This is a genomic window from Gordonia sp. UBA7860 (genome assembly GCF_002500165.1).
Lineage (GTDB): Bacteria > Actinomycetota > Actinomycetes > Mycobacteriales > Mycobacteriaceae > Gordonia > Gordonia sputi.
Genome location: NZ_DLSO01000043.1, coordinates 1 through 56779 on the forward strand (window position 1 = coordinate 1; position 56779 = coordinate 56779).

Annotated in this window: 59 protein-coding genes, 4 tRNA genes, 1 pseudogene and 1 riboswitch (1 of these 65 cut by a window edge); of the genes and pseudogenes, 28 read left to right on the forward strand and 36 right to left on the reverse strand. The window is 65.9% G+C overall.

Going from position 1 to position 56779, the window contains the following annotated elements:
* The 8 genes from B3T59_RS05955 to ruvC all read right to left on the reverse strand — a co-directional run.
* A partial coding sequence (locus B3T59_RS05955; protein ID WP_287001727.1) for an adenine phosphoribosyltransferase occupies nt 1–434 on the reverse strand: 434 nt, incomplete at its 3' end.
* Entirely contained in the window at nt 427–2106 is a 1680-nt protein-coding gene (locus tag B3T59_RS05960; RefSeq protein WP_287001728.1) for an ABC transporter substrate-binding protein, read from the reverse strand. The genes B3T59_RS05955 and B3T59_RS05960, both read right to left, overlap by 8 nt.
* 7 nt (nt 2107–2113) lie before the next feature.
* On the reverse strand, nt 2114–3316 hold the full coding sequence (gene secF / locus B3T59_RS05965) for a protein translocase subunit SecF (RefSeq protein ID WP_287001729.1): 1203 nt from the start codon (nt 3314–3316) through the stop codon (nt 2114–2116).
* Complete coding sequence (gene secD / locus B3T59_RS05970) at nt 3313–5034, reverse strand: protein translocase subunit SecD (protein WP_287001730.1); 1722 nt, start codon at nt 5032–5034, stop codon at nt 3313–3315. Before secD ends, secF begins: the two co-directional genes overlap by 4 nt.
* 157 nt (nt 5035–5191) lie before the next feature.
* Entirely contained in the window at nt 5192–5647 is a 456-nt protein-coding gene (gene yajC / locus B3T59_RS05975) for a preprotein translocase subunit YajC (RefSeq protein WP_064866324.1), read from the reverse strand.
* A gap of 109 nt (nt 5648–5756) precedes the next feature.
* Nucleotides 5757–6839, reverse strand: a complete 1083-nt coding sequence (gene ruvB, locus B3T59_RS05980) for a Holliday junction branch migration DNA helicase RuvB (RefSeq protein WP_287001731.1) — start codon at nt 6837–6839, stop codon at nt 5757–5759.
* Nucleotides 6839–7432 (reverse strand): Holliday junction branch migration protein RuvA, encoded by a 594-nt coding sequence (ruvA, locus tag B3T59_RS05985; RefSeq protein WP_287001732.1) that lies wholly within the window; start codon nt 7430–7432, stop codon nt 6839–6841. The genes ruvB and ruvA overlap by 1 nt, the downstream gene beginning before the upstream one ends.
* Nucleotides 7429–8046 (reverse strand): crossover junction endodeoxyribonuclease RuvC, encoded by a 618-nt coding sequence (gene ruvC, locus B3T59_RS05990; RefSeq protein ID WP_287001733.1) that lies wholly within the window; start codon nt 8044–8046, stop codon nt 7429–7431. The genes ruvA and ruvC overlap by 4 nt, the downstream gene beginning before the upstream one ends.
* 93 nt (nt 8047–8139) lie before the next feature.
* Here ruvC and B3T59_RS05995 point away from each other — a divergent pair, with 93 nt between their 5' ends.
* On the forward strand, nt 8140–8751 hold the full coding sequence (locus B3T59_RS05995; RefSeq protein ID WP_064864614.1) for a hypothetical protein: 612 nt from the start codon (nt 8140–8142) through the stop codon (nt 8749–8751).
* Between the two features lie 3 nt (nt 8752–8754).
* Here the strand turns inward: B3T59_RS05995 and B3T59_RS06000 are convergent, their stop codons facing one another.
* From B3T59_RS06000 to B3T59_RS06075, 16 genes are all read right to left on the reverse strand, one after another.
* Complete coding sequence (locus tag B3T59_RS06000) at nt 8755–9507, reverse strand: YebC/PmpR family DNA-binding transcriptional regulator (protein WP_005206023.1); 753 nt, start codon at nt 9505–9507, stop codon at nt 8755–8757.
* A 58-nt stretch (nt 9508–9565) separates the two neighbouring features.
* Nucleotides 9566–10189 (reverse strand): pyridoxal 5'-phosphate synthase glutaminase subunit PdxT, encoded by a 624-nt coding sequence (gene pdxT / locus B3T59_RS06005; protein ID WP_287001734.1) that lies wholly within the window; start codon nt 10187–10189, stop codon nt 9566–9568.
* Nucleotides 10186–11040, reverse strand: coding sequence for an acyl-CoA thioesterase (locus tag B3T59_RS06010; RefSeq protein ID WP_039855647.1), 855 nt, complete (start codon nt 11038–11040; stop codon nt 10186–10188). The genes pdxT and B3T59_RS06010 overlap by 4 nt, the downstream gene beginning before the upstream one ends.
* Before the next feature lie 47 nt (nt 11041–11087).
* Complete coding sequence (locus B3T59_RS06015; protein ID WP_287001735.1) at nt 11088–11606, reverse strand: helix-turn-helix transcriptional regulator; 519 nt, start codon at nt 11604–11606, stop codon at nt 11088–11090.
* A 192-nt stretch (nt 11607–11798) separates the two neighbouring features.
* On the reverse strand, nt 11799–12536 hold the full coding sequence (locus B3T59_RS06020) for a hypothetical protein (RefSeq protein WP_251721225.1): 738 nt from the start codon (nt 12534–12536) through the stop codon (nt 11799–11801).
* Between the two features lie 22 nt (nt 12537–12558).
* On the reverse strand, nt 12559–13422 hold the full coding sequence (locus tag B3T59_RS06025) for a PP2C family protein-serine/threonine phosphatase (protein ID WP_287001736.1): 864 nt from the start codon (nt 13420–13422) through the stop codon (nt 12559–12561).
* A gap of 84 nt (nt 13423–13506) precedes the next feature.
* On the reverse strand, nt 13507–14469 hold the full coding sequence (pdxS, locus tag B3T59_RS06030) for a pyridoxal 5'-phosphate synthase lyase subunit PdxS (RefSeq protein ID WP_287001737.1): 963 nt from the start codon (nt 14467–14469) through the stop codon (nt 13507–13509).
* A gap of 108 nt (nt 14470–14577) precedes the next feature.
* Nucleotides 14578–15096, reverse strand: coding sequence for an NUDIX hydrolase (locus tag B3T59_RS06035; RefSeq protein WP_287001766.1), 519 nt, complete (start codon nt 15094–15096; stop codon nt 14578–14580).
* Nucleotides 15097–15186: 90 nt separating this feature from the next.
* Entirely contained in the window at nt 15187–16311 is a 1125-nt protein-coding gene (locus tag B3T59_RS06040; protein WP_287001738.1) for a glycosyltransferase family 4 protein, read from the reverse strand.
* Nucleotides 16308–17225: a phosphatidylinositol mannoside acyltransferase gene (locus tag B3T59_RS06045; RefSeq protein ID WP_287001739.1), complete on the reverse strand. Its 918-nt coding sequence runs from the start codon at nt 17223–17225 to the stop codon at nt 16308–16310. The genes B3T59_RS06040 and B3T59_RS06045 overlap by 4 nt, the downstream gene beginning before the upstream one ends.
* Nucleotides 17222–17950 (reverse strand): phosphatidylinositol phosphate synthase, encoded by a 729-nt coding sequence (gene pgsA / locus B3T59_RS06050; RefSeq protein WP_287001740.1) that lies wholly within the window; start codon nt 17948–17950, stop codon nt 17222–17224. Before pgsA ends, B3T59_RS06045 begins: the two co-directional genes overlap by 4 nt.
* A gap of 64 nt (nt 17951–18014) precedes the next feature.
* Entirely contained in the window at nt 18015–18632 is a 618-nt protein-coding gene (locus tag B3T59_RS06055; RefSeq protein ID WP_287001741.1) for an HIT family protein, read from the reverse strand.
* On the reverse strand, nt 18625–20682 hold the full coding sequence (thrS, locus tag B3T59_RS06060; protein ID WP_287001742.1) for a threonine--tRNA ligase: 2058 nt from the start codon (nt 20680–20682) through the stop codon (nt 18625–18627). The genes B3T59_RS06055 and thrS overlap by 8 nt, the downstream gene beginning before the upstream one ends.
* Before the next feature lie 113 nt (nt 20683–20795).
* A complete protein-coding gene (locus B3T59_RS06065) occupies nt 20796–21209 on the reverse strand; it encodes a TIGR02611 family protein (protein ID WP_287001743.1) in 414 nt (137 codons plus the stop codon).
* Nucleotides 21148–22668, reverse strand: coding sequence for a glycosyltransferase 87 family protein (locus tag B3T59_RS06070; protein WP_287001744.1), 1521 nt, complete (start codon nt 22666–22668; stop codon nt 21148–21150). Before B3T59_RS06070 ends, B3T59_RS06065 begins: the two co-directional genes overlap by 62 nt.
* A 30-nt stretch (nt 22669–22698) precedes the next feature.
* Nucleotides 22699–24135, reverse strand: a complete 1437-nt coding sequence (locus B3T59_RS06075; protein ID WP_251721213.1) for a carboxylesterase/lipase family protein — start codon at nt 24133–24135, stop codon at nt 22699–22701.
* A 237-nt stretch (nt 24136–24372) separates the two neighbouring features.
* Here B3T59_RS06075 and B3T59_RS06080 point away from each other — a divergent pair, with 237 nt between their 5' ends.
* From B3T59_RS06080 to B3T59_RS06105, 6 genes and pseudogenes are all read left to right on the forward strand, one after another.
* Complete coding sequence (locus tag B3T59_RS06080; protein WP_251721211.1) at nt 24373–24975, forward strand: recombinase family protein; 603 nt, start codon at nt 24373–24375, stop codon at nt 24973–24975.
* On the forward strand, nt 24972–25238 hold the full coding sequence (locus B3T59_RS06085; RefSeq protein ID WP_251721209.1) for a hypothetical protein: 267 nt from the start codon (nt 24972–24974) through the stop codon (nt 25236–25238). The genes B3T59_RS06080 and B3T59_RS06085 overlap by 4 nt, the downstream gene beginning before the upstream one ends.
* Before the next feature lie 74 nt (nt 25239–25312).
* Nucleotides 25313–25876: an NADPH-dependent FMN reductase gene (locus B3T59_RS06090; protein WP_251721207.1), complete on the forward strand. Its 564-nt coding sequence runs from the start codon at nt 25313–25315 to the stop codon at nt 25874–25876.
* Nucleotides 25877–25993: 117 nt separating this feature from the next.
* Nucleotides 25994–26587 (forward strand): DinB family protein, encoded by a 594-nt coding sequence (locus B3T59_RS06095; RefSeq protein ID WP_251721205.1) that lies wholly within the window; start codon nt 25994–25996, stop codon nt 26585–26587.
* Between the two features lie 279 nt (nt 26588–26866).
* A pseudogene (locus B3T59_RS06100) lies at nt 26867–27520 on the forward strand (2OG-Fe(II) oxygenase); the annotation flags it as partial.
* A gap of 5 nt (nt 27521–27525) precedes the next feature.
* On the forward strand, nt 27526–27795 hold the full coding sequence (locus B3T59_RS06105; protein ID WP_251721203.1) for an Ada metal-binding domain-containing protein: 270 nt from the start codon (nt 27526–27528) through the stop codon (nt 27793–27795).
* 87 nt (nt 27796–27882) lie between these two features.
* On the opposite strand, the gene B3T59_RS06110 is transcribed toward B3T59_RS06105, so the two are convergent.
* A tRNA-Val gene (locus B3T59_RS06110) sits at nt 27883–27954 on the reverse strand.
* Between the two features lie 234 nt (nt 27955–28188).
* On the opposite strand from B3T59_RS06110, the gene B3T59_RS06115 reads away from it, so the two are divergent.
* The 3 genes from B3T59_RS06115 (at nt 28189) to B3T59_RS06125 (ending at nt 28451) form a co-directional block, all read left to right on the forward strand.
* A tRNA-Gly gene (locus B3T59_RS06115) sits at nt 28189–28261 on the forward strand.
* Between the two features lie 22 nt (nt 28262–28283).
* Nucleotides 28284–28357, forward strand: a tRNA-Cys gene (locus B3T59_RS06120).
* Between the two features lie 19 nt (nt 28358–28376).
* Nucleotides 28377–28451: transfer RNA gene (locus B3T59_RS06125), tRNA-Val, on the forward strand.
* 141 nt (nt 28452–28592) lie between these two features.
* On the opposite strand, the gene B3T59_RS06130 is transcribed toward B3T59_RS06125, so the two are convergent.
* Nucleotides 28593–29939 (reverse strand): tyrosine-type recombinase/integrase, encoded by a 1347-nt coding sequence (locus tag B3T59_RS06130; protein WP_287001745.1) that lies wholly within the window; start codon nt 29937–29939, stop codon nt 28593–28595.
* A 291-nt stretch (nt 29940–30230) separates the two neighbouring features.
* Here B3T59_RS06130 and B3T59_RS06135 point away from each other — a divergent pair, with 291 nt between their 5' ends.
* The 9 genes from B3T59_RS06135 (at nt 30231) to B3T59_RS06175 (ending at nt 35885) form a co-directional block, all read left to right on the forward strand.
* Entirely contained in the window at nt 30231–30476 is a 246-nt protein-coding gene (locus B3T59_RS06135) for a helix-turn-helix transcriptional regulator (RefSeq protein ID WP_287001746.1), read from the forward strand.
* Between the two features lie 71 nt (nt 30477–30547).
* Nucleotides 30548–31630: a bifunctional DNA primase/polymerase gene (locus B3T59_RS06140; protein ID WP_287001747.1), complete on the forward strand. Its 1083-nt coding sequence runs from the start codon at nt 30548–30550 to the stop codon at nt 31628–31630.
* On the forward strand, nt 31627–32844 hold the full coding sequence (locus tag B3T59_RS06145; RefSeq protein WP_287001748.1) for an AAA family ATPase: 1218 nt from the start codon (nt 31627–31629) through the stop codon (nt 32842–32844). The genes B3T59_RS06140 and B3T59_RS06145 overlap by 4 nt, the downstream gene beginning before the upstream one ends.
* Nucleotides 32845–33046: 202 nt before the next feature.
* A complete protein-coding gene (locus B3T59_RS06150; protein ID WP_287001749.1) occupies nt 33047–33292 on the forward strand; it encodes a hypothetical protein in 246 nt (81 codons plus the stop codon).
* On the forward strand, nt 33289–34362 hold the full coding sequence (locus B3T59_RS06155; RefSeq protein WP_287001750.1) for a hypothetical protein: 1074 nt from the start codon (nt 33289–33291) through the stop codon (nt 34360–34362). Before B3T59_RS06150 ends, B3T59_RS06155 begins: the two co-directional genes overlap by 4 nt.
* The gene (locus B3T59_RS06160; RefSeq protein ID WP_287001751.1) at nt 34359–34553 is read left to right on the forward strand and encodes a hypothetical protein; all 195 of its coding nucleotides are present in this window, start codon (nt 34359–34361) and stop codon (nt 34551–34553) included. Before B3T59_RS06155 ends, B3T59_RS06160 begins: the two co-directional genes overlap by 4 nt.
* A gap of 431 nt (nt 34554–34984) precedes the next feature.
* Nucleotides 34985–35155, forward strand: a complete 171-nt coding sequence (locus tag B3T59_RS06165) for a hypothetical protein (RefSeq protein ID WP_287001752.1) — start codon at nt 34985–34987, stop codon at nt 35153–35155.
* Nucleotides 35155–35586 carry a hypothetical protein gene (locus B3T59_RS06170; RefSeq protein WP_287001753.1) on the forward strand — a complete coding sequence of 144 codons (432 nt, stop codon included), beginning with the start codon at nt 35155–35157 and terminating at the stop codon, nt 35584–35586. The genes B3T59_RS06165 and B3T59_RS06170 overlap by 1 nt, the downstream gene beginning before the upstream one ends.
* A gap of 2 nt (nt 35587–35588) precedes the next feature.
* Nucleotides 35589–35885: a hypothetical protein gene (locus tag B3T59_RS06175; RefSeq protein ID WP_287001754.1), complete on the forward strand. Its 297-nt coding sequence runs from the start codon at nt 35589–35591 to the stop codon at nt 35883–35885.
* Between the two features lie 305 nt (nt 35886–36190).
* Here B3T59_RS06175 and B3T59_RS06180 read toward each other — a convergent pair whose 3' ends face one another.
* A complete protein-coding gene (locus B3T59_RS06180) occupies nt 36191–37057 on the reverse strand; it encodes an oxidoreductase (protein WP_251721202.1) in 867 nt (288 codons plus the stop codon).
* 73 nt (nt 37058–37130) lie between these two features.
* Nucleotides 37131–37227, forward strand: a riboswitch (TPP riboswitch).
* On the opposite strand from B3T59_RS06180, the gene B3T59_RS06185 reads away from it, so the two are divergent.
* The 3 genes from B3T59_RS06185 to B3T59_RS06195 all read left to right on the forward strand — a co-directional run bounded on the left by B3T59_RS06185 (nt 37221) and on the right by B3T59_RS06195 (nt 39030).
* Nucleotides 37221–37994: a 3-oxoacyl-ACP reductase gene (locus B3T59_RS06185; RefSeq protein ID WP_251721200.1), complete on the forward strand. Its 774-nt coding sequence runs from the start codon at nt 37221–37223 to the stop codon at nt 37992–37994. It overlaps the preceding riboswitch by 7 nt.
* 23 nt (nt 37995–38017) lie before the next feature.
* Nucleotides 38018–38227 carry a hypothetical protein gene (locus B3T59_RS06190; RefSeq protein WP_064861396.1) on the forward strand — a complete coding sequence of 70 codons (210 nt, stop codon included), beginning with the start codon at nt 38018–38020 and terminating at the stop codon, nt 38225–38227.
* 218 nt (nt 38228–38445) lie between these two features.
* The gene (locus B3T59_RS06195) at nt 38446–39030 is read left to right on the forward strand and encodes a GNAT family N-acetyltransferase (protein WP_372495414.1); all 585 of its coding nucleotides are present in this window, start codon (nt 38446–38448) and stop codon (nt 39028–39030) included.
* A 46-nt stretch (nt 39031–39076) separates the two neighbouring features.
* On the opposite strand, the gene B3T59_RS06200 is transcribed toward B3T59_RS06195, so the two are convergent.
* Both B3T59_RS06200 and zapE read right to left on the reverse strand, forming a co-directional pair.
* Nucleotides 39077–40054 (reverse strand): alpha/beta hydrolase, encoded by a 978-nt coding sequence (locus B3T59_RS06200; protein ID WP_251721198.1) that lies wholly within the window; start codon nt 40052–40054, stop codon nt 39077–39079.
* 171 nt (nt 40055–40225) lie between these two features.
* Entirely contained in the window at nt 40226–41242 is a 1017-nt protein-coding gene (zapE, locus tag B3T59_RS06205) for a cell division protein ZapE (RefSeq protein ID WP_064862991.1), read from the reverse strand.
* Nucleotides 41243–41277: 35 nt separating this feature from the next.
* Between zapE and B3T59_RS06210 the strand changes: the two genes are divergently transcribed.
* The 4 genes from B3T59_RS06210 (at nt 41278) to msrB (ending at nt 45509) form a co-directional block, all read left to right on the forward strand.
* Complete coding sequence (locus B3T59_RS06210; RefSeq protein WP_064862990.1) at nt 41278–42030, forward strand: pyrimidine reductase family protein; 753 nt, start codon at nt 41278–41280, stop codon at nt 42028–42030.
* 14 nt (nt 42031–42044) lie between these two features.
* Nucleotides 42045–43658 (forward strand): alpha/beta hydrolase, encoded by a 1614-nt coding sequence (locus tag B3T59_RS06215; RefSeq protein ID WP_231895056.1) that lies wholly within the window; start codon nt 42045–42047, stop codon nt 43656–43658.
* A gap of 89 nt (nt 43659–43747) precedes the next feature.
* Entirely contained in the window at nt 43748–45019 is a 1272-nt protein-coding gene (locus tag B3T59_RS06220; protein WP_064862989.1) for a glycosyltransferase family 87 protein, read from the forward strand.
* A gap of 43 nt (nt 45020–45062) precedes the next feature.
* Nucleotides 45063–45509 carry a peptide-methionine (R)-S-oxide reductase MsrB gene (gene msrB / locus B3T59_RS06225; protein ID WP_251721196.1) on the forward strand — a complete coding sequence of 149 codons (447 nt, stop codon included), beginning with the start codon at nt 45063–45065 and terminating at the stop codon, nt 45507–45509.
* A gap of 13 nt (nt 45510–45522) precedes the next feature.
* Here the strand turns inward: msrB and B3T59_RS06230 are convergent, their stop codons facing one another.
* The 4 genes from B3T59_RS06230 to hemE form a co-directional block, all read right to left on the reverse strand.
* Nucleotides 45523–46209: a haloacid dehalogenase type II gene (locus tag B3T59_RS06230; protein ID WP_251721194.1), complete on the reverse strand. Its 687-nt coding sequence runs from the start codon at nt 46207–46209 to the stop codon at nt 45523–45525.
* Between the two features lie 20 nt (nt 46210–46229).
* Complete coding sequence (gene hemQ, locus B3T59_RS06235) at nt 46230–46925, reverse strand: hydrogen peroxide-dependent heme synthase (RefSeq protein ID WP_064863009.1); 696 nt, start codon at nt 46923–46925, stop codon at nt 46230–46232.
* A 124-nt stretch (nt 46926–47049) separates the two neighbouring features.
* Entirely contained in the window at nt 47050–48465 is a 1416-nt protein-coding gene (hemG, locus tag B3T59_RS06240; RefSeq protein WP_287001755.1) for a protoporphyrinogen oxidase, read from the reverse strand.
* Nucleotides 48466–48484: 19 nt separating this feature from the next.
* Nucleotides 48485–49510, reverse strand: coding sequence for a uroporphyrinogen decarboxylase (hemE, locus tag B3T59_RS06245; protein ID WP_251721190.1), 1026 nt, complete (start codon nt 49508–49510; stop codon nt 48485–48487).
* A 195-nt stretch (nt 49511–49705) separates the two neighbouring features.
* On the opposite strand from hemE, the gene B3T59_RS06250 reads away from it, so the two are divergent.
* The gene (locus B3T59_RS06250; RefSeq protein WP_287001756.1) at nt 49706–50344 is read left to right on the forward strand and encodes a DUF3000 domain-containing protein; all 639 of its coding nucleotides are present in this window, start codon (nt 49706–49708) and stop codon (nt 50342–50344) included.
* A 10-nt stretch (nt 50345–50354) separates the two neighbouring features.
* Nucleotides 50355–51647 carry a ribonuclease D gene (locus tag B3T59_RS06255; protein WP_287001757.1) on the forward strand — a complete coding sequence of 431 codons (1293 nt, stop codon included), beginning with the start codon at nt 50355–50357 and terminating at the stop codon, nt 51645–51647.
* A gap of 9 nt (nt 51648–51656) precedes the next feature.
* Here B3T59_RS06255 and dxs read toward each other — a convergent pair whose 3' ends face one another.
* The 3 genes from dxs to B3T59_RS06270 form a co-directional block, all read right to left on the reverse strand.
* Entirely contained in the window at nt 51657–53633 is a 1977-nt protein-coding gene (dxs, locus tag B3T59_RS06260) for a 1-deoxy-D-xylulose-5-phosphate synthase (RefSeq protein ID WP_287001758.1), read from the reverse strand.
* A 105-nt stretch (nt 53634–53738) separates the two neighbouring features.
* The gene (locus tag B3T59_RS06265) at nt 53739–55067 is read right to left on the reverse strand and encodes a class I SAM-dependent RNA methyltransferase (RefSeq protein WP_287001759.1); all 1329 of its coding nucleotides are present in this window, start codon (nt 55065–55067) and stop codon (nt 53739–53741) included.
* Nucleotides 55068–55087: 20 nt separating this feature from the next.
* Nucleotides 55088–56779, reverse strand: the 3' portion of a protein-coding gene (locus B3T59_RS06270; protein WP_287001760.1) for an APC family permease. Its footprint extends 312 nt past the window's final position; only the last 1692 of its 2004 coding nucleotides appear in the window; the start codon falls outside the window, past its right edge; it ends in the stop codon at nt 55088–55090.

The window sequence follows — 56779 nt, forward strand, 5'->3', positions numbered from 1 at the left end:
ACGTCGTCGACGATCAGCACGCGCCGGCCGGTGATGTCGATGCCGCTCGCCGGGATCTCCAGCCGAGCTGTGCCGTACTCGAGGTCGTAGTCGACGCCGTAGACCGGCGGGGGCAGTTTTCCGCCCTTACGGACCGCCAGGATGCCGACCTCCAGCTCTTGTGCGACGGCACCGCCGACCAGGAAGCCACGGGCGTCGATTCCCGCAACGAGGTCGACGCCGGAACACCCGTGCGTCAGCGCCGTCACGATCGACGAGAATCCCTCCGTGTCGGCGAGGACCGGGGTCAGATCACGAAAGAGGATGCCCGGCTTCGGAAAGTCGGGAACCGTGCGTTGATGCTCGGCGATCGCCGCCCGTGCCCGGAGGACCGCCTCGCGCGTGATCTCGTCGGAACCGCCGGTCGCGCGCCCACTGCTCACGCGCTCACTCACCGCTCACCCACCGATCCATGTTCCATCCCGTTCCATTGCGGCCGAGTCCGGCAACCACGTTGTCGACTCGATCATTCCATCGTCGAACCCGCGGAGCAGCGAACAACGGAATCGACGGGACATCCGACCACGCCGCGCCCTCGATCGCCCGGACGAGACTCAAGTGTTCGCTACCGAGCGCGCCGACGCTGCGCGCGGCGATAGCGTCGGAGACTGCTTGGTCGTCAAAGTCGTTGATGTCCAACGGATCTCCGTCGAACAGCTGATACGCGTCTCGGCTCGGATCGGCGGCGCCTGCCGCGGCGAACGACGTTCCGTTCACTACCAACACCGCGTCGGCGGTCTTTCCGAGGTCGCTGATACCGAACTGTGGCGACGACACGTCGGTGACCGAGATGCCGGCCGCGCGACAGGAGTCGGCGATCGCTGCGACCATCTGCCGTTGTCGGTCACCTGGCGCGAGGTAGCCGATGCGGACCCGGATGCCCGACTCCTCACCCGCTCCAGCAAGGAGTTCTCGCGACTTGGCGATGTTCGCACGCAGGTATCCCTGACCGAACTCGCCGTTGATCGCTGCCGCGAGGCGGTCCGCGGGCGCAAGCGTCCGGAGATTCCACAACTGCGCACCCTGGCCGAACGTGCGCGTCAGCGCATCCCGGGGTACACAACTGGCGAACGCCCGTCGAACGGCGACGTCGGCGAAGACCCCACGACGCGAGAGCACCACTTCTTCGACGCCCAGCGCCCGGCCGGGCGCGTCGGGGGCTTGCACCTGCCCCGCGGAGTTCTGGTCGCTGCGTTTGGCATCGCCGTCTGTCAGTCCTGCAGTCACGTCGGCGACGCTGTACGAGTTGCCAGTGATGAGGCGTGCCGAGTCGGACCTGCCATGCACGAGGATCCTCGACACCTTCGGTGCGTCTCCCCACCACTTCGGGTTGGGGACGAGCAGCACGCCTGCGTCGGTCACCTCGGAGATCTCGTAGGGACCCGACGACGGTACGTTGTCGGCACCGCCGCCCGCTCGCAGCTCGAACGCCGATGTCCAGGCCTTCGCGATCTTGCGGATCGCGGCCCGGTCGGACGACCTGATCGACGTCAGTACGTCGGCGACGCCCGCGACGCGGCCGACCACCTGCGCGGGCATGAGGGAGCCCGCCCCGAACAGCGAGAGCCAGTCACGGTAGTCACGACCGCGCTTGAAGGTCACTGTCGCCGACTTGGAGCCCGCTGTGCAGTCGACGGCGTCGATGTCTCGGTACCCCGCGGTGGTCGCGGCCCCGAACTCCGGAAACCGTCCGCTCATCGCCGTCCACGCGAGGACCAGATCGTCGCAGTCGAGCGGCGTGCCGTCGGAGAACGCGGCGTCGGGCGTGAACTGGTAGGTCAGCGTCTGTACCGGACCCGCCTGCACGCTCACCGTGCCGATGTCACGGTCGGGCGTCACCTGACCCGACGCCCCGAGATAACTGAACCCGGGGAACACTCGGCCGGTCAGCATCAACGCGCCGTCGGCGTTGCCTGCGGCGGTGTTCGCGTTGGCCGTGCTCAGGCGCGCGTCGGTGAGGTAGTCGAGCGTCGGTGGTGGGTCGTCGCCGCACGCGGCGACCACCCCGACCATGACGAGGCCCGCCAACACCATCGCGAGCACTTTCGTGCTGCGCACTGACGTCACGGCGCGCCTATCGGGAACGCCGACGCTTGCCGGTGGGAGCCTGCGGCTCCTCCCCCGCATCCTTTGCAGCGCGAGCACTCCGTGCGCTCGACGCCGCACTCGAGCGACCACGAACCGGCCGGTCTGCCGCGCTGACGTCTTCACCGGCCTCGATCGCGCTGCGACGCGCCAGCACACGCGCGGTGTGCTTCTTGATGTCGGAACGACGTTCCTTGAGCGTGACGAGCAGCGGGGCCGCGAGGAAGATCGACGAGTAGGTACCGACGACAACGCCGACCAACTGGATCAGTGCGAGGTCCTTGAGCGTGCCGACACCGAGCAACCACACGGCGATCACCATCAGCGCGATGATCGGCAGCACGGAGATGACCGTCGTGTTGATCGACCGCATCAGGGTCTGGTTGATCGCGAGGTTGGCCTGCTCGGCGTACGTCCGACGCGTCGTCTGCAAGACCGACCGGGTGTTCTCACCGACCTTGTCGAACACGACGACGGTGTCGTAGATCGAGAAGCCCAGGATGGTGAGCAGACCGATCACCGTTGCCGGAGTGACCTCGAAACCGACGAGCGAATAGATTCCCGCTGTCACGACGATGTCGAACAACAGCGAGGCGAGTGCCGCCACCGACATCTCCCTGTCGAAGCGGATGGCGATGTAGACGAAGACGATCACGAGGAACACCGCAAGGGCGATGAGCATCTTCTCGGTGATCTCTTTGCCCCAGGTCGAACTCACCTCGGAGATGCTCACGTCGCGGTTGGTGAGTTCTGGCCCGAAGCGGTCGGTCAGCGCCTGGGTGAGTGTCGACGCCTGCTGCACCGTCAGCGTCTCGGTACGCACCTGCACGGTCTGCGCAGCACCGGAACCCGCGGTCTGGACCGCTTCCGGCGCGCTGCCCAGCGCCTTGGTCGTGACGTCTTCGACGGATTGACTCGTCACACCCTGTGTGACGGGGATGGAGATCTGTGTTCCGCCTTCGAACTCGATACCGAAGGAGAACCCTCGGATGGCGATGGAAGCGATGCAGATGACGACGATCGCCAGGCTCACCAGGTACCACATGCGCCTGCGTCCGACGATCTCGAATGCACCGGTGCCGGTGTAGAGCCGAGACAGGAACGACCTGTTGGTGTCGGCGACGAAGTCGGCGTCGCTTCCGGCAGACGGAGTCGGCGCCGAGCCGTCGCGTGTGTCGTTGGTGGTTGTCATTTCGACGTTCCTTCTGCGACGGTCTGCTCGTTGTCGGTGCGCTCTGCGGCCGCCCGGTCTGTCCTGCTGGTGCGCTGGCGACGCTGTCGCGCCACCTCACTCACCGCGCCGAGGCCGTTGATCTTCGGCCGCGAGAGGAAGTCGCTTCTACTGGCCAGCACAACAAGCGGATGGGTGACGAGGAAGACCACGACGACGTCGAGGATGGTTGTGAGACCCAACGTGAACGCGAACCCACGGACCTCACCGATCGCGAGGATGTAGATCACGGCTGCGGCGATGAAGCTGACAGCGTTGCCCGACCAGATGGTCCGGCGGGCGCTGGCCCAGCCACGCGGCACCGCCGACCGGAAACTTCGTCCCTCGCGCATCTCGTCCTTGATGCGTTCGAAGTAGACGACGAACGAGTCGGCCGTCATACCGATACCGATGATCAGACCCGCGATACCCGCGAGGTCGAGCGTGAATCCGATCCATCGGCCGAGCAACACGATGATGCCGTAGACCGCGGCACCGGCGAGGATCAGCGAGAGGATCGTCAGGAAGCCGAGTGCACGGTAGTAGGCGAGGGCGTAGATGAAGACCGCGATCAGACCGATCAGGCCGGCGATCAGACCCGCACGCAACGACTGCAGACCCAGCGTTGCCGAGACCGTCTCGGCATCGGACGTCTTGAACGAGAGCGGCAGCGAGCCGTACTTCAGCACATTGGCGAGGTCGCTGGCCTCTGTCTCGTTGAACGATCCGGTGATCTGTGTCTTGCCGCCGGAGATCTGCGAATTGATCGTTGCGGCCGACACGACACGGCTGTCGAGGACGAACGCGGTGGTGTTGCCGATGTTCTTGGCGGTGAACTCGCTCCAGGTCTGCGCCGCGTTCGGCTTGAAGTCGAGGTAGACCGTCCACGCACCGGTCTGTTGATCGGATCCCGAGCTCGCAGAACTGATGTCGCGACCGTCGATGATCTGGGGCGCGAGCAGGTAGACCTGCTTGCCGTCCTCCGAACACGCCACGAGGTACTGATTGGAGATGTCGTTACCGAGAAGTGGATCGTTCGCGCCGGTCGAGCAGTCCATCTTGGACATGTAGGCCTTGAGCCCGTCGGTGTTGGCGCCCGCGGGAACCTGTCGCAGCTTGCGCTGCTCCTCGATTGCCTTGGCCGCCTGGTCGGCGGGCTGCTCGTCGGTCGGCTTCGCCGCGTCGTCCTTCTTCGGCTGCGGCGTGGCGGCCTGCACCTCGACGACGGGACGTACGAACAGGCGGGCGGTCTGGCCGAGCGTTTTGGCCTGGGCGCCGTCTTGACCGGGGACCGTGATGATCAGGTTGCTGCCGTTGACGACGACCTCGGACCCGGAGACGCCGAGGCCATTGACGCGCTGCTCGATGATCTGCTTGGCCTGATCGAGTTGTTCACGCGTCGGCGGATTGCCCGACTCCGTACGCGCCGTCAACGTAACTCGGGTGCCACCCTGCAGGTCGATGCCGAGCTTCGGCTCCGGTGATCCGCCACCGGTAAAGAAGATGAGCGCGTAGATCGCCGCAAGCAGCACGAAGAACAGTGTCAGCGGGCGCCATGGCGGGATCTCGCGCGCTGGCGACCGCCGCTTCTTCGCTGGCTTTGTGGTCGACGACCCTCGTGTCTTGGTCGACGATCCTCGTGTGTTCGTCGACGCCCGTTTGTTGGTCGACGTCTCTGTCGCCCGGCGAGGGGTGGTCACGTTGTACTCGATCTCCTTCAGCGCGCGTCAGATGGCCGCAGGCCACTGTACTGATAGGCCACACGGCCGCACGCCACTCTACTGATCAGCGCTGACGCGTTCACACGACCCCACCGGGCAGTGTGACGCGCCAGCAGTGCTGCACAGACCAGACGCGTTACTTGTCCGAATCGGAGCTGTTTCCGCCCTGATCCTTACGCAGGTTGATCTCTGTGTCGTCGGCGTCGCGGTCGTCGTCGCCACCCGAGATGGAGTCGTAGCTCACGGTGCCGTCGATGGTCGAGAACTCGTCACCATCTGCGGTCAGGGGTGCGCTCGGCGGGACGTAACCGGCGTAGGTCGCCGCGGCATCCTCGGTGGGTACGACCTTCATGATTGCCAGGCGATTCCAGCGCGTGACCACTCCGGTCGCGATCTCGACGTCGATGTAGTCCGCCGACGAGGCGTCGATGATGGTGCCGAACAGGCCCGAGGTGAGCTGGATGCGCGTGCCGGTCTGAATCGAATTCTGCATGTCCTGCTGCTCGGCAGCGCGCTTCTTTTGCTTGCGCATGGAGAAGAACATGAAGCCGGCGAGGAGCACGAGCAGAAGCGGAAAGAGCAGAGATTCCATGAGAGAGCGATCAGTCCTTCGTTGAATGTTGAGGTTGCACGCCGTAGCTGTGCACTCCCTCTAGTGTGCCATGCCGCGAATTCGGACATTTGGCTCACTACCTGGGTGCTCAGAGGTCGTCGAACAGCGATTCACCGTCGACGTCGCGCGGACGAACACCGAATGTCGCGTTCAGCGCACCCGCAGGCGGTGTCAATCCGAGGTGATGCCACGCCGCGGCCGTCGCCACTCGACCGCGTGGAGTCCGCGCGATCATCCCCGCACGCACGAGAAAGGGTTCGCAGACCTCTTCGACGGTTGCGGGCTCTTCGCCGACGGCAACGGCCAGAGTCGACACACCCACCGGTCCACCGCCGAAAGCCCTGATCAGCGCATTGAGCACGGCACGGTCGAGCCGGTCGAAGCCGAGTTCGTCGACGTCGTAGACGGACAGCGCAGCCCGTGCGGTGTCGACAGTGACGGTTCCGTCACCGCGCACCTCCGCATAGTCGCGTACACGCCGCAGCAGCCGATTCGCGATACGCGGTGTCCCGCGTGACCGACTCGCGATCTCCGACGCCGCGTCGCCGCCGAGATCGATGCCGAGAATGCCCGCAGAACGGCGGAGGACTCGCACCAACTCGTCGGTCTCGTAGAACTCCATGTGGGCGGTGAACCCGAACCTGTCGCGCAGCGGGCCGGTCAGCGACCCCGACCGCGTGGTCGCGCCGACGAGCGTGAACGGTGCGACGTCGAGTGGAATCGACGTCGCGCCCGGCCCCTTGCCCACCACGACGTCGACTCGGAAGTCCTCCATAGCGAGATACAGCATCTCCTCGGCGGGGCGGGCGATTCGGTGAATCTCGTCGATGAAGAGCACATCTCCCTCGACCAGATTCGACAGCATCGCCGCGAGATCGCCTGCCCTCTCGAGCGCCGGACCAGACGTGACCCTGATCGCGGCACCCATCTCGGCCGCGATGATCATCGCCAACGACGTCTTACCCAGCCCGGGAGGTCCCGACAACAGGATGTGGTCGGGTGTTCCTCCCCGACCACGCGCTCCGTGCAGAACGAGTTCGAGCTGTTCACACACCCGCGGTTGCCCGATGAAGTCGGCCAGTGAACGCGGACGCAGGCCCGCGTCGAGGTCGCCGTCGGACCGCACGGGCGTCGCGTTGACCTCGCGCTCGATCGGCTCGTCGGAACTCATCACGACTTACCCAGCACCGCAAGGGATTTCCGCAAAGCGGCGGACGCATCGGCATCGGGTGTCTCCGCGAGAATCGCGACGACGGCCTTCTCCGCGGGCGCCGCGGTGAAGCCGAGTCCGACGAGCGCCTCGATGACCTGATCCCGCACTCCACCCCCCGTGACGCTCACGCCTGCCGGTCCGTCTGCCGGCGGACGATCGACCTTGTCACGAAGCTCGACGACGAGCCGCTCGGCGACTCGCTTGCCGATCCCGGGGACGGAGGTGAGCGCTTTGACGTCGGAGTCGGCCAGCGCCCTGCGCAGCGCCTCGGGTTCGAGGACGGCCAGCGTGGCCATCGCGAGCCGCGGCCCCACACCGGTCACGGTCTGCAGCAGCGCGAACAACGCTCTGGCGTCGGGCTCGGTGAACCCGTACAGGGTCATCGAGTCCTCGCGCACGATCATCGAGGTGAGCAGCGTCGACTCCTCACCCCGATGCATCCGCGACAACGTCGACGGCGTGGCGAGAACGCGGTATCCGACACCGGCGCAATCAATCACCACATGGTCGAGCGCGACGTCGACAACCGGCCCACGAACAGATGCGATCATGATCCGCTCCTCCCCTGTGCTGCGCTGGCGGCGCGCTCGCGCGCGGTGTCGGCGGCGCGCTCGCGCGCGGCGGCGATCTTCTCACGATGTCGGACGGCCGCGGCCTCGGCCTGCCGCTGCGCAGCCAGCATCCGCTCGGCCATCGGGCCTCGCCAACAGTGGCAGATCGCGAGAGCCAACGCGTCGGCGGCGTCGGCGGGGCGCGGCTTGGTCTGCATGCCGAGAATGCGGGTGACCATTGCGGTGACCTGCGCTTTGTCGGCACGTCCGCTGCCGGTCACCGCGGCTTTGACCTCAGATGGGGTGTGGAAGCGTACGGGTATCTCGCGCTGACCTGCGGCGAGCGCGATGACGCCACCTGCCTGCGCGGTGCCCATCGCCGTGGAGACCTGGTTCTGGGCGAACACCCGCTCGATCGCGACGACGTCGGGGTGGTGCGTGTCGAGCCAATGAGAGGCCGCGGTGTACACCGCGAGCAGTCGTCGTTCGAGGTCCATGTCGGTCGGTGTGCGGACAACGTCGACGTCGAGCGCAGTCACCTGGCGACCAGCACCCGACTCGACGAGGGCGATACCGCATCGCGTCAGCCCCGGGTCGACGCCCATCACTCGCACACGTACTCCTCGGATTGCAGCGAACAGTTGTTCGAGATATTACCGAGGGGGCCCGACAATGCGGGTGATCGACACGGCGTAAGAGTGGACTCGATGACGCGATTCGAACCGTTTACTCCGCAGGGCCTGGCGCAGCTGTGCATCGACCGCTGCGCCGACCTTCCCGGCATCGCCGTCGTCGGAGTCGACGGCGCGCCCGCCGCCACGCCAGAGATACTCGCCTCCGAGATCGTCGACGGTCTGCGAGCGCGCGGCCGAGCGGCGGCCGTTGTCCACACGTCGGACTATCTGCGCCCGGCATCGCTGCGGCTGGAGTACGGCAGATCCGATCCCGAGTCATACCGGGAGAACTGGTTCGACTTCGCCGCGATCGGCCGGGAGGTGATCGACGCCGTCCAGACGCATCGACGATGGCTGCCACGGTTATGGGACCCGGTGCGCGACAGATCATTTCGCGACGAACACCAGTACGCCACCGACTCCCAGATCATCGTCGTCGCAGGCCCGATGCTGCGCACACACGGACTCGACCTCGACCTAGTGATCCACCTGGCCATGTCGGAGGGCGCTCTGCGACGCCGGACGCCCGACGCCGAGCAGTGGACCATCCGACCCCTGCTCGACGACGATGCGCACGCTCCGACCGCCGACCTCGAGGTGCGCTACGACCACCCGGACCGACCGGCGCTCGCCCGAACGAACTGAAACTCAGGCGTCGAGTTCCGCGAGGACCTCGTCGCTGACGTCGACGTTGCTGTACACGTCCTGGACGTCGTCACAGTCTTCGAGCGCGTCGATCAGCTTGAAGACCTTTCGGGCGCCCTCGGCGTCGACCGGCACCTCGACGGAGGCACGAAAGTCGGCCTCGGCGGAGTCGTAGTCGATACCGGCGTCGACCAGTGCGGTGCGCACAGCGACGAGGTCGGTCGGCTCGCTGACCACCTCGAACGAGTCGCCGAGATCGTTGACTTCCTCAGCGCCGGCATCGAGGACCGCCATCAGGATGTCGTCCTCGGACTGTCCGTTCTTCTCCAGCGTCACCACACCTCGGCGGGTGAAGAGGTAGGCCACCGAACCCGGGTCGGCCATGTTGCCGCCGTTACGCGTCATCGCGGTGCGGACCTCGCCGGCAGCGCGATTGCGGTTGTCGGTCAGGCACTCGATGAGGATCGCGACGCCGTTCGGTCCGTAACCCTCATACGTGATGGTCTGCCAGTCGGCGCCACCGGCTTCTTCGCCACCGCCGCGCTTGCGTGCGCGCTCGATGTTGTCGTTGGGTACCGAGCTCTTCTTCGCCTTCTGGATCGCGTCGTACAGCGTCGGATTACCGGCGGGGTCACTACCCCCGGTACGTGCCGCGACCTCGATGTTCTTGATCAACTTGGCGAACATCTTGCCGCGCTTGGCGTCGATGACCGCCTTCTTGTGCTTGGTGGTCGCCCATTTGGAATGGCCGCTCATACGCTGTTCCGATCCTTTCGCGTGCCCGCGGCGTCGTTGCCACGCACGGTGTCGTTCGTCATTCGATCTTAGCGGCGACCATCCCGACGAAGTATTCGTGCACTCGTCGATCGCCTGTCACCTCCGGATGAAACGACGTCGCGAGGACGTCACCCTGACGTACCGCGACGATCCGACCCTCCGCGGGACCCTCGGTCACTCGGGCCAGAACCTCCACGCGCTCGCCTGCCCGCTCGACCCAGGGCGCGCGGATGAAGACCGCACGCATCGGGTGACCGTCGGTGATGCCGTTGACCTCCAGATCGGTCTCGAACGATTCCACCTGCCGTCCGAACGCGTTGCGTCGCACCGTGATGTCGAGCGCGTCGAGATGCCGGGCATCGGGCCGTGTGTCGAGGATCTCCGAGGCGAGCATGATCATTCCCGCACACGAACCGTAGGCAGGCATGCCGTCGCGGAGGCGCGCGCGCAGCGGTTCGTAGAGGTCGAACACGCCCAGGAGTCTGCTCATCGTCGTCGACTCCCCGCCCGGGATGATCAATCCGTCGACGGCGTCGAGTTCTTCGCGACGACGCACACTGATCGGCGTCGCTCCCGCAGCGGCGACGGCGGCGAGATGTTCGCGCACATCACCCTGCAGTGCGAGGACTCCGACACGTGGCGATCCGGTGTCCGCGGTCACCTGTCGTGCCGTGCGTGCTGGTCGGCGGGCATCTGGCGGCCGGTGCGGCTCAGACCCTCTTGTGTGACCGCAGCGACGAGCCGACCGTCGCGATCGAAGATGCGGCCCTGGGTCAGCGCGCGGCCACCCCCGGCCGACGGCGAGCTCTGGTCGTAGAGCAGCCATTCGTCGGCACGGAACGGTCGCATGAACCACATGGCGTGGTCGAGCGAGGCCGCCTGCGGTTCGATACCGGGGTGCGGCACCTTCGACGATCCGAGCAACGTCATGTCACTCATGTAGGCCAGCGTGCACACGTGGATGGTCTGATCGTCGGGCAGTCGGTGTCGGTACCGGAACCAGACTCGTTGCTGCGCAGCGAAATACGGATTCGTCACCATGTCCTCGCGCGGCACCACACGAAGGTCGAAGTTCTGCCATTCCTTGAGCACCGACGAATCGTCGTCGGACAGGGTTTCGGCCCTGTCGGGCAACGACTCGGGGTCGGGCGCAGGCGGCATACGGTCCTGGTGCTCGATTCCCTCGTCGCCGTGCACATGGAACGACGCCGACATCGTGAAGATCGCCTCGCCGTTCTGGATTCCGGTGACTCTGCGGGTGCAGAACGACCGTCCGTCGCGGATGCGGTCGACGAGGAAGACTGCCGGAATATCGGGATTGCCGGGCCGGAGGAAGTATCCGTGCAGTGAATGCACCGTGTAGCTGTCGTCAACCGTGCGGGTGGCCGAGACGAGCGCCTGACCCGCGACCTGGCCGCCGAACGTGCGCTGCAGAAAGCTCTCGAACGCACCGCCGCGGTAGATGTCCTTCTCGATCCGCTCGACCTGGAGGATCTCTTCGATGTCTGCCACCTGGACAGTATCCCGCATGATGACACCGCGGCAGACACACAGCCCGGTCAGAGCTCGTCGAGCTCGACGATCCCGTCCTGGACCGCGCGCGCGACGAGGCCCGCCTTGGTCGGGGCAGGACGGCCGATCTCGGCGTACTTGGCCCGAATACGTGTGAGGTGTGTGTTCACAGTGCCGAGCGAAATGTACAGCGCCGCAGCGGTTGCGGGCTTCGTGTCGACCATCAGCCACGTCCGCAGCACCTCGATCTCCCGCGGCGTCAGCTGCGGCTTCGGCAGTGCTTGTCGGCTGCGCGGGTGCTCGGCGGTCGTCGCCGCCTCCCCCACGTTCGCATCGAGCTGCGGCAACAGGTGCATGTGTCGTTCGCCCCGGCCACCGGCCACAGTCGCGCCCTGCCGAGGTCCTTCGCCGACAGCGACGGCCGCTGGAGGCCCGGGCAACGGCATCCGACGCGCGGCGAGGCGGGCCAACGCCTCCTGACGACGTGCCACCGACTCGGCACGACGTCGTGCAGCGTAGGCGTCGAGTTGCACAGCGGGAATGCGGGGTGCGGTAGGTGCGGTCATGTCAGCATCTCCTCGGTCATCGCTTGTGCCGTATCGGTCTACGCCGTCTCGGCTCGGTCATTCGCGGTACTTCGCACCGCGTGCAGATGACGTTATGAGTGCTCAGGTCGCCCGTCGATGGGGAGAACTCCCCTGGGCATGGGGAGAACTCCCCATGGTGCATCGTCGCAGTTCAGAGCTAATGAATTGAACTCAATCGGCGGCGTTGCGCGCGGCCTCTTCGTCGATGAGGGGTAAATCGCCGCGCGTGACGATGCGCGAGGCCACCGCGTACTCGACGAGCTTCGCCCGGCGATTGCTCGCGAGCTTTCCGCCGCCTGCTCGCATTCCGCTGACTCCGAGCTGGTCGAGCTTGTCGCACACGTTGTCGAGCTTGCGGTTGAATTTCGTCAGCGACCAGCCCAGTCTCCCCGCGGCCTGCGCCGACGAGGGGATCGCACTGGCCCCCGTGCCGTCACGACGCAGGATCTCCTCCGCCAAGACGACGATCAGCAGCTTCTGACTCTCGGTCAGCATCGGGACGCCCTGCGTGATCATCCCGCCGACCACCTCGGGCGCGGTCACCGCGTCGACGTGCGGGCTCACCGTGTGGACGTCCACCTCGTAGGTGGTCGGCCCTGCCGTGAACACGATCGTGGTGTGGCCGAAGACCAGCGGCATCCGGGCGCCCGGTCCGAGCACCGCCGAGAATCCGACGTCGCCCGCAGACACGCTGGCCGAGAGATGCGCGCCCTGATTACTCAACCACCACAAGCCATTGACGTTGTGCAGCAACAAGAATCGACGGTGCAGATAGGGATTGTCGTCGACGGACAGATCCGCCTCACGCCCGATCCAGAACCGACGACCCGCGAGAATCCCGAACCGCTCGCCGCAATAGTCGACGAACGCACGCTCGGACTGCGTCTGCGGAACCTGCCCGGACGTCATCGGCGAGCGCACCTCGACGCTGTCATGTGGGCGTGTCCTCCGACGTCTCGACGCTCTCCCCGTCGAGCTCGCCCGACTCCCCGTCGACCTCGCCCGACTCCTCGTCGCTGCGCACCGACACCACCACGACGGTCACGTTGTCGTGCGCGCCGACGAACAGCGCGGCGTCGACAAGGCTTGCCGCGGCATCCTCTGCGGAATCGGAACCCGCGAGAATCTCGGCGATCTCGGCGTCGGGCAGCTCGCCGGTCAATCCGTCGGAGCAGATGAGCAGGACATCGCCGGGTAGTGCCGGGGTGGAAAAGTAGTCGGCGTCCGGCTCGGACATACCCGCACCGAGCGCCCTGGTGATGACGTTGCGGCGCGGATCGATTCGGGCCTGCTCGGCGGTGATCACACCGGCGTCGACGAACTCCTGAACCTGCGAATGGTCACGAGTGAGCAACTGCAGCGTGCCGTTCTGGAACCGGTACGTCCGCGAATCGCCGATGTTGAGGATCAGCCAGTGGAGGACGTCTTCGTCGGTGACGAGCACCGCGCCGGTCACAGTGGTCCCCGCTCGTCGATCGGAGAAACCATCGATACCACCGATGCGCTGCTGCGCGTCGACGAGCAGTCGGTCGAGTACGTCTCGGGTATCGGCGAGTTCGGCACCAGGCTCGACCTCGGCCAGCGTCAGGAGCGCCGCCTCACTGGCCAGCTCGCCACTCTCGTGACCGCCCATGCCATCTGCGAGCAGATAGCGTCCGGGCAACACGAGAGCGGCGTCTTCGTTGGCGTCGCGGACACGTCCGACGTCGCTGTACACCGACCAGTCGAGTCGCAGATCTCCGACGATGTCGCTACCGGTCAGCGACGAATCACGGACGATGCTCACCGAGTCCATGGTCAGCAGATCCTACCGGCGGGTTCGCCACCCGCGGGTGACGTACCCACCGTCGGCGCGAACGTGTCCATGTCGTCGATGCGCCTACCAGCCGCGCTCGGCAAGACGATGCGGTGCCGGGATGTCGTCGACGTTGATGCCGACCATCGCCTCACCGAGTCCGCGCGAGACCTTCGCGAGCACATCCGGGTCGTCGTAGAACGTCGTCGCCTGCACGATCGCCGCCGCCCGCTGCGCGGGGTTACCCGACTTGAAGATGCCGGAACCGACGAACACGCCCTCGGCGCCGAGCTGCATCATCATCGCGGCGTCGGCAGGAGTGGCGATGCCGCCGGCGGTGAACAGGGTCACCGGCAGTTTGCCCGCGTTGGCGACCTCGACGACGAGATCGTACGGAGCCTGCAATTCCTTTGCCGCGACGTACAATTCGTCCTTCGGCAGCGAGGTGAGGCGTCGGATCTCATCGCGGATCTTGCGCATGTGGGTCGTCGCGTTCGAGACGTCGCCGGTGCCGGCCTCACCCTTGGAGCGGATCATCGCAGCACCTTCGGTGATGCGTCGAAGCGCCTCGCCGAGGTTGGTGGCACCACACACGAACGGCACGGTGAACGCGAACTTGTCGATGTGATTGGCGTAGTCGGCGGGCGTCAGCACCTCCGACTCGTCGATGTAGTCGACGCCGAGACTCTGCAGGATCTGCGCCTCGACGAAGTGTCCGATACGTGCCTTGGCCATCACCGGGATGCTGACCGTGTTGATGATCCCGTCGATCATGTCGGGGTCGCTCATGCGCGACACGCCACCCTGCGCACGGATGTCGGCGGGTACCCGCTCGAGCGCCATCACCGCGACAGCGCCCGCGCCCTCGGCGATCTTCGCCTGCTCGGGTGTGACGACGTCCATGATCACGCCGCCCTTGAGCATCTCGGCCATTCCGCGCTTGACGCGGGCGGTGCCGTGTCCTGCCTGCGAGTCCGCAGCGGCGTGTCCGTTGACCGACGAGGTTGCGTCGGTCGCGGGCTGCTCCACTGATTCTAATCGACTCACTGATGTTCTCCTGATTTCGCGTTCACGGCCCATCGGCGATCCACTGGGCTCCTGGCCTTACAGGATAGGCGACCCCGAATTGTGTCCCGGCCGCAGGTTCGCCGCCGCTCAGGACGATTCGTCCGGTGCCACCCGCTCGGAGATCTCGAAGTACGCAGGCGGTGCAGCGGTGCCTCCGAGCTTGAGCCAGCGGACCGGCCTCCTGGTTGCCAGCGCCCGCGTGTCGCGAACGGCGTCGTTGTAGAAGCGTCGTGCCATCATCACGCGAGTCTCGGCATCGGCGAGTTCGATCGACAGCGAGGCAGGACGAGCGCCGTTATCGGTACGGGCAAGTGCTGCGGAGACGTCGTTCTCAGCGTCCTCGCGTTGATCGGACGCCGCGCTCTCGGCGCGGTCGGCGACCGCGGTGAGTGTGGCCGCGGCCGCTCTGTCACGGTCGTCGGTCGATGTCTCCATCCACGCCGCGATTGCCCGCGCGACGACGCTTCGCCGCTCGAGCGCCGATTCCAGAGACCGACGTGCCAGATCGACGCGGACGTTCAGCCGGTCGAGGCGGTTGGCGGTCTTGTAGGCCCACGCCGCCGCCACGACAACCAGCACCACCACGAGGAACACGATCGTCGCCACGGTGCCCGAGACCGTGATCCCGGAAAACCGCACGGCGTCGGCAAGGTTCGATGCCACGTGTGGCCCTGCACCATTCATGTCCGAGCCCACTCAGTCCGACACCACGACGGGTCCGGCGTCGACGGTGACCGTCTCGTACACGCGCAGGATCTGGTCGGCCACACGCGACCAGTCGTACTTGGCGGCTCTCGCCCGACCGGCCTCGACGAGGTCGGCGCGGGCGTCGTCGTCGGAGAGGAGTGCTGTCACGGCGTCGGCGAGCTCATCGGCAGAACCGACGGCAACGAGCTTTCCCGCACGGCCGTCGTCGAGAACGCGTCGGAAGGCGTCGAGTTTGCTCGCGACCACCGCTGCGCCCGCCGCCATGGCCTCCACCAGAACGATGCCAAAACTCTCGCCACCGAGATTGGGTGCCACGTACACGTCGGCCGACGCCAACGCCCGGGCCTTGGTCTCGTCGTCGGCCTGGCCGAGCAGTACGAGGTGGTCGGCGAGATCTCCTGCTCGACGCCTCAACGCACGCTCGTTGCCTCCGCCGACCACCAGGATTCGGACGTCGGGAAAACTCTCGACGATCGTCGGCAATGCACGCATCAGGATGTCGATGCCCTTGCGTGGCTCGTCGAAGCGACCGAGGAACAGCACTGATCGGCCAGGGTGCGGGTAGCCGGGCAGTGGCGGTGAGTCGGCGAAACCCGCACAGTTGATTCCGTTCGGGATCTCGACCGCGTCGGAACCCAGCGACTCCATCTGCCAGCGACGCGCGAGCTCCGACACGGCGATCTTCCCGGCGATCCGCTCGTGGTACGGGCGCAAGATGCCCTGAAATGTCTTCAACCACAACGACTTCGACGTCGAGGTGTGAAACGTCGTGACTATCGGCCCCAACGCGACCATCAACGCCAGCATCGACAGACTCGGCGAATTGGGTTCGTGGACGTGCAAGACGTCGAACTCGTTGTCGGCGATCCAGCGGCGAAGCGTGAGGTAGCCGTGTGGGCTGAAGCAGACGCGAGACACCGACCCGTTGTAGGGCAGGGCCACCGCGGGACCCGCCGACACCACGTAGTCCGGCAGCACCGTCTCGTCGGCGGCCGGCGCGAGGACGCTCACGGTGTGGCCACGATCGATGAACACCTCGGCGAGCTCGACCACATGTGCCTGCACGCCGCCCGGAACGTCGAACGAGTACGGACAGACCATTCCGATCCTCATCCGGTGCTCTCGATTCGCGCACGACGTTCCGCCGACCAGTCGGACTCCCAGAGCGGCTGCAACATGTGCCAATCCGCGGGATGTGCCGCGATGTTCGTGGCGAAGGCGTCGGCCACCGCCTGGGTGGCCTGCTCGACGCCGCCCGACACGTCGACCGACTCTCCGACCAGGATTTGCGACCTCCCGTCCGGAAGGAAGAAGTGGTGTACGGGCATGAGCGCTGCGCCCGTCTCGATCGCGAGGCGCGCAGGGCCGGCGGGCATGCGGGTCGGCTCACCGAAGAACTGCACCGGAACGCCGTGGCGGGTCAGGTCGCGTTCTGCGAGCAGACATACCACCGACCCTTCGCGAAGTCTGTCGGCGAGACGCGCGAACGGAGGCTGTTCCCCACCGGTGAGCGGAAAGATCTCGAACCCGAGACTCTCGCGATACGCGACGAATTGATCGAACAGCGACTCCGGTTCGAGTCGTTCGGCCACTGTCGAGAATCGATGACCGCGATTGATCAGCCACACCCCGGCCATGTCCCAGTTGCCACTGTGCGGCAACGCGAAGATGAGCCCCTTGCCCTTCGCGATCTCGGCCTCGAATCGGGCGACATCGTCGTCGGCGATGTGCACCGACGCCGCGGCGTTCGCCAGTCCCATGGCGGGCAGTCGAAAGGCTTCGTACCAGTACCTGGCATACGAGCGCATCGCGTCGGCGACGAGTTCGTCCGGCACGTCCTGCGGCCGTGTGGCTCCGATCACGCGGGCAAGATTGCGTCGCAACTGCTGCGGGCCGCCGTTGCGGCGACCGACCATCGCGCCCGCGCCCTCGAAAACGGTTCTGCCCCAACTGTCCGGAAGCAGACGCACACCGGCCCATCCGGCCCGGTAGCCCAGGTCGGAGACGTACCCGCCGAGGCGGCTCACCGGCTTCCGGTGCCTGCGTCGGGCCCGGCCTGGGTCTCGTTGTCGGCATCGGTGCCGGTGACAGCGTCGGTCCCGGTGTCGGTATCGGCGTCAGTGGTGCTCGGTGCAAGCGGGATCAGGTCTCGGGCACCCGGTGAGCGGGAAATCGACCACATGCGCTGTCCGACGGTGATCACGCTCCCGATCGCGAGAAGCCACATGGCGACGTGAATCGCCCACCATAGTCCGAGACCGGTGAAGCCCGCTCCCACCAGAACGATGATCAGCCGGTCCGGGCGCTCGATGAGACCGCCGTCGCCATACAGACCCGACGCCTCGGCGCGTGCCTTGGCATAGGAGATGACCTGGGAGGTCACCAGGCAGATCATCGTGGCCACGAACAACCACTGGTGCGGCACCGTCCACGCGCACCACCACGCGAGACCCGCGAAGATCGCGCCGTCGGCGATGCGGTCGCAGGTGGCGTCGAGCACCGCACCGAATCGGGTTCCGCCACCGCGTGCTCGCGCCATCGCGCCGTCGAGCATGTCGAACATCACGAACAGCCAGATGACCATCGTGCCCCAGAAGAGGTGGCCCATCGGGAACAGCGTCACCGCCGCCGCGACAGTCGCCACGGTGCCGATCACGGTCATGGCGTCAGGAGTCAGCCCGGTGCGCAGCAACGCACGTCCGAGCGGCAACGTCACCTTCGACACCGACGCCCGGCCTCGAATGCTCAGCACCGCACCGCTCCTTCCCGACCGTTCAGTTCTGTACCTGCGCTGCTCATGCGGTGCGGTCGCGCGCTCATGGGGCGTCGAGCTGCTTCCACGCGTCCGACAGCAGCGCACGGGTATCGCGCAGCAACTGTGGCATGACTTTTGTCTCGCCGACAACCGTGATGAAGTTCGCGTCGCCCACCCACCGCGGAACGATGTGCTGGTGGATGTGCTCCGACAACGAGCCGCCTGCCGCGTAACCGAGATTCAGACCCACGTTGAACGCGTTCGGATTCGACACCGCCTTGATCGTGCGGATCATGCGCTGCGTGAACCCCATCAACTCGTCGGCCTCGCCGGCGGTGAGCGCCTCGAGGTCTGCGACCTGCCGATACGGCACGATCATCGTGTGGCCGGGGTTGTACGGGTACAGGTTGAGCACCGCGTAGACGTGCTCTCCACGCGCCACGATCAACCCGTCTTCGTCGGTCATCGTCGGGATATCGAGGAAGGGGTGCCCGGTGAGGTCCGAACCGTCGGCTGCCTTCTTCACGACCGGCGGGTCGGCCGTGATGTAGGTCATCCGGTGCGGACTCCACAGCCGCTGTAGCCGATCGGGATCGCCGGTACCGCAATCGCGGATCTCACCGGCGTGAGCACCACCGGTCGGGGCCCCACCGCTCGACTCGTCGTCGGCGTCAGGCATCTCCTGCACCTTCGATCAGCTCCTTGGTCGGAGACTCGTTGCGACGGGCGGAAATCCACTCGTCGATGATTCTGACCGCGTCGGCGACGGGAACGCCGTTGACCTGAGTGCCGTCTCGGAATCGGAAGCTCACCGCACCCGCCTCGACGTCACGCTCGCCTGCGAGAAGCATGAACGGCACCTTGCCGGTGGTATGCGTGCGGATCTTCTTCTGCATGCGGTCGTCGGAGTAGTCGACCTCGGCGCGAATTGCCTTGGCCCTCAACTGATCCACGACGCCCTGAAGGTGGTCGACGAACGCCTCGGCAACAGGGATGCCGACGACCTGCACCGGCGACAGCCATGCCGGGAAGGCGCCCGCGTAGTGCTCGGTGAGCACGCCGAAGAACCGCTCGATCGAACCGAACAGAGCGCGGTGGATCATGACGGGGCGATGCTTGGCGCCGTCGGAGCCGGTGTACTCGAGGTTGAAGCGTTCCGGCAGGTTGAAGTCGAGCTGAATGGTCGACATCTGCCAGGTGCGGCCCAGCGCGTCCTTGACCTGGACGGAGATCTTGGGTCCGTAGAACGCGGCGCCACCGGGATCGGGTACTAGGTCGAGTCCGGACTCGCCCGCAACCTCGGCGAGCGTGTTGGTCGCGATCTCCCAGGTCTCGTCGTCGCCGACGGACTTCTTGGGATCCCGCGTCGACAACTCCAGATAGAAATCATCGAGACCGTAATCGCGGAGCAGATCGAGGACGAAGGTCAGCAGCGAGCGCAGTTCGTCACGCATCTGCTCGCGGGTGCAGTAGATGTGTGCGTCGTCCTGAGTGAACCCCCGTGCGCGGGTCAGCCCGTGGATCACGCCCGACTTCTCGTAGCGGTAGACGGTGCCGAACTCGAAGAGGCGCAACGGAAGTTCTCGATACGAGCGTCCACGCGCGTCGAAGATCAGGTTGTGCATCGGACAGTTCATCGGCTTCAGGTAGTAGTCCTGAGCCGGCTTGCGCACCGAGCCGTCGTCGTTGAACTCGGCGTCGAGCTGCATAGGCGGGTACATGCCGTCGGCGTACCAATCGAGGTGTCCCGACACCTCGAACAGGTTGCTCTTGGTGATGTGCGGCGTGTTGACGAACTGATATCCGGCAGCGATGTGACGCTTGCGCGAGTAGTCCTCCATCTCGGTGCGGATGATGCCGCCCTTCGGATGGAACACCGGTAGGCCCGAACCGATCTCGTCGGGGAAGCTGAACAGGTCGAGCTCTGCACCCAGTCGTCGATGGTCGCGCTTCTCGGCCTCCGCGAGCATCTCGAGGTAGGTGTCCTGAGCTTCCGACGACTCCCATGCGGTGCCGTAGATGCGCTGAAGGTCGGCGTTGTCCTGATCGCCGCGCCAGTAGGCAGCCGAACTTCTGGTGAGCTTGAACGCGGAGATGTACTTGGTGGTCGGGACGTGCGGACCACGGCACAGATCGCACCAGATCACCTCGCCGGTGCGGGGATTCAGGTTGTCGTACGCGGTGAGTTCAGCCCCGCCGACCTCCATGACCTCGCTGTCGTCGGCCGCGCCCTTGTCGTCGATCAACTCGAGCTTGTACGGCTCCTTGGCGAGCTGCACCCGGGCCTCGTCCTTCGACGCGTAGACCCGTCGCGAAAACTTCTGACCCGACTTGATGATCTGCTTCATCTTCTTCTCGAGCGCGGTGAGATCTTCGGGGGTGAAGGGCTCTGCGACGTCGAAGTCGTAGTAGAAGCCGTCCTTGATCGGCGGCCCGATCCCGAGCTTTGCCTCGGGAAAGAGATCCTGCACGGCCTGTGCGAGCACATGCGCCGTCGAATGCCTGATCACGCTCCGGCCCGCCTCGGTGTTGGCGGCAACCGGTTCGACGTCGGTGTCGAGATCGGGAGCCCAGGAGAGATCGCGCAGTTGGCCTGCGGCATCACGAACGACGACGACGGCCTCGGGTCCCTTGTTGGGCAGTTCGTGCTCGCGCAGCGCCGTGCCCGCGGTGGTCCCGGCCGGCACACGGATCGTGGCTGGGCTGGTCACCATTGCGTTGTCGGGCACTTCGCTGCTCCTTGATGCGAGGCGGGCGTCGTGCCCGCCTGTGAGTATCGGTGTTCGTGCACGTCGATCGTATCTGCGGGCGCCCCGTCGGCCACCACCGCGGCCGGGATGTCCTACAGGATCGGGCTCGTGAGCCACGAAGCGTCGAGGTTCACCCAGTTCGCGGCAGTTCCCAGCACACCCAAGACCCACAGGGAGGCGAGTACGACGACGCAGGTGACGATGCCGAAAGCCCCCTGCACAGACCAGTGACGTTTCTTCATCCAATCGAGCCAGGCGTCGTATTTGCTTCGCGCGAAGCGCAGTAGCCGTTGAGCCCACGAGAATTCCGACGCGAGGATGCCGAGTCCCAAGAACACGATCAACCAGCCGGGGCCGGGATACGGAATGGCGACGATACCGCCCGCGAGCACCAGCGCACCGACGACGCCGACAATGATCCGATAGGTGAGGTTCAGACGCGCGTCACGCCGGATGACGTATCTGCGTTGACGACTCCAGATGCGTATTCGTTGCCACGTCGGCACGCAGTACTCCACTCTCCGCGTTTGCTGTCTCCGATGCCGTGGGGCTGACGGCACCGGACGACTCGATGTGTCCAGGGTACGTATCCGGCTGCGTCACCTTCCCACGCGCCTCGGCGCGACGCTGCCGAAACTCGGCTGCCAGCGTGACGATGATCGTGAGCAACAGGATCAGTGGATAACACCCGGAGTAGAGGATGACCGTGATGCGATCGACCACTCCCGGATCGGGATATCGCGGCATCATGAACAGCCCGACCGCGATGATGTGATCGGCTCCGTAGTGGCTTCCGCTGCCCCAGTAGTTCCACCAGTACGAAAACGACAGCGCGCCGACCGTCAGCGGGGCCAACCACCGCCACCAGTACCTACGTCCGCGGATGCTGCCCCGGTACGCGAAGTCGAAGGCGACGACCAGCAGCGGTACCACCCACACCCAGTGATGACCCCACGAGAACGGTGACACCGTCGCCGCGGTCATTCCCGCGGTGGTCACCGACAGCAGGCGGCGTCCGCGCCGGTAGGACACGACCGCTGCCCAGAGCCCGAGAATCGCCGCGACGAGCGCCACGGGCATCCACATCCAGTCGGGCGGCGAGAACAGCGGCCCGACCGGTGCGGGCTCGGAGAACCGTCGAACATCGAAATACGCGAGCATCTGCGCGATGAACCCATTCACCGACTGGTTCGCCGGTGAATCCACGCGTCCGATACGTGACTCGCCGGTCACGTATGTCGTCCAGTACTGATGGGCGTCGGCCCTGATGACCAGGTATCCGATCACGACGGTGATGGCGAACCCCACGACTGCCATCGCCGCGGCCCGCCAGCGACGCAGCACGAGCAGGTACACGACGAAGAACGCGGGGGTCAGCTTCAGCCCCGCCGCGATGCCGACGCCGAGACCACGCAGCCTCGATCGCGGATGGAGCAGATCGAGAAAGACGAGGTCGAGCAGGATGATGAACATCAAGAAGACGTTGATCTGGCCGAGCCAGATCGTCGTCCGTACTGGTTCGAGCACCGTGACACAGATGGCTCCGCACACACCGAAGATCGCGAGTTTGCTGTCTGCCTTGTAGCCGAGCGTGCGCATGCCGAGGTATACCGTCGCCACGAGCGCGAGGAAGATCGCCACCCACCACACGATCTTCGCCACCAGCGCACTCATCAGCGCGAAGAGGGTGAACACCACAGCAGAAAATGGCGGATAGGTGAAGCTCAGACGACCCCACACCGGAAATTCGTAGAGTGGTCGGCCATCGAGCACGACACGTCCACCCGCTCGGTAGACGTACAGATCGGTGGCGTTGTCGAACAGCCCGTTGAACTGCGCGCCGATCGGGATCACGAAGATATGCCAGATCAGCGCGACGACGGCGAGTACTCCGACCGCGAGCACCGGCTTCCAACCGAGTACCAGCGGCGACGGTCGCTGATCGACGGTGGTGCTCGCAGACATGAACACACCGTAGCCAAGACTTATCGCAGGTCAGAAACCGAATCGCCGAAGGCGTCGATTGTCTGATTCCGTACCGGTCGACGACCAGCCCGGATCGCCCGTCGTCGCGAAGTCGACCCACGCTCGATGCATCTCGTCGGCGACCCGCTGGTCCGGCTCGGGGCCGACGAGGGAATGCGCCTGGTCGAGGTGATCGAAGACGAACGGGATTTCGACGGCGTGACCTGCCCTGATGTCGGCGATCGGACTCCGGTACCCGAACTCGTAGAGGTGCGTCGAGCCCGATGGACGCGACGCGGCGAGCGTAGTCGTCGGGCCGGAGAATGCGCGTACGGTGAGTGCCTGCGCGAGCACGTCTCCTGGGCTGGCACCGGCGTCGAGTCCGGCGCGGAGGTGGTCGATGCCATTCGGCTGCCGACCGAGTACCGCTGCGGCAGCCTGCTCTGTGATCGCATCGGCTCCGCCCGACGCCGCGAGGAAGAATCGGAACTCGTCGGCGTTCCAGCCTGCCAGCAGCGGAACATCGGCCCCGGCGCCCGACGCGATCGCCTCCTGCGGCACGGAGGTGAGGACGTCACCGACGACGACGGGGAACTGGCTCATGATGCCCATCCCCTTGGCAACCGTCGACTCACCCCACAGGGCGGGGTCGGGGTTCACCATGCATTCGAGTGCCAGTTGCGACTGGGCCGCGAGCAACGCGACGGGATCGACCTCGGCAAACGACTGTGCGTCGGCGTCGACACCGAGGATCTCCGACAGCCGCCCGGTGACCAGACGGGCATCGTCGATCTCAGCGGCCGCTGTACCGTTGCCGCTCTGCATGATCGCTCGCCGGAACAGACCGCGCGCAAGCGGCGACGCCAGTAGCGACGCGACGCTCATGGCTCCGGCCGATTCGCCGAAGATCGTCACGTTGCCGGGGTCGCCCCCGAAGCTCGCAATATTCGCGTGCACCCACTCGAGGGCCGCGATCTGATCGCGCAATCCCCTGTTCTCGACGCCGCCGCTCACCGACGCGAAACCCGCTGTGCCGAGCCGATAATTGAGGCCGACGCAGACCACACCGTCGCGGGCGAACGTATCCCCGGCGTAGATGGCCAACCGGTTGGAACCACGGGTGAACGCACCGCCGTGAATCCACACCATCACAGGTAATCCGCCCGCACTCTGATCCGGGGTCCACACGTTGACAGTGAGGTAGTCGTCGCCGAGTTCGATCACGTTGTCGAGCAGTGCGGCGATCGGCGCCGGGTACGGGACCTGCGGTGCCGTCGGCCCGAACTCGACGGCCGTGCGCACACCGTCCCAGGAGTCGACCGGCCGGGGTGAGTCGAACGCCGCAGGCCCGACAGGAGGAGCAGCGTAGGGAAGGCCGAGAAAGGCCGACACGCCATCGGATCTGCGACCCGAAATACGCCCGGCGGTTGTCGTGACGACGGGGGTCTCGACATGTGTTCGCGTCATGCTCGCGGACAGTACGCCGTGACGACGCCCAGCCGGATGCGATCGCGAAGATATCTCGGATCATCGTCTCATAACTTGTGCCACCGTCTCATAACTCCGCCAGTTCGGGAGTTCGACGATCCGACATATCGTCTCAGTCTTGTTTCTTTGGAGCAAAAGTCGTCGATCGGCAACTGTGTCTCGAAACGCCGTCGCCAAATCTCATTTTGTCGGTAGTTCTGCGATACGTTGTTGGACATGGCACAGCCCCCTCCGTCCGCGCAGCACATGCTGCTCGGATACGCGCGTGCGAGTGCGGTGGCGCCGGCACTCGACGAGCAGGTCGATACCCTTGTCTCCCACGGCGTCGCCCAGCGTCGGATCTACACGGACGACACCCTCGCGGGAGCCGTTGCGGCACAACGGCCCGGCTTCGATGCTCTCCTCGACTACGCCCGCCCGGGCGACCTTCTCATCGTCGTCAGCATGGACCGGTTGGGGCGCTCCGCCGACGAAGTCCTGGCGACCGTCCGCAGGCTCACCGAACTCGACGTGGGGATACAGGCCCTGCGCGAGGGCCTGAGCACGCACGACGACGGCGGCTCCACACTCGTCGGTGTCCTCGCTTCGCTCGCCGTCGCCAACGACGAGATGAGTGCCGTCGGGCGTCGAGCGCGCAGCCCAGGCGACCGTCATCGAGCCGGACACCTTGGACGTCCACGAGCGCTGACCGACGAGCAGGTCGAGCTCGCGCGACGCCTTCGCGAGAACGGCGATTCCGTCCCGACGATTGCCGCCGTGCTCGGCGTCAGTCGCGCCACCCTGTACCGCACCCTCGCAGAAAAGAGAGCCACCAGATGACCAGCGGCCGAATTGTCGCGTTCCCGGTGTCGACGCCCCCGACGACGCGTCAGCCGTCGCTCGTCGACGACACGCTCGACGCAGATGCGTTCCAACGCGGATTCGACGACGCGACAACGTATCTCGCGACCATGCCGGATACCTGGGCGCGTCACCACGCGTCGTCGGCGCTCGCTTCGGGCGACATTCCCGAGATCACCCAAAGCTACGAACGCGGGTACCGCGCCGCTCTGTACGGCTTCGTGAGACAGGCTCGCCGCTGACTGCCACGTGTGCGCGCTGACTACCATCGTTGGCGCAGACCCCGCTCGAGAATCCGAACAGAGAAGAGACTTCTATGACCAGGCTGATGATCATTCTCGGAAGTGTCCGCGAAGGCCGGATCGGCGGCCCCATCGCCGAATGGGTCAAGGCAGCAGCCGATGCCGACGGCCGTTACGACGTCGACTTCGTCGACCTCGCAGAGCTCAATCTTCCGTTCATGGACGAGCCTAACCATCCGCGACTCAAGAATTACGTGAAAGACCACACCAAGGCGTGGAGCGCACGCGTCGAGGCAGCGGACGGGTTCATCTTTGTCCTTCCTGAGTACAACTACAGCTACTCCCCCGCCATCAAGAACGCACTCGACTACCTGCACAGCGAGTGGGAGCGCAAACCCGTCGGCTTCGTCAACTGGGGCGGCAACTCGGCGGGAACACGCGCACAGGTCGCACTGCGGGTCGTCGTGTCAGCACTCGGACTCGTCATGACCAAGGGCAACGTCGAGATCAACTTCCCGCAGAAGCAACTGACCGACGACGGCATCTTCGAGCCGAACGAGCAGCAAAGCGCCGTGGTCAAGGCTCAGCTCGACGAGATCGTAAAGCTGTCTGAAGCATTGACACCGCTTCGCGGATGACGGGCATTGACACCACTTCGGAATTGAGAGTCATTACTTCATTGCGGACCGAAACCGACCGCAATCGCTGAGAGGCTCTGATCAGAAGTTCACACCACCTCTGATCGGAGCCTTTCGATGTATTCACCGCAGCGCGACAATGAAGTAACCGGTATCGCCAACTATGTTGATCAGCAGCTCGACGCGATCCGCGCCGCGGCGTTCGGCCTCACGGAGGCACAGCTGCGCGAAACCCCCTGTCGGAGCGAACTTTCCATCGGCGGCTTGATCAAGCACACCCTCGACGGCATGCGTGGCGCAGTCGAGCGGCTCTCCGGAGAGGACGTCACGCCGACGGTCGACGCGGACGGCGTCGCCGACTATCTGGCCGGTTTCGTTGTGGGCGAGGACGAGTCGGTCGACGATCTGCTCAGCGACTTCGACAGCACACGCGTGCAACTGCGTGGACTGATTCTGGCGAGCGACCCGGGAGCCGACGCGATTGCGCCGCCGGCACCCTGGTACGGCCAATTGGAGCCGCAACCAATCCGGTTGCGCTACTTCCTCATTCACCTCATCGAGGAGTACGCGCGTCACGCCGGGCACGCCGACATCATCCGAGAGCAGATCGACGGCATGGCTGTACCCGCTCTGGTGATGACGCTCGAGGGCGTACCGGCGAATCAGTTCTTCACGCCCTACGAACCTACCGTGGGCACCATCGGAGCGTGAAAGGCACTGTCGCCCAGGCTGGCTGCTCGTCGGCACCGAGAGCCGTGCTGGTGCAAACCTCATCTCACGTTTCGGTCCGGTGTCGCGACTGCCTGGTGAGGGCGCAGGAGGCGCTCGGTAGTCGACATTGGAGGAAACGTGACCACAGCCGCGGACAACCGAGGCAACCGCGGGGCTGACGCCGGAGCACATCGCAACGTCGGCGCCACGGGTGCGGCTGCGGGGGATGCATACTCGCAGCGTGTCGAGTCGGCCGACTGGCGAAGCGTCACCGCCGAGGTGAACGAGTACGGGGTGCGCTTCTCCCGCGGCTACTGAACGCATCTGAAGTCGACGACCTCCGAGCTCTGTACGAACGACGCCGACCACGTCGTCCGCGCAACGGTCGACATGGGCCGTCATCGCCTCGGGGAGGGCCAGTACAAGTACCTGCACACCCCCTACCCGGAGCCGGTCGAGCGGCTGAAACAGGCGCTGTATCCGTGACTGCTGCCAATTGCTCGAGATTGGTGGACCAAGCTCGGGCGTGACCCGATCTGGCCGGACACCCTCGACGAGTGGCTGGCGATGTGCCACGCGGCGGGCCAGAAGAAATCGACGGCGATCCTGTTGCAGTACGGCGAGCGCGATTGGAACGCATTGCATCGCGACCTCTACGGCGACTTCGTGTTTCCGCTGCAGGTGGTCATCAATCTCAGCAATCCCGGAGTGGACCACACCGGCGGGGAGTTCCTGCTGCTCGAACAACGCCCACGCGCACAGTCACGGGGGACCGCGTTCCTACTGCCGCAGGGTCATGGCTACGTGTTCACCACTCGAGACCGTCCCGTCGAGTCCAAGCGCGGGTGGGCGGCAGCATCGGTACGGCACGGAGTCTCGGCCGTACGATCCGGCGAACGCGTCACCCTCGCCTTGGTCTTCCACGACGCCGCGTACCTGTGGACGACAAGACCTACGTGCTCCTCGGAGCAGATCGCAAGCCATATCGGAGCGCCACACCGGGAAGCCTTGGCGGACACAGACGTAGCCGCATCTACGGCGAGTTGGATTGCACCTGTGCGCTGCGGACGATAGCCCGGGGCGGATACGTGAACAACCGTGTGTTCTTTGCCGACGAAGCGACCGCGATCGCCGCAGGTTTCCGGCCGTGCGCGATATGCCTCCCCGAGAAATACCAAGCTTGGAGGCAGGCGCAGAAGGCGCAGTGATCAAGGCGGAGGTGCCGGCGATAACGAAACACCCAGTCGGGCACACAGCTCGGCGTCGAGACGACCCACCTAGTGGCCACTTTCTTGTGGTCCCGGCTGGGATCGAACCAGCGACCTTCCCGGTGTGAACGGGACGCTCTTCCACTGAGCCACGGGACCGCGCGCGACGCGTAGAGGCGTCGGTGCACGAGGGGAAAGACTACACGGATCGACGCTGGGAACCCAAATCGCGGTCTCCGGGTGCGTCTCGGCGCGATCGCGACTCCCACCCGCTGCACACATCCTACTTTGCGAGGCTCTGACCAGGCGATTTGGTAGAAGCGTGTCGGTCGGATAATGTTCTGCATCGCATCGCGAGCAACAAATGGTCCACAAGATCTGCTCGCGAAGCATGCGGATGTAGCGCAGCTGGTAGCGCATCACCTTGCCAAGGTGAGGGTCGCGGGTTCGAATCCCGTCATCCGCTCGGCGCGAGTCGACTCGCATCTGGTGGTGTGGCCGAGTGGTGAGGCAACGGCCTGCAAAGCCGTGTACACGGGTTCGATTCCCGTCGCCACCTCCAAACCACCAATTTCATACCCGCGCGATTAGCTCAGCGGGAGAGCGCTTCCCTGACACGGAAGAGGTCACTGGTTCAATCCCAGTATCGCGCACCACTGTTAGGCCAGTTCAGACGCGGTTTCCGAGACAATCGGGAGCCGCGTTTCTGCTATTCGGGTCCGCTGTGCACGCACAATGCACGCACAAGGTTGGGATACCGGGACGAACTGGCAGCGTTGTGCACGCACCTGCACGCACTATTCCCCCACGACGCGCAGTGCCGGAGCCGACGGCGTGACCGACGTCGCGACGGCCGACAGGAGGCCAGCGGACGCCGACAGGTCCTCACGGAAGAGGCCGACATAGACCCGCTGCGTGATCGCCACCGACGCGTGGCCCATCCACCGCGACACAATCTCAATCCGCACACCGGCCGACGCGCACAGACTGGCGAACGTATGCCGGAGCGCGTGCACGGTGATCACGCGATCCTCACTCGACAGCCCGGCCAGATCAGCCGCCGGGATGATCACGCGCTTGTTCAAGTTGCTGCGCCGGATCGGTGCTCCGGTGGCGCCGACGAACACGGGGTCGGTCGCCGCCTTCCCCTGCACGTGCGCGCGCAGATCGGCCACGAGGTGCGGCGCCAGGTCGACGTCGCGCACCTTGTGGCCCTTGGGCAGACCGGGCACGAGGTGGCCCGCCTCCTCTGTATTGGCGCGGCGTACGTGAATGATCCCTTTGGTCAGATCGAGGTCGCGCACCTGTAGTCCGGACAACTCCCCTACCCGCAGGCCTGAGTACGCAGCAAAGCGGATGAGCAGACCGTCGGGTGACGCGGGGGCGGCCCGAATGATCGGCACGCCGTCGGCGTCGCGTTCGAGGTCAAGTTCTGCCTTACGGTCCCGGCCACCGCGGGAGCGGTTCGAGCGGAGCATGTAGAGATAGTCAGCGGCCCGTGCCAAGCGGTCGACCTCGACAGCCGACAGGAACACATCGGCTATGCCGTCGACCTTGGGCAGCTTCACCTTCGCGGCCGGGTTACCGCGCAAGCGACCATCGGCCACGGCGTAATCGAGAACCGACGACAGCACCACATAGCACCGGTGCACGGTGGCCGACGACAGCCCGGACCCGACGAGGTCAGCAACCCACCCGGTCACCTCACCGTGCGTGATCGACCCCAACTCACGAGACCCCCACACCGGCGTGATGTGGTTCTTCAGGATCGAGGCGTAGTTCTTCTGCGTCGTGGTGCTCTTGTCGATCACCAGAGTCTTCAGCCACGCATCGGCCACGGTCTGCACGGTGGTGCGACTCTTCCGACGGTCGACGTGCGACCCGTCGCGTAGTTCGGCCGTGAGCCGGTCCGCCTCTGCCTGCGCGTCGGCTTTGATCTCGAACGTGCCGCCGGAGCGCTCCCGGCCGTCGAGGTCCACGAACTTGACCGTCCACCGTGTGCGTTTGGGTACCTCGACGCCGTCGACCACATGCCAGCCGGAGGACCGTTTCACCCGACGCCGGTAGTCGGCGTAATGCTGGTCGACCACTTTGACGTTGCCAGGCCGCCGTCGCGTTGTACGGGTCTGCGCAGGTTCGTTCATGCGGTCCACAGTATCCGGTGACCTCTTCCCGATGCACGCACACGCACAGTGTGACGTAGTTCACAGCGACAAACATCGCGCTGACCTGCACTGATAGTTGTCACGGTTGACGATCACGGGTTTTCGCGTCGTCGCTGGTCACCGGATTATGTGTCTCGAACCGGCCCGGGTCCCTGTAGTTTTCGAGTTGACGAGCAACCGTGACAACTATTGTCCCCCAACATGTTTCGAGCGTTTCGTGTCGATTCCGTGTGCTCTCATGGTGTCACCGGAACAAACCAGGAGGACCACATGAACACAATCGACGTCACCGAAGCACGAGACGCGGCCGACGCCGCTCCCCTGCCCACGCTGCCCGCTGACCCGGCGGTGCTGCTCGACGAGCGCCAAGCCGCATACCTCGCCGGACTCAGCCCGTTCACGCTGCGCAATATGCGCCAGGCCGGACGCGGACCGCGCCACGTGCAGATCGGCCGTCGCATCCGCTACCGGCGGCTCGACGTCGAGGTGTGGATCGAATCGCACATCGCTGCCTGATCCACCGATCACCACACATCGCCGGGGAGGCGGTAGCGCGAAACGTATTCGCGCGCAACGAAAGTGGAGAAATGCCCAGTAACAAGAAACGGCGCCCGGCCGGGGAGCCGAGCGCCGTCGTCGCGATCACCACGCGCGAGCAGGAGATTGCCCGATTCGAGAGTACGTCGGTGGTCGGACATTTTGCACAGGTCACGCCGACCGACCCTGATCAGTTGGCGATCGAGGTCGACGTGGAGATGGCCGCCCACACCCTCGTCGACAGCGTCATCCTGCCGATGCGGGTGCTGCCCGTCGGCCAGGACAAGGCGCCGCTGATCGGGCACGGTTTCCACGCGGCGACTGATGACCATGCGGAGATTGCCCGTTGGTGGCGCCGGTGGCCGGATGCCAACGTGGCCGTTGCGGTGCCGCCGGGGGTGCTCGTGATCGACATTGACCTAGACAAACCCGTTGCCGCGCAGACGATTACCGACCTCGAATCGCAGTTCGGCCCGCTGCCCGCCACGCGGACCGTGCGCACCCCTAAGGGTGGCCTGCACTATTACTACGCGGTCGGTCCGTCGATCCGGTTCCGTGGCATCGCAGGCCCCGGTGTCGACCTGCGTGCCGGTGGCAAGCACTACGTCCTGGCGCCGCCGAGCCGGATCGGCACCGCGCGCTACGAATACCTCGACAGCGACGAGTGGACCCCGGCCGTGGACCTGCCGCTGTCGTGGGTCGCTGGCCTCGAACACCAGCGGCCGGTCCTGCACACGACTCGTAAGCGCGTGCTGCCCACTGCGCTGACCGGTATCGGTGATGTGCAGTTGGAAACGGTCACCCTGGCCGACCTTGGCGACTACCTCGACGCGCTGCCCGCTGGCGCGATGGATGCGGCCATGTCGCGCGCCGTCGAGCCGGTCGCGCTGACCAAGGCGATGCAGGAGGCCGCGCACGCCGCACTCGTGAGCAAGAGCTACCGCGTGATCGCTCTGGCCGCTGAGGGTCACCCCGGCGGACGTGATGCTGTGCAAGCCGTCATCGTTGCGTTCGTCGCGGAGATGGAACGTCGGATGCGTGCCGGGGAGAAGCTGGGACGCGACCCTGAGGACGTCGGCGAGGAGATTGTGCGCGCCGTCGCCACCGCGATTATCAAGGTGGCCGCGTCGTGAGCGCATTCAACGGCCTCAGCGGTGCGGCCGACATGCCCGCGCACGGTCCCGACGACGCGTCGCGTGCTGCCCTGCGCGCGGTCCGTGAGCAGGTCGACGCACTGGCACCCGATGACGACGAGGACTCGTCGACGGTCCGCTCGTGGGAGTGGGACGACGCCACAGCGTTGTCGGCGCCGCTGGAAGCGCGGAACTGGCTCGTACACGGTCTATGGCCCGCTGGCAGCTACGGCGCTCTGGCCGGGGAGAAGAAGACGCTGAAGTCCTACATGGCACTTCTGCTCGCGGTTGCGGTGGCGTCAGACCGGAAGTACCTCAGTGAGTTCGAGGTCGACCACGGCGCCGTGGTCTACATGGCCGCTGAGGGTGGCCGCGATCAGTTCAAGCTGCGCTTCCAGGAGGTGTGCCACGGATACGGCCTGATCGGCAAGGCGCGCAAGCAGATTCAGTTCCACGCCACGAACTACCGTGCGCAACTGGGGTCTGAGGAGTTCGTCGAGAACATCCGCGCGGCGCTGGTCCAGTGGTCGCCGAAGCTGCTCGTGCTCGACAGCCTCTACAACATCCACCCGAGCGGCGTGGAGACCGCGAACCTCTACGACCGTGGAGCCATGCTCGCGGAAGTGTCCGACCTCGTGCGCGAGGTGTCCGGCGGTACCTGCGCGCTGATCATCGTCGACCACTTCAAGAAGTCCACCGGCGCGCTCGATCTGCACAACGTGAGCATGTCCGGCGTCGCTGAGTGGGTGGACTCGTGGGTGCTCCAACGCCACCGTGTGCCGTTCGACAAGGCGAACAAACGCGCACGCCTGGAAGTGGAGTACGGCAACCGGTACGAGTCAGCGGAGTACGGGGTCGACATCACGTTGCCGCCTCATCCCGACAAGGCCAACGGCCGCGTCGGTGCGGTGCGGTGGACGGTCCAGAGCCTTACCGACGCGGACGCCGCCGACGGCCGGACCAAGCGCGAGGACGGCGCGGAACGGATGCGTCAGGACTACCTCAGTCGCATCCGGCACGCCAAAGACGCCGGGATGACCCGAACTGAGTTGCAGAGGGCCATACCTGGTGACAACTCGATCCGGTCGGACGTGCTGAAAGCCCTGGTAGATGAGGGTTTCGTGACGACCGCAAAGGCGAATCGAGGAGGCCGTCAGAAGGTCCAGGTGTACGTCGCGAGTTTTCCTGAAACCGGTTCAGGAGAACTCGCGTGAATATCGGGTCTGAGTTTTCCTGGCCCCCTCCTCGACGAGCAGGAGAACTCAGCCACGGCATCGCATCGCCGCAGGTCACACCCGATAACGAGTTTTCCTGGTTTCAGGAGAACTCAGCAGGAGCCCAGGAGGACCAGGGCAGGCAGTTTTCCTGCCTGGTCCCTTTCCCTAGGGGAGCAGGAATCAGGAGAACTCAGACCCCATGACCGCATCGACATCGGGCACCGGACCCCGAAGCAAGGCACGAGAGAGCGCGATCGACCGGCGTCGGCAGGAGTTCAACGAGTACGTGACGCGGATGCTGACCGACCCGCCGGTCGGGTCGACCTGGCACCCGTTGTTCAGGTGGCCGTCGGACACCGACGAGGCATACGCGGAACGGGTCGCCGACTACGAGCGCAACAACCGACTACCGGCCGACCGGCCGGGGAGAGATGAGGGGATATGACCGACATTCTGAGTACGCCGCCGAGTGACGCGGCATACGCACACGAGGCCACGAGGGTCCGGCCCAACGCTGAGATGAGCCAACCGGGTCGCAAGGAGGTCGCCGAGCACAACAAGCGCGTCATGGCCCAGGCTGGGGATCGGCTGATGGCCTCGACGACGTCGGTTGCGCCGGAGCCTGCGCCGCCGGTCGGTAGTCACCCGCCGGTGCCCGACCTGACGGCCCAGGGGGACATCGGGCAGGCAGTGATTGACCTCCTGAGGTTCGACCGGATCGAGGCAGCGCGCACGCGGACGATGTCACGCGTGATCGAGGAGGAACGCGCGCTGGTCGACGAGGCGCACGGCGACGCACTCGATGCGCAGATCGACGAGTACCTGTCGGCGGCGTGGTCCGCTGCCACGAAGAAGGAGCGTGTGCCCGCGCTGCTCGATCCGATCATCCGGTGGGATGCTCACGAGCGCGTCGTCGAGGACCGTCGACTGATCGGCAAGCGGCTGCGCACCGCGATTGACGACCGCGCGGTGTCCGACGCGCAGGAGGCCGTGACCGGCGCCCTCGACGACATCCACGCGCTCGTGATCGAGGAGGGACAAGGGGCGCTCACGGACGCGGTGCAGGCACACGAACGATTGACCCTGGCCAATCTCGACGTGGACGCCGACGCCGGTGCCCTCGTGGATCGCGGCGACGACGGCGCGCTGTCGGCATTGCGGCTATGGCGCGCGGCCGTCGTGCGCTGGGAGCGGGTGCAGGCCGTCAGGCAGTGGTGCGCCGCTGCCCTCAACAGGGGTCTGATGGTCGATAGGCAGGGGTCCGTGTGCGTGGTGCCGCCTCCTCGTATGCGATCGGGTGAGTGGCTGAGTGAGGTAGATCGGCAGCGTGCCAACGCACCTCAGGCTGAGGTACGCACCCAGGGGTCTGCACAGTGGCAGGGGTCTGCACCCTCGTGGCTCGCAGGCCGTACCGCACACGAGGTGCTGCGCTGGTATGTCCGGCTTGATGCTGGCGACCGGCCGGTGCCTCGTGGTGTGGCCGACCTCGACGATGTGACCGGGGTGTCGGCATGACGAACGAGGACACCTACGATCGGTCATTCGGCCGCTACCTCGATCGAGACATGCGGGACCGGCCGCACACGGCGCAGGAGGCAACCGACGAGCGCGCAACGCGTGGACAGGGCACGGTGGCCGACTCTGACCAGCGTCCTCCTCGTGCGCCTCGTGGCGATGATCGAGGTTTCGGCCGGTATCTGACCTGACCTCGCACGAACGGCCGTCAGCGGCCAACTCAGCCCCGATTACTACGCGCTGGCGTGGTGTCGGGGCTGAGTGCTGTCCGTGGTCGGTGGCAGGATGAGATAGGGGGTGTCACCCCTCCCCGCCTGCGCACGCAAGACCCCGCCGCGTCCTGTCCTCCCGAACGAGGCCAAAGGTTAAAGGCACCCGAAACCGGCCATGACCAGGGCATTTAGACCCTCTGAGGGCCACGCTGACGGCCGTTCGCAGCGTCGTCGAGGTCGAAACCTGCACCCGCGCAACGGATTACGTGGCGCGCTGGCGCACTAATGGTACGGCTGGGAGTAGACCCCGCACGGTTGACGCCAACCGAAACAATTGCGACACAACGGTATTCGCGATCACCGGCGGTATCCTGTCCTCACCGGGGAGCCATACGACAGGAGAACTCGCGATGACCGCACAGGACCACGCCGAGGCGGCCGAAACGATGCTGGCCGACGCTCAGGCGATTCTGACCGCCGACAAGGCATCGGGTCACCAGATCGCACGCGCCGACGTCCTGCTGAGGCTCAGCGCCGGACATGCGGCCGTTGCGCAGGCCGTCGCCGCAGCGGGTGCGTGATGACGCCGAAGCGGGATACGTCGACCACTGGCGCCGATCTGCGCGCGTTCTACGCCTCGTGGGCCAAGGATGAGGGGGTCGACCTCGATCCGTCTGATGTCAGCCTGATCGAGCGGCTATCCGCTGCCACCGACGCGGCGCGCGAGTTGGAAGCGGTCATCGTCCGCAGCGGCGCGGTGGTGCTCACCGAAGCGGGCAACGCCAAACCTCACCCGGCGCTGCCTGCACTGCGCGGACAGACCGAACTGTGCGCCAAGCTGACGACGATGATCGACCGGCGTATCACCGACGCCGCAGCGGGGGACGACGCGGTGAACCGTGGCGGCGTCCGGCCGTTCGAGACACGCGGCATGTACTCGAAAGCGGCCACCGGCGACACCCCGGCCGCTGTCCGGCGACCGGCACGCACCCCGCGCACCAAGCGGCGCTGACGATGGCGCGCAGGAGACCGGCCGCGCTCGCCGTCGTCGAGGACGCACACGACAACCGGCCGGAACCGACGACCGAAGCGGAGCACCTGGCCGCGGTACCGCTCACGCCGTCGACCGACGAGGAGTACGCCGCGGCCTACGACGGACATACGGCCCGGTGCATCACCACGCGGGAATGCTCGTGCAACCCGTTCGCCGAGCACCCGCGCACGGTCGCCGACGCGGAGCGTGTGCCCTGGCCTCACTGGCGCGAGCACCTGGCGCACACGCGCTACCTGGCGAACGCTCGCGGCATCTGATCTGTGCACGCACTGTGCACGCACACACTCCGGTTCACCCCGGTTTCTCGCAGTCCGGCCACGGTTCGACACAACGGCATATATGCAGTTCAATCGGTGTTTCTGAGTTGGCGCCGGTTTGTGCCGGTTTCTCGCAAACGTCGAGATGCGAAAACTGACACGGAAGAGGTCACTGGTTCAATCCCAGTATCGCGCACCATGAGATCCCGCTGTTCGCAGCGGGATCTTTTCGTTTCGCGCCTGGGTCGGTTGTGTGGGATGCAGGGGTACAAAAATGCCCCCGAGGATCCCACGCAACAGCCGATCTACCCCCTCCGGATGGCCTCGACACTACGTTGCGCAATGACTGCCTCATCCAGAGACGCGGGGCGCAAACCATTCGGCCGGCCCGCGAGCTCGTCAAGGAAACTGAGCAACGCCGTTCGGGCGTCTGGGCCGGATGCCTCGACGAGGAGGTCGTCGCCCACCCGCAGAGTCCCGTCGTCGACCCGATAGAGGCGACCGACATCGTCACGCGCCGCCACATGGAATCCCAATGCGACTTCTGCGGACACCTCGACATGGACCTCCGCCACTCCGATATGCAGCAAGGCGCGCCCACCGCTGTCACTCAATCCATCAGTGGCTGAATAGAACTCAGTGTCAATCACCTCCACTCCCGTGTTCGGCCAGATGAGATCAATGAGGTGAGTCAGGTGTATCCCGAGATCGACAAACGATCCCGATCCTCCGCTGCGGGGATCGACCATCCACGACGCGTCGCCGTCGAACACGCCACGACGTCTGCCGTCGTGGCCGAATGTGAACGACGCATGAACAGGAGGCGCGGCAAGGAGCTCCAGGAAGCGCGCGACGGCAGGCACGTGGTGCAAGAAGAAGCCTGTCGCCGCCGGCACGTCACGCAGCGTTGCCGCGACGACCAGAGCTTCGTCCTCGGTGCATCCCAGCGGCTTTTCGATGAAGCATGCGACGTTCGCACTCGCCACCTCGCGCGCCTGCCGCAGGTGAGCAGTGGTGTTTCCGTCCAAGATCACCGCGTCGACGGAGGCGAGAGAGTGAGGTGCCTGGTCAGCGGACATGACGTCGACCATCCCTACGGCGGGATGTGCGTCGAGAGCAGCGAGATGGTCGCTGACGTGGACGTGGGTACCACCCCACAAAAGAACTCGCACGTCTTTACGCTACGAGTTCTCTGCGGTGCGTGCGTCGTGCTTGCGTTCGCCACCCGAGTGCGATCTGATTGCCACAACTGACACGGGGTGCCGACACGAGGTCGGCTGAGATCACACCCGCAGAACCTGCTCCAGTTAGCACTGGCGAAGGGATGGTCCGAAAATGGCTGCAGCGCCATCTCTTTCCGAGCACGTCGTACTGATCACCGGCGCGGGCCGCGGACTGGGCGCAGCGATCGCACGCGCCGCGGCCCGTGAGGGTGCCCGCGTGGTCGTCAACTATCGACGCAGCGCCGACACGGCAGCTGCGCTGGCGGCAGAGCTCGGCGACCGAGCCGTCGCCGTCGAAGCCGACGTGACCGATCCCGGCGCGGTGCAGGCAATGATCGACGCTGCGACAACGCATTTCGGCACCCCGATCACGGCGGTGGTGAACAACGCCCTCCCCGACTATTCGTTCAACGGCGACGCCCGCTCAACGGCCGACACCATTACCACGGCAGAACTCGACGACCAGTTCCGCGGAATCGTCGGCGGCGCATTGACAGTCGTGCAGGCGACCCTTCCGGGTATGCGAGAAGCCGGTAGAGGACGCATCGTCAACATCGGCACCAACCTCGTGCAGAATCCCGTTGTCCCGTATCACGACTACACAGCAGCCAAGGCCGCTCTCCTGGCGCTCACTCGCACGCTCGCCGCCGATCTCGGCCCGGACAACATCACAGTCAACATGGTCTCCGGCGGACTCCTACGCACCACCGACGCCAGCGCCGCGACACCTCCCGAGATCTTCGATGCCATCGCCGCGTCCACTCCCCTGCGGTCGGTCACGACTCCCGAGGAATTTGCCGACGCGACACTGTTTTTCCTCTCACCGGCGTCGCGTGCCGTTACCGGACAGAACCTTGTCGTCGACGGCGGCCTCGTCAAGGACTGAGCGTTGACAGGCATACTGCGAGCATGAACATCGACTATCGCCCGGGCAGTTTTACCGTCGTCGACGCATCAGGCCGCGAAGCCGCCTTCGACGGCGACCAGTACAAGTGGGAGATCACCGACGGCATGCTCATCGTCAACGCCATCACCACCGAGGGCCAGGGCGCTATGCCGTATGAGGTGACCGAACTACGCGAGATCTACGCGGGCTCGTGGCGACTCTCGCTGGGGTGAATCCAACGGTTCGTCAATCCGAGGGTTCGTCGTGGCCAAGGCCTTCCGATCGCCCTCCGACGCCTTAGCGGCGGTCGTAGAATCGTATGCATGACTGCTGATATGACACCCGGCTGCGACAACCCCGACTGCACCTGCGGACCCGACTGCTCGTGCGGCGCCAACTGCTCCTGCGGAAAGAAATAGCGCCGTCTGTGCCACTCGATCCGACCGGCCCAATCACCGCCGAAGCTGCACCCGAACATCATTCCCAGGACAGGTTCATCGTCGACGTCGTGGTCGACCCCTCGCTCGCCGTCGACGTCGCCGAGGTAGCTGCCGCCACCTTCCCCCTGGCCTGCCCGCCACACTCGTCACCCGCCGACATCGCGGGTTTCATCAACGCCAACCTGGCCGAGGCGAACTTCGCTGCGTACATCGCCAGCGACGAGAGTGACGTGCTGGTCGCCCGCACACCCGACGGCACGACGGTGGGCTACTCGCTCGTGCACCACCGGCCACCCTCCGACCCCGACGTCGCCGCCGTGGTCGTCGAGGCACCGTCGTCGGAGCTGTCGAAGATGTACGTCCTCCCCGACCATCACTCGCGGGGACGCACCGACCCGCCCGGACAGTTGTTGATGCGCGCCGCGATCGAGACGGCACGCGATCGCGGCAGCGTTCTCGTCTGGCTCGGCGTCAATCAGGAAAACATTCGCGCACAACGCTTTTACGCCAAGATGGGATTCGAGCGCGCCGGTGTCAAGACCTTCGACCTCAACGGCAGCATCGAGAACGACTTCATCCTGACCCGACGACTCTGATCCCGCAGGCTCTGATCACCACGGCCCAGGCCGCCCGACGGCGCGCTCAGCGCACCGGAACGTCGAGCGCCTTCGCGATCGTCGGCCATGCGCGGTGCAGATCCTGGTTCCAGTAGCCCCATGAGTGCAGACCCTGACGGAAGTTGTAGGTGATCTTCACGCCCGCCCTATCGGCCTTCTGTTTGAAGGCCTTCGTGCACTGCAGGGCGGCACTCTCGAGTGCGCCACCCACTGGCGAAGCAATGCCCGCCACGCCTAGCGAGAGATCAGGCAGTCCGTTGCCGACTGAGACGTAGATCGGCTTCCCGCGTAGCGAGGCGATGTGTTCTGCAGGGTCGTGTGCGGCCCAGAGCGGGCTGGTGATCGGTCCCCACATGTTGTCCGGGTTGCCGCCGCGCGTTTGGACGGTCGCCGCAGTCGCGCGACGGAAATCCGGTGTCCCCTGATCGAGACATCCGCTGAATGCTGCAACGCCCGAATACATTTCGGGATTTCGGACCGCGATCGACATCGCGCCGAGCGCGCCCATCGACAGCCCACCGATTGCTTTCACGCCGTTGGTGTCGAACCGCTTCTCGATAAGCGGCGGGAGTTCTTTGGTCAGAAACGTCTCCCACTGGTTGTTCTTGAGCACGGGGTCGTTCGACCGCCAGTCGGTGTAGTACGAGCCCGTCCCTCCGATCGGAAGCACCACGTAGACCTGCTTGTCGGCCATGAACTTCTCGATGTCGGTCTGGTAGGTCCAGCCGCTCTCGGTGTAGTTCGTGTAGACACCGCCGTCGATTCCGTCGAGGAGGTACAGGGTCGGACGCGGCTTCGAGCGATCGCGCGGCAACAGCACGCTGACCGTGATCCGTCGCCCCATGGCCGCGGAGTATGTCGTCACCTGCGCACGCGTCGCGGTCGCCATCCGTACCGCCTCGATGCGCGACGCATCGGTGGCGACGGCCGGGGCCGCAGACGCTGGCGCCGAAATCGCCACTCCCACAAAGAGTGCCGCGACCAACGCAACAGCCGCCGTCATCACTATCCGCACAAATACCCCCAGGGTCGAGTCAAACGAGACGCCGACGCATCCCGCCCATGAGCGCAGATTCCCGTCCCCCGACACGTCTACACTACTGAGGAGTAAGTAAAGCACGGCCGACTTTCAGTGAACACTCGAACACCGAAAAAGGTGGCCCACCAGACGGTGCTAGCCGATGGCTGATTCCGACGACCGAGACAGCGCGAGGAGTCGTGACGTCGCACGGAGATACTTCTTGCGGTACCCGCCGGCAAGCATCTCGTCGGTGAAGATCTCGTCGAGCTTCCCTCCCGACACGGTCACCGGAATGTCGGCGTCGTAGAGCCGGTCGGCGAGAACGACGAGGCGCAATGCCACCGATTGGTCCTTGGCCGGATGCACGTTACGGATGCCGACAAGGGAGACGCCGTCGACCAACGCCTTGTACTTCGACGGATGCAGCGTACTCAGGTGCTCACAGAGGGCGTCGAAATCGTCGAGGGTCGCGCCGGGCGTCGACTCTACGAGCGAAACGAGGTCGGCGTCGCTGCGCGGATCGGGGGCAGGCGGCAGATCGCGGTGGCGGTAGTCGGGTCCGTCGACGCGGATGGTATCGAAGACGGATGCGAGCTTGCGGATCTCCCGGAGGAAGTCCTGTGCCGCGAAACGCCCCTCACCGAGTTGCCCGGGAAGTGTGTTCGACGTCGCGGCGATCGACACACCTTGCTCGGTGAGTTCGGCGAGCAGTCGCGAGATCAGCATGGTGTCGCCGGGATCGTCGAGCTCGAACTCATCGATGCACAACACCGAGTGATCGGAGAGCCGCTCGACGGCCTGCATGAATCCGAGCGCGCCGACGAGATGCGTCACCTCGACGAACGTCGCGAACGACTTGGGTTCGGGCATGGCGTGGTAGATCGATGCCAACAGGTGCGTCTTGCCGACGCCGAACCCACCGTCGAGGTAGAGCCCGACGCCCTGCTGTTGCTTGTTGCGGGAGAACAATCCCCGTTTGCCACCGCGGACCTTGCGTGCGCGCGTCACGAAGTCGCGTGCGGCGTCGACGGCCTGCGACTGCGTAGGCTCGTTCGGGTCAGGGATGTAGGAGTCGAAGCTGACCTCGTCAAAGGTCGGTGGAGGCACCATCTCATCGATGAGAGCGTCGGGAGACACGACCGGATTGCGGTCGACAAGACTGGCCACCATAACCGGAGCCTAGCGATAGCTGTCGGAAGGACGGGATGCTCTACCTGCAGAAAGCGACCCAGGTCACATTCTCACCGGACAACGACCTCGACGGTCTGGCCGATCTGTACGCCTATCCGTCCGATCTGGAGGGCTCGTGGCTGCGCGTCAACATGGTGTCGACGCTCGACGGCGCGTCGGCGTTCCAGAACAAGTCGGGCGGCCTGGGGGGTGCAGGAGACAAGGCGATCTTTCGGGTTCTCCGCGGTCTGTGCGACGTCGTACTCGTCGGCGCGCGAACCGCGACGGCCGAGGGATACGGTCAGCCTGAACCCGACACCGCGTTCACCGACCGCAGGTCGGCGGCGGGTCAGCCGCCCGCACCACGCCTGGCCCTGACGACGCGGTCGCTGACGATCGACCCCGACTTCGCTCCACTGCGCGATCCCGGCACTGTCGTCATCACCACCGCCGGAGCCGACCCCGCCCGGCGGGCCCGTCTCGTCGACGCCGGCGCCACGCTCGTCGATTGCGGCGATGACTCGCTCGATCCCCACGTCGTCACGAACTACCTCGCCGCCAGCGGGTCCCCACGAATCCTGTGCGAGGGCGGCCCGAGCCTGCTCGGCTCCTTCGTCGACGCCGATCTCGTCGACGAGCTCTGCCTCACGATCAGTCCGAACCTGCTGTCCGGCGACGCGACGCGTATCGCCCACAGCGACAACGACGACGCGGCACTGCACCGTCTGCGCCCCGTGCACCTCCTCACCGACACCGACGGCTATGTCTTCAGCCGGTGGAGCCGTTGACTACGCTCGCCCACATGCGATCTGCGCGAGGCCGACACGGACAACCCCGGCGACCCCGTCACCCCTGGACCGTCGTCATCGGCGCCACCTGCGCTCTCGTCGCGGCGCTCGTCGTGTCGTCGTGCGCAGTCGGCCCCGACACCGGACCAGGACTCGTACCCGCGGGCGACGGCGGCGGCAACCAGTCTCCGGCGTCATCGAGTGCCGCACCACAGATCCCCGCACTGCAGAAGCCGCGCAACGAACTCGACTGGCGCGAGTGCGGTAGCCGGGTCGCACGGGACTACTCGACGACGGCGCCGAGCGGCGTGACCATCGAGTGCGCCACTCTGCCCTCCCCCATCGACCCCGATCGCCCCGGAGACACCGTCGACGTCGCGTTGACCCGGGCCCGGGTGGCCGATACCCCCGCCGACGCTGCGCCTCTGGTGCTGACCTCGGGCTCCGACCTTCCTTCGTCACGCACACTGCTGCTCCTCGCGGGCGGCGCGGGCAAGAAACTCCTCACGAGCAATCCGGTGGTCGCAGTCGACAGGCGCGGGATCGAACGCAGCGGCGCACTCGACTGCCTGACGCGCGACGAACGCTCGACGATCCGCAACAACGGCCTCGGTGGTGGGTCGTCGGACACATCTGCGCGGCTCACACGGCTGTCCGCCGCGGCGTCGACCGCCTCGGACGGCTGCACCGAAACACTTTCTCCTAACCAACTGCATTTCGGCATCTCCTACGCGGCGTCCGATCTGGAATCGCTGCGTGAGCGGTGGGGAGTCGACAGGCTCGGGCTGATCGGCGTGGGCGAGGGGTCAGACGTGGTCATCGCGTACACCGCCCAGTACGGCGGTCGGACCGGGCGCATCATCCTCGACACACCGACGCCCTTCGGCGCGAATGCCCGTGACACCGGCGCCAACGAAGCGACCGGAGTCCAGGCCGCACTGCGAACCTTCGCCCAGCGCTGTTCCTCTCTGCCGTCGTGCGCGTTCGGGGCCAACGGAACCCAGACGATGCAGAGCGTGCTCGACAAGGGGCGCGACGGTCAGCTGGGCGGCATGTCGGACACCGATGCGCTGACCGCGATCACCACGGCACTCGCACTCGCGCCCAACAGTCCCGACGGAATCAACTCGGTGGCATCGGCCATCGCCGCCGCCGACCGCGGAGACACCCGTGCCCTCTCCGGACTCGCCGACGATGCGGCGTCGCTGCGTGAGTCGGACGGACAGCTCGTCGCCGCGTGCAACGACGTGTCCGGACCGATCGGCCAGAACGAGATTCCCGGCCTTGCAACGACCTGGAGCAAGCAGAATCCGCTCACCGGAAACAACTCGGCACTCTCGCTCGGTAGGTGCCTCGGCTGGGCGTCGACACCCACGGTCAATCCGCCGAACTCGTACCCTGTCCCACCGCTGCTGCTCAACGGCACCGGCGATTCGATCAACGGCGGCAACGGCATCTCGACCGTCAACACGGTGCTGACAAAGGCGGGCGCAGACTCGGTCAGCGTGACGTGGGAGGGCCTGGGCTACTCGGTGCTCGCCCGCAGTGACTGCGCTGCCGACGCGGTCTCCGACTACATCGAGCAGGCACCGCTGAGCGGGCCGTCGGAACGCGGTTGTCCGACCTGACCGAGTCCTGCAAAACGCGTCGCAGGATTCCTACGCCGGCACGGCGGGGCCGACGCCGTGTCGGACGCCACTCGTAGTACGGTTCGCGGGTGGCCTCTCTCGACAGGATTCTCTACCCGCAGATGACGGTGCAGCGGATCATCCCGCTGGTGCTGTGGCCGCTCACGATCATGACGGCGATCCACCGGTCGGTGATTCTCGCGATCAACGGCGACCGGACCGACGACTTCACGCCCGTCTACCAGGCCGCGTTGCGGTTCATGAACAACCAGTCGGTCTACAACGAGAATCTCAACACCGTCGACCCGCATTATCTGTATCCGCCATCCGGGACACTGTTGATGGCACCGATCTCGGTGCTGGATCCGCAGACCGCACGCTGGACCTTCATCGGGGTCAGTGTGCTTGCGTTGGTGATCTCGGCGCTTCTTCTCACCAAGCTCTTTGGATACTCACTCAAGTCGTGGGTCTTGCCGACCATCCTGTTCTTCTTCTTCATGACAGAGTCGACGGCCCACACTCTGATCTTCACGAACTTCAATGCCTTTGTGCTGCTTGGCATGTCCGCATTCATGCTCCTGATGATGAAGCGTCAGGATTGGTGGGCCGGTGTACCGATCGGGCTGACCATCGCCGTCAAGCCGGTGCTCGCCCCCCTCCTGCTGCTCCCGCTGCTCAACCGTCAGTGGCGCATCCTGGTCACCGGAATAGCCGTCCCGCTGATCCTCATGGTCATCGCGTGGCCGCTGTCGGCGGACCCGAAAGCCTTCATCGACCGAACACTCCCCTATCTCGGCGAGGCACGCGACTACTACAACAGCTCGATCGCGGGCAACGGCGCCTACTTCGGTGTCGCACCGTGGCTGGTACTCGTTCTGCGCATCGCGTTCGTTCTGATGGCCGTGTTCTCGCTGTGGTTCCTGTACCGCTACTACCGCACGACCAATGAACTGCTATGGCTGACCACCTCGTCGGGTGTGCTGCTGACCACCACGTTCCTCGTGGGCGCGCTCGGGCAGGGCTACTACTCGATGCTGCTGTTCCCGTTGATCATGACCGTCCTGATCCCGGGCTCAACCATCCGCAACTGGCCGGCGTGGCTCGGGATATACGGCTGCATGACTTTCGACTCGTTCTACTCCCGCGAATGGACGGCCTTCGGCTGGATGCTGGAATACAACAAGGTCACCTACGGCTGGTCGCTGTTGATGATTGCCGTGTTCTGCTCACTGCTGTTCCGTTATCTCGACGTGCGGGGACAGGGTGAGGGTTCGCTCCAGCGGCAACCGGAGGTTCCGGCCGCCGAGGCACCGTCGTCCACAGACACCGCGGCTGACCGGACCGTCAGCCAGCCTCGATAACGGGCCAGTGGCACGGCCAATGCGACACTCGTACCGTTGAGTCATGACATCTGAGACTTCTGGAAAGTCGACTTCCGAGAGCCCCGAACAACTGTCGAACCTCACCGACGAGCAGTGGCGTGAACGCCTCACCCCGCAGGAATTCCGCGTGCTGCGGCAGGCGGGCACCGAAGCGCCGTTCGTCGGCGAGTACACCGACACCAAGACCACCGGCGTGTACCGGTGTCGAGCGTGCGGTGCCGAATTGTTCCGCAGCGACCAGAAATTCGATTCGCACTGCGGATGGCCGTCGTTCTTCTCACCGTTGGCGGGCGACGCGATCATCGAACGATCCGACGACTCGATGGGGATGCGACGCACCGAGGTTCTGTGCGCCACCTGCGGCTCGCACCTGGGCCACGTCTTCGCCGGCGAGGGCTACGACACCCCGACCGACCTGCGGTACTGCATCAACTCGATCAGCATGACGTTGGAGCCGGACGACAGCTGACAGGTCGCGCCGATCAGCAGCCGAGCTGATCGGCCAGGTCGTCGAATCCTGTGGCGCGGAAGTCGTCGAGCGAGTTCGGGGTTTCGTCTTTGTGCACCGGACCCCACTCCCGCGGACGTTCGACGTAGGCGGTGCGCAGTCCGCACGCGCGCGCCGCGTCGAGATCCCACGCGTGCGTGGCGACCATCAGGACGTCTGACGGCTCAACCTGCATGAGGCGAACGATCCCGAGGTAGACCTCCGGCGACGGTTTGTAATGCCGCCACAGGTCGGCGCCACCGAGGAAATCCCAGTCGAATCCGTTGTGTTTGGCCATCTCGGCGAGTAGCGCCACGTGTCCGTTGCTCAACGCGGAGACGATGAACTTCGACGTCAATCGGCGTATTCCGCCCGCCGCGTCAGGCCACTCGGGAATTACGTGCCAGGCGTGGACGGCCGCGTCCAGCCGCGCCGGGGTCGCCGTGATGTCGTACGAGTCCCGCAGCAATGCGTCCAGTGACTCGCGGTGGATGTCGTCGAGCAGTGTCCACTGCCTGGCACCCGATTCGATCAGCTCCAGCGAGGGCGCGTAGGTGTCTCGCCAGTCGTTCGCGAGCTGTGAGGCGCCGACGGTCGGAAACTGTTCGGCCAGAACAGCACTCACACCCGTATGCCAATCGGTGACGGTGCCGAACGTGTCGACGGCCAGGACCTTGACCACGTGCCCTCCTCGTTCGTGAACTAAGGCAGCGCGTCGACGAGGTCGACGACCTCGACGCGTGGTCCCGTGAAGAACGGAATCTCCTCGCGCACGTGACGGCGAGCCTCGGTGGCGCGCAGATCGCGCATCAGGTCGACGATCCGGTGCAACTCCTGAGCCTCGAAGGCGAGCAACCACTCGTAGTCTCCGAGCGCGAACGAAGCAACCGTGTTGGCCCTGACGTCCTTGTAACCACGTGCAGCCTTGCCGTGTTCCGCGAGGATCGTCCGACGCTCCTCGTCGGGGAGCAGATACCAGTCGTAGGAGCGCACGAACGGATAGACGCAGATGTACTTTCCTGCCTCTTCACCGGCGAGGAAAGCGGGCACGTGGCTCTTGTTGAACTCTGCGGGCCGGTGCAGCGCCGCTGCGCTCCACACCGGATCGCACGCCTGGCCGAGCACCGTCTCGCGGCGGAATCGGCTGTAGGCGGCCTGCAACTGCTCGATGTGCTCGGCGTGCCACCAGATCATGAAGTCAGCGTCGGCGCGCAGTCCCGACACGTCGTACACGCCGCGCACGACGACGCCCTCGTCCTCCAGCGACTTGAAGAAGTCGGTGGCGTCGGACTTGGCCTGGTCACGCTCGTCGCCGAGCTCGCCAGGGCGCACGGCGAAGACCGAGAACATCAGGTAGCGGATCGTCGAGTTCAGTGCAGTGTAGTCGAGGCGGCTCATGGGATCAATGGTGCCACCGGCGCGCGCCCTCGAACCGGGCAGGGTGGTCTCCACTCGGGAGCTCACCAGCGCTCGCGCCCGCTCGACCAGCGGAGCCAGGCTCGCGCCCGCTCGCCCAGCGGAGTCACGGCTCCAGGTCGCCGAGCAGGCGTTCGACGGCCCTGCCTGCCTGACCGATGCACGCGGGTACCCCGACGCCACGCACCGCATTGCCCGCCAGGGCGAGCCCCGCGGGCAGCGACGCTTCCACCCTCGCCATCGCCGCGAGATGTCCTGGCGCGTAACGCGGTAGCTCCCATCGCTGCACGAACGTGTCGATGACGCGTCCGGTCAACGGCTCGATGCCTGCGGCTGCGCACACTCGATCGAGATCGGCCAGCGCCCAGTCGCGCAGGCGATCGTCGATGCCCGGCTCGACGTCCTCGTCGGGAATCGACTGCCCGTACCGGCCGAAAGACGCACGCACCGACAGCAACTCGCCTGGTTCGCCGAGATGCGCCCACTTGCGCGAGCTGAGTGTGAAAGCCTTGGCGCGCAAATCTTCTCCCGTTGCGACGAGGACGCCGGAATTGTCGGGAAGTGCGGTGTCAGGTGCCAGCGTGATGGACACGACCACCGATCGCGCCCGCTCGACAGCCAGCAACGTCGACGCGGCGTCGGGCGCCTCTCGGCGGAGCATGTGTCCCGTCATCCAGCACGGTGTCGACAGAACGACGCCGTCGTAGCTCGCATCGGTAGCGGCCGGCCGACCGCCCGTGAAGAGGGCCCACCGCGAGCCGTTGCGTCGGACGTCGGTCACCGCGGCGCAGGTGCGGAGGTCTGGTCGCGCGGCGTCGAGCAGCGCCTCGACGAGGACGCGATATCCGCCGATCAACGTTCCGAAGACCGGCCCGGTCGTGGTCGGGTTGGCAAGCAAGGCGCCGACCGCCGCCGTCAGACTCGGCGCACCCGCATCGAGCTGTGCCGCCAGAGCCGGAAGTGCTTCGCGCACACCGATATCCGCGGCGAGGCTCGAATACACGCCGCCGAGCATCGGGTCGACGCTGCGCGACACCACCGACGGACCGAACCGGTGGGCGACAAGATCTCCCACAGAGACGTCGGTACCGGGAGCCCATTCCAACGGGCGGTCGGGTTCGGCACGCATCCGCTCGAGATCTGCCGGATCGACCAGACCGGCCACCGCGTCGGGCGTCGCGGGAATCCCCATCAGCGCGGGGCGGGGCATGTCGTGCAATCGGCCGCACGCCCACAGTGCGGGTCGACGCCCGGTCGGTGACACCACCCGATCAGCCAGACCGAGCTCGGTGACCAAGCCGAGCGCCTCCGGTCGTCGCACGATGAACGCCTCGGCGCCCACATCAACGAGCACTGATCCCCGACCGTCAGCACCGACGTCGACCGTCTTGAGGATTCCGCCCGTCCGCTCCCCTGCTTCGTAGAGGTCGATACGTGCGTCGGGACCGAGTCGCTGCCGCAGCCGGAACGCCGCGGTGAGACCCGAGATGCCCGCTCCGACAACGGCGACGTCGATGGTCATGTCCTCACCTCGCGAACGTTCAGATCGAATGGACCAGTTCTACGGTCCGCGTGATCACATCCGGATCGGTTCCCGGCAGCACACCGTGCCCCAGGTTGAAGATGTGCCCTGCGGCGCCGTGCACGACGGCACGCTCGCCCTCGGCGACGATGCGTCGGACATGTTCGTCGATCGTGGCCCCACCTGCGAAAAGCACTGTCGGATCGAGGTTTCCCTGCACTGCGACACCTCCGCCGACGCGGCGCGCGGCATCGTCGAGCGGCACGCGCCAGTCGACGCCGATCACGTCGGCCCCGACCTTGGTCATGGACTCGAGCAACTCCCCCGTTCCGACACCGAAGTGGATGCGGGGCACGCCGAAATCGGAGACCTCGGCCAGCACGCGCGCACTGTGCGGCGCGACGAACGTCCGGTAGTCGGCATCCGAGAGCGCACCCGCCCACGAGTCGAAGAGCTGGATCGCGTCGACTCCGGCGTCGAGCTGGGTCCGTAGGAAGGTGATGGTGATGTCGGCGAGGCGACCCATCAACGCATGCCAGAGTCCCGGATTGGAGTACATCATCGACTTGGTGATCGTGTAGTTGCGGCTCGGCCCGCCCTCGATCAGATACGAGGCGAGGGTGAACGGCGCACCCGCGAATCCGATGAGTGCGGTTTCGTCGTCGAGTTCGTCGAGGATCAACCCGATGGCACGCGCGATCGCGCCCACCGATTGGGGGTCGAGCGCCGGGAGCTGCGCCACGTCGTCGACGGTACGCACCGGATGCGCGATGACCGGGCCGGTACCCGCGACGATGTCGAGCTCGACACCGGCAGCCTTGAGCGGCACGACGATGTCGGAGAAGAGGATTGCTGCATCGACGTCGTGGCGGCGCACCGGTTGCATCGTGATCTCACAGACCATCGCCGGGTCGAAGCACGACTCGAGCATCCCGTGATCGGCGCGAATGGCACGGTATTCGGGCAGGGAGCGACCTGCCTGCCGCATGAACCACACCGGACGTCGTGTGGGTGCGCCGCCGGTCGCGGCAGCGATGAGCGGCATCTGAGCATGATTTCGGCGCGTGCGGGCAGGGTGTGACATCACCGATCACTCTGCCATGTGGGGCACAGACCCAGGCCGACCAGGTCGGCCTTGCTCGCCGAGTTCCCCCGCCTGCCTCGACACGCCGACGACCGAGGACCTACCTGCCCGGCGCGCCTCCCGTCGGCCACGCCTACCTCACTCTACCGTCGAGATGTGACCTCCTCCGGAGCTCCGACGGAGCCTGCTGACTTCCGCACCGCGGTCGAGTCGCTGCACACCGCCCAGATTCGGCGCGACATCGAGGTCGGGCCGATCCGTCCCCCGCAGCGACTCGCCCCGTACAGCTATGCCGTGGGCGCCGAAGTCCGCGTACCCGATATCAACGACGACGTGCCGGTCGACTCGTCGGGAAGTGCATTCGGCCGACTGGTCCTGCTCTACGACCCGGCAGGCCAGGACGCCTGGAACGGCACCATGCGCCTCGTCGCCTACATTCAGGCCGAGGTCGAGGCCGCGCTGGCAATGGATCCTCTCCTGCCCGAGGTGGCGTGGAGTTGGCTGTCCGACGCGCTGGGCGCCGAGGTGGGTTCGACGTCGAGCGACGGCTCGCGGACGTCGCGGACCGGCGAACCGATCGTCGTCACCGCGCTCGGCGGAACTGTCACGTCGACGACGTCGGTGCGCTACGGAGACATCGCCGGACCACCCAGGGCGCATCAACTCGAACTGCGAGCCTCGTGGACCGCACCGACCTCCGACGGCCTCGGTGGCCATCTCGAGGCGTTCTGCGACGTCCTGTCGTCGGCTGCGGGCCTCCCCCCGGTCGGGGTCACCGAACTCGGCTCGGTGTGAGTCCATCGGCATGAGTACATCCGACGAGCGGCCCGCCGACCCCGGCAACGAGGTCGTCGCCGAACCGTCCGTCGAACCACTACTCGCACCAGCCGACGGTGTTCCACCGGTGCTGTCCCGCGCGGCGGACTTCGCCTATGCCGCCGAATGCCTTGCCGCCGGAACCGGCCCCATCGCCGTCGACACCGAACGCGCCTCGGGATATCGATACTCGCAGCGTGCGTACCTCGTTCAGTTGCGTCGCACCGGCTCCGGCTCGTTTCTGCTCGACCCGATCAGCGAGCCAGAGGCCCTGGCCCCGGTGATCGAGGCGCTCGACGGCCCGGAGTGGGTGTTGCACGCCGCCGATCAGGATCTGCCCTGCCTACGCGAACTCGGTTTCCGCTGCGAGACGGTCTTCGACACCGAACTGGCCGGACGGCTGCTCGGAGAACCCAAGGTCAATCTCGCGGCGATGGTCGCCACCTATCTCGAACTCGGCCTGCAGAAGGGCCACGGGGCCGCTGACTGGTCGCGGCGACCGCTCCCCGACGACTGGCTCAACTACGCAGCGCTCGACGTCGAGGTGCTCGTCGAATTGCGCGACGCCGTGCAACAGGCGCTGCTAGAGCAGGGTAAGGACGAATGGGCGCGCCAGGAGTTCCGATACGTTCTCGACCGGCCGGCTCCTGCCCCACGCGTCGACAAATGGCGCAGGACCGCCAACGTGCACACGGTGAAGAACAGCCGATCGTTGGCTGCGGTCCGCGAGCTCTGGGCTGCGCGTGAAGAACTCGCCCAGCGACGCGATGTCGCGCCCGGCCGGATTCTGCCGGATTCGGCCATCGTCACCGCGGCCAACGCCATGCCTACATCGCAGGCGGAGCTGACCCGACTTCCCGTCTTCGGCGGCCCACGGCAACGACGTCAGGCCGGCACCTGGCTCAGCGCGATCGATCGTGCACGCAGCCTCCCCGAATCCCAACTGCCGTCGAAACGCGGTCCGACAGTAGGACTCCCGCCGATCAGCAGGTGGGAGCAGCGCAACCCCGACGCCGCGAAGCGCATCGCGCAGATCCGTCCGATCGTCAAAGAGATCGCCGAGAACAACACCGTGCCCGTCGAGAATCTGCTCGCGCCCGACCTGGTACGCCAACTCGCTTGGGACGGAGTAGATCTGCCCGCGACACCCCCCGCCGTCGACGCATATCTCGCGGCGGGCGGTGCGCGGCCGTGGCAGCGCGAACTGACTGACGTCGCTCTTGCAGACGGACTCAATGCCGCTGCGGAAGCGCCTGCGGCCGAGCCGGATTCGACGAGCTGACCTCGAGCGTCAGCCCCGGTCGCCCTCCGGCGTGTCGGCGCCGGCACCATCACGCGCCACGTCGATCGCCTCGTCGGCGTGCTCGAGCTCTGGCACCGTCTCCATCCCCGACACCGTGGCCGTGATCGACCGCGCGAGATCCTGAGCCGTCAGACCGAGCTCGGCCAGAATCTCGCCACGCGACGCATGTTCGATGAAACGCTGCGGAATCCCGCGAAGTTGCACGGGCACAGGCACTTCCGCGTCGGAGAGGGCGGCGCTGACGGCAGCTCCCACTCCCCCGCTCACACCGCTGTCCTCGAGCGTCACCACCAGCCGATGTCGGCGCGCGAGGTCGACGATCGACTCGGCGACGGGCAGCACCCACCGCGGATCGACGACCGTCGCGTCGATGCCCTGCTTGGCCAGCCGGTCCGCGGTGTCGACGGCGAGACCACAGAACGCGCCGACGGCGACGATGAGTACGTCGCCCGACGCTTTTCCGACGCCAGGTGACGACCGACGCAGGATGTCGACGCCGTCGTCGAGACGCTCCACCGCGCGAATGTCTTCGGGTACAGCGCCCTTTGAGAAGCGCAGTGCGGTCGGGCCGTCGTCGACGGCAAGCGCTTCGTCGAATTCTTCGCGAAGGCGGACGGCGTCGCGCGGTGCGGCAACGCGCAAACCGGGAACCATCGCCATCAGCGACAGATCCCACATGCCATGGTGACTGGGGCCGTCCGGCCCGGTGATCCCGGCACGGTCGAGGACGAGGGTGACCGGCTGACGCAGCAACGCGACGTCCATGAGGAGCTGGTCGAATGCGCGGTTGAGGAATGTCGAGTAGATCGCGACCACGGGGTGCATGCCGCCCAGCGCGAGACCCGCCGCCGAGGTGAGCGCGTGCTGTTCGGCGATGCCTACGTCGAACATCCGATCGGGATACTTCTCGCCGAACGGTGCGAGCCCGGTCGGGCCGGGCATCGCAGCGGTGATCGCGACCACGTCGGGACGCGTCGCACCCGCTTCGAGGAGTGCCGCGGAGAACACCGACGTCCAGTCCTGCGCCGACACCGACTTCGCACGGCCGGTCTTGGGATCGATCACACCGGTCGAGTGCATCTGATCCGCCACATGATTCTCGGCGTGGATGTAGCCGTTGCCCTTGCGGGTGACGGCGTGCACGATGACCGGACCGCCGAAGGATCGGGCCCGCGCGAACGCCGCCTCGAGCGCTTCGACATCGTGGCCGTCGACCGGCCCGAGGTACTTGAGACCGAGGTCGGTGAACATCTGCTGGGGCGCGAGGAGGTCTTTGATCCCGCTTTTCATGCCATGCAGCACCGCGTACGCGGGTCCGCCCACAACGGGCAACATCTGCATCACACGACGGCTCTCGTCGAGGAAGCGTTCGTATCCGGGCTGGAGTCTCAGACCCGACAGGTGCGCCGCGACGCCGCCGATGGTCGGTGCGTAGGAGCGCCCGTTGTCGTTGACGACAATCACGACCGAGCGGTCGGAATCGGCGATGTTGTTGATCGCCTCCCAACACATTCCGCCGGTGAGCGCGCCGTCGCCGACGATCGCGACGACCGTGCGGTCCTGACCGGTCAGAGCGAACGACTTCGCCAGTCCGTCGGCGTAACTCAACGCTGCTGATGCGTGCGAGGACTCGACCCAGTCGTGCTCGCTCTCGGCGCGATCCTGGTATCCGGTGAGTCCGTCGCGTTGACGCAACTCGTCGAAGCCCGCGGCCCGTCCGGTGACGATCTTGTGCACGTACGACTGGTGGCCGGTGTCGAAGATCACGGGGTCGACAGGCGAATCGAAGACGCGGTGGAGCGCGAGCGTCAGCTCGACGACCCCCAGGTTGGGGCCGAGGTGGCCACCTGTGGCCGACACTTTCTCGATGAGGAATTCACGGATCTCACCGGCGAGTACCACGACCTCATCCGGCGACAACGCCTTGAGATCGGCCGGGGAAGAGATCCGCTCGAGCACACTCATCGAGTCCTCCTACTACGCACACCGGCCGCGCGGGCTTGTCGCGGTCGTGTCGAACAGTCTACGGACCTCGCGGCAGTGCCCTGGGTCACCACAACCGCGAGCTGGTCACACACCGGCGGCCGCGATCGGCATCAGCACTGCGATCGCCTCGACGTGGTGCGTCAGCGGGAAGGCGTCGAATGCCCGCATCCTGGTGACCGCGTATCCGCGTTCGGTGAACAGCGCGAGGTCACGTGCGAACCGCGCGGCGTCGCAGCCGACGTGCACGACGATCTCGGGCGACGCGGCGACGATCCTGTCGATCACGCGGGTGCCTGCGCCGGTTCGCGGCGGGTCGAGGACGACGACGTCCGGTGACGGCAACGACTCGATCACATCGGCGACCTCGCCATGATGAGTGGTCACCGACGAGTCCTCCTCGTCGAACACCGCATCAGCCGCGGCCAGTGCGGCGGCGTCGGAGTCGACGATGTGGACCTCACGGAGGTCGAGAGTGTCGACGAGGGCGCCCGCGAACACACCGGCTCCGCCGTAGAGATCCCAACAGGTCGCGGGTGGCGAGACGTCGGTCGAAGCGACGAACTCGGCGACGGTCTGCGCGTAGACGGTCGGTGCCATTCGGTGTGCCTGCCAGAAGCCGGTCACCGGAATCGACCACTCCCGCTCGCCCACGCGGTGGCGGGCGGCGGCGTCGCCTTCGAGTACCGTTGTGGCCCTGCGTGATTCGACACTACGTCGACGACGCTGCGCGGCGCTCCTGCCACGATCGCGACGAGAATGTCGCCGCGGCGCCACTGCCGGCGCGAGTTCGGTGATGTGCCTGCGGCCGACGTCGTCGGCGACGATCGCCAACTCCGCACCGGGCGTGAAGCGGCGGTCGTCGAGCCCGTCGAGCAGACCTGCGACCGGCTGTACACAGTCGACACCGACGACGAGGTCGCCGCTGTGGAAGCGGTGCTGTCCGCTTCGGCCTGCGTCGTCCACCGCGAGGCGCGTCCGCACACGCCAGCCGGTGGCGTCGTCGGACAATGAGCGGATGCCGATCGAGGGTGGCGCATCGGGGTCGGCGTCGGCGGCGCACCAGGCGTGGACGCGATCGGCGGTGAAATGACCGACCCGCACGAGCACGTCCTCGAGCGCCTGAGCCTTCAACGTCCGCGCGTGGCCCGGTTCGATGAAGGCGAGGTCGCAGCAGCCTGCGCCGTGAGCAGCCGCCGGGCAGATCGTCTCGACGCGATGCGGCGAGGGGTCGAGGATCTCTATCGCCTCCGCGCGCCAGAACGACTCCGCTCGGGTGTCGACGACGCGCGCCGTGACCGTCTCCCCGGGAATGGCGCCGCGCACGAACACCACACGTCCGTCATCAAGTCGCCCGACGGCATCTCCCCCGTTGGCCGGGCGATCAACCCGCACGGTGACGACAGGTGCGGTCACGGGTCGTTGCGGCGTGGAGCTCACTGGCCACCCAGCGCTCGTCGGGTGTCACCTGGGGCGTTGTACTCGAGGTCGTCGCGGCGTCGGTCCGACGACGTGAGCTGCCAGGGCACCGACGTGACCATGACGCCCGGCTCGAACAGCAGGCGCGTCTTGAGGCGCAGTGCCGACTGGTTGTGCAGAATCTGCTCCCACCAGTGACCGACGACGTATTCGGGGATGAAGACGGTGATCACGTCGCGCGGATGCTCGCGGCGCACCCGACGCACGTACTCGATCACCGGGCTCGTGATCTCCCGGTATGGCGACGCAATCACCTTGAGCGGCACCTTGATGTCGCTTTCCTCCCACTGCGACACCAGTATTCGCCTGTCGCGGTCGTCGACGTTGACCGTGATGGCCTCGAGGACGTCCGGCCGCGTGGCGCGGGCGTAGAGCAACGCGCGCTTGGTCGCCATGTGCAGCGTGGAGACCAGGACGATCGAGTGTGTGCGGCTCGGGAGAACCTGGTCTTCCTCTGCTTCGACACGCTCGAGTTCGCGTTGGACCGATGCGTAGTGGTGGTGGATCAGCTTCATCAGCACGAACAGGATCACCATCGCGAGGATGGCGATCCATGCACCCGCGGTGAACTTGGTGATGAGCACCACCACCAGGACCGTCGCCGTCATCACCAGGCCAACCGAGTTGATGACCCTGGACTGCTTCATTCGACGCCTGGCACGCGGATCGGTCTCGTGTCGCAACAGACGCGTCCAGTGACGCACCATGCCCGCCTGGCTCAGCGTGAACGAGACGAACACGCCGACGATGTAGAGCTGGATGAGTGCGGTGACCTCACCGCCGAATGCGACGACGAATGCGATCGCCGCGACGGCAAGGAAGATGATGCCGTTGCTGAAGGCGAGGCGATCACCACGAGTGTGCAACTGTCGGGGCAGGAACCGGTCCTGCGCAAGAACCGAACCGAGTACCGGGAATCCGTTGAACGCGGTGTTGGCCGCGAGCAGCAGGATGAGGGCCGTGGCGACGGCCACGAAGTAGAAGCCCGCCGGGAAACTCTCGAAGACGGCCTGCGCGAGCTGCGCGATGAGCGCCTCCTGCTGAAAGCCGGGTGGCGCGCCGATCAGGTCGCGCGCCGGGTCGGAGACGTACTTGGCGCCGACCCGCTCGGCGAGCCAGACGATCCCGAGCAGCAGCACGATCGCGATCGTTCCCAGCATGAGCAGCGTCGTGGCTGCGTTGCGCGACTTCGGTTTCTGGAATGCGGGCACGCCGTTGCTGATCGCCTCGACACCGGTCAGTGCCGCCGAACCCGACGAAAACGCTCGCGCGATGAGGAAGATGAAAGCCACACCGGCGAGATGCGTGTTCTCCGCGCGAATACCGAAGTCGGCGGTCTCGGCGCGGACGTCACGTCCGAGGACGAAGATCTCGGTCGCGCCCCACAGGAGCATCGCGATGACCCCGATGATGAACGCGTAGGTGGGAATGGCCAGCACCGAGCCGGATTCCTTGATGCCGCGCAGGTTGACGGCTGCGAGCACGACGATCGCCGCCACACAGAACCACACCCGATGCTCGTGCACGAACGGGATGGCGGAACCGATGTTCTCCGCGGCCGACGAGATCGAAACCGCGACGGTCAGCACGTAGTCGACGAGCAGCGCGCTGCCGACGACCAGACCCGCCGTCGATCCGAGATTGACGGT

Excerpts from the sequence above, each read along its gene's own strand:
- secF (WP_287001729.1), bottom strand. The coding sequence starts at position 3,316 with ATGACAACCACCAACGACACACGCGACGGCTCGGCGCCGACTCCGTCT.
- yajC (WP_064866324.1), bottom strand. The coding sequence starts at position 5,647 with ATGGAATCTCTGCTCTTTCCGCTTCTGCTCGTGCTCCTCGCCGGCTTC.
- ruvB (WP_287001731.1), bottom strand. The coding sequence starts at position 6,839 with ATGAGTTCCGACGAGCCGATCGAGCGCGAGGTCAACGCGACGCCCGTG.
- ruvA (WP_287001732.1), bottom strand. The coding sequence starts at position 7,432 with ATGATCGCATCTGTTCGTGGGCCGGTTGTCGACGTCGCGCTCGACCAT.
- B3T59_RS05995 (WP_064864614.1), top strand. The coding sequence starts at position 8,140 with ATGACGCGATTCGAACCGTTTACTCCGCAGGGCCTGGCGCAGCTGTGC.
- B3T59_RS06000 (WP_005206023.1), bottom strand. The coding sequence starts at position 9,507 with ATGAGCGGCCATTCCAAATGGGCGACCACCAAGCACAAGAAGGCGGTC.
- B3T59_RS06015 (WP_287001735.1), bottom strand. The coding sequence starts at position 11,606 with ATGACCGCACCTACCGCACCCCGCATTCCCGCTGTGCAACTCGACGCC.
- B3T59_RS06020 (WP_251721225.1), bottom strand. The coding sequence starts at position 12,536 with ATGACGTCCGGGCAGGTTCCGCAGACGCAGTCCGAGCGTGCGTTCGTC.
- B3T59_RS06025 (WP_287001736.1), bottom strand. The coding sequence starts at position 13,422 with ATGGACTCGGTGAGCATCGTCCGTGATTCGTCGCTGACCGGTAGCGAC.
- B3T59_RS06040 (WP_287001738.1), bottom strand. The coding sequence starts at position 16,311 with ATGAGGATCGGAATGGTCTGTCCGTACTCGTTCGACGTTCCGGGCGGC.
- B3T59_RS06055 (WP_287001741.1), bottom strand. The coding sequence starts at position 18,632 with ATGCCTGACGCCGACGACGAGTCGAGCGGTGGGGCCCCGACCGGTGGT.
- B3T59_RS06070 (WP_287001744.1), bottom strand. The coding sequence starts at position 22,668 with ATGTCTGCGAGCACCACCGTCGATCAGCGACCGTCGCCGCTGGTACTC.
- B3T59_RS06075 (WP_251721213.1), bottom strand. The coding sequence starts at position 24,135 with ATGACGCGAACACATGTCGAGACCCCCGTCGTCACGACAACCGCCGGG.
- B3T59_RS06080 (WP_251721211.1), top strand. The coding sequence starts at position 24,373 with ATGGCACAGCCCCCTCCGTCCGCGCAGCACATGCTGCTCGGATACGCG.
- B3T59_RS06085 (WP_251721209.1), top strand. The coding sequence starts at position 24,972 with ATGACCAGCGGCCGAATTGTCGCGTTCCCGGTGTCGACGCCCCCGACG.
- B3T59_RS06090 (WP_251721207.1), top strand. The coding sequence starts at position 25,313 with ATGACCAGGCTGATGATCATTCTCGGAAGTGTCCGCGAAGGCCGGATC.
- B3T59_RS06095 (WP_251721205.1), top strand. The coding sequence starts at position 25,994 with ATGTATTCACCGCAGCGCGACAATGAAGTAACCGGTATCGCCAACTAT.
- B3T59_RS06130 (WP_287001745.1), bottom strand. The coding sequence starts at position 29,939 with ATGAACGAACCTGCGCAGACCCGTACAACGCGACGGCGGCCTGGCAAC.
- B3T59_RS06135 (WP_287001746.1), top strand. The coding sequence starts at position 30,231 with ATGAACACAATCGACGTCACCGAAGCACGAGACGCGGCCGACGCCGCT.
- B3T59_RS06140 (WP_287001747.1), top strand. The coding sequence starts at position 30,548 with ATGCCCAGTAACAAGAAACGGCGCCCGGCCGGGGAGCCGAGCGCCGTC.
- B3T59_RS06150 (WP_287001749.1), top strand. The coding sequence starts at position 33,047 with ATGACCGCATCGACATCGGGCACCGGACCCCGAAGCAAGGCACGAGAG.
- B3T59_RS06155 (WP_287001750.1), top strand. The coding sequence starts at position 33,289 with ATGACCGACATTCTGAGTACGCCGCCGAGTGACGCGGCATACGCACAC.
- B3T59_RS06160 (WP_287001751.1), top strand. The coding sequence starts at position 34,359 with ATGACGAACGAGGACACCTACGATCGGTCATTCGGCCGCTACCTCGAT.
- B3T59_RS06165 (WP_287001752.1), top strand. The coding sequence starts at position 34,985 with ATGACCGCACAGGACCACGCCGAGGCGGCCGAAACGATGCTGGCCGAC.
- B3T59_RS06170 (WP_287001753.1), top strand. The coding sequence starts at position 35,155 with ATGACGCCGAAGCGGGATACGTCGACCACTGGCGCCGATCTGCGCGCG.
- B3T59_RS06175 (WP_287001754.1), top strand. The coding sequence starts at position 35,589 with ATGGCGCGCAGGAGACCGGCCGCGCTCGCCGTCGTCGAGGACGCACAC.
- B3T59_RS06185 (WP_251721200.1), top strand. The coding sequence starts at position 37,221 with ATGGCTGCAGCGCCATCTCTTTCCGAGCACGTCGTACTGATCACCGGC.
- B3T59_RS06190 (WP_064861396.1), top strand. The coding sequence starts at position 38,018 with ATGAACATCGACTATCGCCCGGGCAGTTTTACCGTCGTCGACGCATCA.
- B3T59_RS06200 (WP_251721198.1), bottom strand. The coding sequence starts at position 40,054 with ATGACGGCGGCTGTTGCGTTGGTCGCGGCACTCTTTGTGGGAGTGGCG.
- zapE (WP_064862991.1), bottom strand. The coding sequence starts at position 41,242 with ATGGTGGCCAGTCTTGTCGACCGCAATCCGGTCGTGTCTCCCGACGCT.
- B3T59_RS06210 (WP_064862990.1), top strand. The coding sequence starts at position 41,278 with ATGCTCTACCTGCAGAAAGCGACCCAGGTCACATTCTCACCGGACAAC.
- B3T59_RS06215 (WP_231895056.1), top strand. The coding sequence starts at position 42,045 with ATGCGATCTGCGCGAGGCCGACACGGACAACCCCGGCGACCCCGTCAC.
- msrB (WP_251721196.1), top strand. The coding sequence starts at position 45,063 with ATGACATCTGAGACTTCTGGAAAGTCGACTTCCGAGAGCCCCGAACAA.
- hemQ (WP_064863009.1), bottom strand. The coding sequence starts at position 46,925 with ATGAGCCGCCTCGACTACACTGCACTGAACTCGACGATCCGCTACCTG.
- hemG (WP_287001755.1), bottom strand. The coding sequence starts at position 48,465 with ATGACCATCGACGTCGCCGTTGTCGGAGCGGGCATCTCGGGTCTCACC.
- hemE (WP_251721190.1), bottom strand. The coding sequence starts at position 49,510 with ATGCCGCTCATCGCTGCCGCGACCGGCGGCGCACCCACACGACGTCCG.
- B3T59_RS06255 (WP_287001757.1), top strand. The coding sequence starts at position 50,355 with ATGAGTACATCCGACGAGCGGCCCGCCGACCCCGGCAACGAGGTCGTC.
- dxs (WP_287001758.1), bottom strand. The coding sequence starts at position 53,633 with ATGAGTGTGCTCGAGCGGATCTCTTCCCCGGCCGATCTCAAGGCGTTG.